Origin of the sequence: Bacillus vallismortis (genome assembly GCF_004116955.1) — a bacterium.
In the GTDB taxonomy this organism is placed as follows: Bacteria; Bacillota; Bacilli; order Bacillales; family Bacillaceae; genus Bacillus; species Bacillus vallismortis.
In genome coordinates, this window is sequence record NZ_CP026362.1 from 756,231 (window position 1) to 813,901 (window position 57,671).

Here is a 57,671-nt window from a genome sequence, read left to right on the forward strand (position 1 = left end):
ATCAAAGCTCTCAAACCTGAAAACACCGCAATTGGCGTTTGATTTTCTGACGTTTAATTGGAAAACCCATTATATGACGCTTGAATATGAAGTCCTTGGAGAAATTAAGGATTTATCGGCTTATGATCAAAAGCTGACGAAGCTGATGAGAAAGCTGTTTTCTCTGTTTGATCAAGCTGTCAGCAGAGAGAGCGAGAATCATGTAACGGTTTCGCTTCAAACGGATCATCCTGACAGACAGCTGATTATGTATCTTGATTTTCATGGCGCCTTTGCCGATCCAGCTGCTTTTGATGAGATTCGGCAAAATTGCTTTGAGGGTATTGATATCATGCGTTTTGAAATCACAGGTCATGAATGCTTGATTGAAATTGGGTTGGACTAGCGGAGTTTTTAACGGTTTAGAACGGAGGACATTATGTTTGTAGATCAGGTCAAAGTTTATGTAAAAGGCGGCGACGGCGGCAACGGAATGGTTGCGTTTCGCCGAGAAAAGTATGTACCGAAAGGCGGTCCTGCCGGCGGTGACGGAGGAAATGGAGGAGACGTCGTTTTTGAAGTGGATGAAGGTCTCCGCACCCTGATGGATTTTAGATATAAAAAACACTTTAAAGCAATTCGCGGCGAGCATGGCATGTCCAAAAACCAGCACGGCCGAAATGCAGATGATATGGTCATTAAAGTTCCGCCAGGCACCGTTGTGACAGATGATGATACAAAGCAGGTCATTGCTGATTTAACTGAACACGGCCAGCAGGCTGTTATCGCAAGGGGCGGGAGAGGCGGAAGAGGGAATTCCCGCTTTGCCACACCGGCTAATCCCGCGCCTCAGCTTTCAGAAAACGGCGAGCCGGGAAAAGAACGTTATGTTGTTCTTGAATTAAAAGTGCTTGCGGATGTCGGACTAGTTGGGTTCCCGAGCGTGGGTAAATCGACTTTGCTGTCTGTTGTCTCATCCGCAAAACCGAAAATTGCCGACTATCACTTCACAACGCTTGTCCCGAATCTCGGCATGGTTGAAACAGATGACGGACGCAGCTTTGTTATGGCTGATTTGCCTGGACTGATTGAAGGCGCACATCAAGGTGTCGGACTTGGCCACCAATTTTTGCGCCATATTGAACGGACGCGGGTGATTGTTCACGTTATTGACATGTCCGGTTTGGAAGGCCGCGATCCGTATGAGGATTATGTCACGATTAACCAAGAACTAAGTGAGTACAATCTGCGTCTCACTGAGCGTCCGCAAATTATCGTTGCAAATAAAATGGACATGCCGCAGGCTGCGGAAAATCTTGAAGCCTTTAAAGAAAAGCTGACAGATGATTACCCGGTATTCCCGATCAGTGCGGTGACAAGAGAAGGTCTTCGTGAGCTTCTGTTTGAAGTCGCCAATCAGCTTGAGAACACGCCGGAATTCCCGCTGTATGACGAGGAAGAGCTTACACAAAACCGTGTCATGTACACGATGGAAAATGAAGAAGTGCCATTTAACATTACACGCGATCCAGACGGTGTCTATGTGCTTTCTGGAGACAGTCTTGAGCGGTTATTCAAGATGACTGATTTCTCCCGTGATGAATCGGTTAAACGGTTTGCTAGACAGATGCGCGGAATGGGTGTTGATGAAGCGCTTAGAGAACGCGGAGCCAAGGATGGAGATATCATCAGGCTTCTGGAATTCGAATTTGAATTTATTGATTAATGTGACTGAGAGGAGAGCCTGGATGTCAGGCTCTCTATTTTAAAGGGGGGGTGCAAATGAAAGAGGAGACATTTTATCTTGTCCGTGAAGATGTATTGCCCGATGCGATGAGAAAGACATTGGAAGTCAAAAAGCTGCTTGATCGAAAAAAAGCAGATTCAGTGGCAGACGCCGTTCAGAAGGTGGATTTAAGCAGAAGTGCGTTTTATAAATACAGAGATGCTGTTTTTCCATTTTATACGATGGTTAAAGAGCAAATTATCACACTTTTCTTTCATTTAGAGGATAGGTCGGGCGCGTTATCTCAGCTCCTGCAGGCGGTAGCCGATTCTGGAAGCAACGTTCTTTCCATTCACCAGACCATACCGCTTCAAGGCAGGGCGAATGTGACACTGTCTATCAGTACATCTGCAATGGAAGAGGACATTCATACGTTAATGAATAAACTCAGAAAGTTTGATTTTGTAGAAAAGGTTGAAATATTAGGTTCAGGTGCATAAGGGAGAGAATATCGTCATGAAAGTCGGTTATTTAGGTCCAGCAGCAACATTCACACATTTAGCAGTCAGTTCTTGTTTTCAAAACGGCGCCGAACACGTTGCTTACCGCACAATACCTGAGTGTATCGATGCGGCAGTTGCAGGTGAAGTTGATTTTGCTTTTGTTCCTTTAGAGAATGCATTAGAAGGATCGGTAAATGTAACGATAGACTATTTAATACATGAAAAGCCCTTGCCAATCGTAGGGGAAATGACGTTGCCAATTCATCAGCACTTGCTCGTCCACCCTTCAAGAGAGGATGCATGGAAAGAGCTCGACAAAATTTATTCGCACTCACACGCGATTGCGCAATGCCATAAATTCCTCCATTCTCAATTACCTTCCATTCCGTATGAATATGCCAATTCAACCGGAGCGGCAGCAAAATTTGTCAGTGATCATCCTGAGCTGAATATCGGGGTCATTGCCAATGACATGGCAGCTTCTACATACGAATTAAAAATTGTCAAACGAGATATACAGGATTACAGGGATAATCATACGAGATTTGTTATCCTGTCTCCTGATGCGAACATATCATTTGAAGTGAATTCAAAACTGAGTTCAAGACCTAAAACGACCCTCATGGTCATGCTTCCGGAGGATGAGTCCGGGGCGCTCCATAGAGTGCTGTCTGCATTTTCTTGGAGAAACTTAAATTTGTCAAAAATTGAGTCGCGTCCGACAAAAACCGGATTAGGCCATTATTTCTTTATTATTGATATAGAAAAAGCGTTTGATGATGTATTGATTCCAGGTGCCATGCAAGAGCTCGAAGCGCTTGGCTGCAACGTGAAGCTTCTTGGTGCATATCAGTCTTACCAATGATAAAAAAGCCCAATAAAGGGCTTTTTTTAGTCTTTAATTAAAATGCCGGCTTCCTCAAGTGCTTGGCAGGCTTGATGGATGCGGTATTCATCGGGTGCTGTCAGTGTATGAAGATGCACGCCATCAGTCAGCTGTGATAAATAGGCGGCATTCGTAGAATTGATTTTTTTGATGAAATGGCTTACTTCTTTCCGGGTCCCTACTTGGATGGCTGCCGTTAAATCTCCGTAGACGGGATGTTCAATTTTTACGTCTTTTACGGTAACACCTTCGTCCACGATGATCTGCAGTTCCTCTTCTGTCCGTTCAGGGCCGTGCAGACAAGCGATAATTCTTTCTGTCTGCTGGTGCTGCTGAGCGGCTGCATCCATATACACATATCCTTGGCTTGTAGCGATAATCGGTTCATTTTTCGCTTTCAAGAGCGATATATCCTGAACAATTACCTGTCTTGAAACATTCGCTTTTTTGGCGAGTTCTCCTCCTGTTAGCGGTGATGTGGATTCCTTCAGCCACAGAAGAAGCTGGTTACGCCTGTTGGCGCCCATGAGCTTTAATTCTTCGGTCAATATCAAATTCTCCTTTCTTTTGTTCCCAAAGCAATGTAAACGTATGTAACAACTGATCCAGTTGTTCAGCCGTTGTATGCCTTCCAAAAGAGATGCGGATAAATTGCAGGGCTTCTTGTTCTGTTTTTCTTAATGCTTTCATTGCTTCAGATGGTCCGTGATAACCGGCGGAACAAGCGCTGCCCGTTGAAATGCAAATATTATTCCGATTACATTCTAACATAACATATTGTCCTTCAAATGAGTGAAATAAACACCCGACAATATGGGGAAGACATTCCGTTTGTGAAGTGTCAGCCGCAAGGGTTACAGGGAGAGACCGAATGCTGATTTGGTCTAAAAAGTATGTTCTTAATGCCTTATTGCGGGATAACTGTTTATCCATTTCACTTACAATTAACTCCGCAGCGGCAGTGAAGGCTCCGATCCCGGGAACATTCACCGTGCCGGCCCTGAATCCTTGTTCGTGCGCGGTAATAGGATAGACGGGTTTCCAAGGCACACCTGGCCGAATGTAGACCGCACCTACTCCTTTAGGCCCGTGGACTTTATGGCTGGACATTGAGAGTGCATCCACCCCTAGTTGGTCTGTATGAATTGGGATTTTTCCAAACGTTTGCACAGCGTCGCAATGGAGAAGAATATCCCTTTTGTGCAGAAAGGAAGACAGACGCTGAATGGGCTGAATAATCCCGGTTTCAGAGTTGGCATGCTGAATAGATACCAGACCTGTTTCCGGGCGGATATGGGCTGCTAATATTTCCTCGGTAATAAGCCCGTATTCATTCGGTTCAATGATGGTTACATCGAATCCATGCTGTTCCAGAAATCCGGCACAATTGTGCAGGGATTGATGTTCCATGGCAGACGTAATGAAATGTCTTTTGGATTTTGGCAGTCCGTTTAGCAATGATTGAATGGCTAGAAAATTGGACTCAGTGCCGCCGCTTGTAAAATAGATGCCGCTTGCTTCTCCGCCAATGATGTCAGCGATTTTTTCGCGGCAGTACTCCAATATGTGTTTTGCTCTTCCACCTGCGTCATGCAGGCTGCTGGCATTGCCGTACATATCCATACTAAGCTTCTGATAGACGTGAAGGGCTTCCTCACAAATAGGCGTTGTCGCTGCATAATCTAAATAAATCATCCGGTCTTTCCTCCATCCGTTCTCATAAAAAACTCTTGAGTTTATTCTATCGTTGTGTAAATATAGGTGTCAAGACAGGTGTAAACAACAGGAGGGTGGCATATGTCTAAAAAGACGGTTGCAGTCATCGGTTCAGGGGTTGCGGCGCTTTCCTTAGCGTCAGCTTTTCCGCCCTCATACGAAGTGACTGTCATCACAAAAAAAAGCGTCAAAAACAGCAATTCAGTCTATGCACAAGGCGGAATTGCTGCGGCTTATGCAGAGCTTGATTCAATTGAAGCCCATCTGGAGGATACGTTGTATGCCGGGTGCGGGCATAACGATCTAGCTATTGCAGCAGACGTTTTACATGATGGGAAATGGATCATTCAAAACTTATTGGAAAGAGAATTTCCATTCGACCGCAACGATCAAGGCGATGTATGTCTTGGCAGAGAAGGAGCCCACTCGCACAACCGCATTTTTCATGCAGGGGGAGACGCAACAGGCAGGCTGCTTGTCGAGTATTTGCTGAAACAGGTCAACAGCAAAATCGAGTTAATCGAGCATGAAACGGCGGCAGATTTGCTAATTGATCACGGACGCTGTATCGGCGTCATGACAAAAGACAGCCAAGGGCGGATCAAGGTAAGGCATGCGGATGAAGTGGTGCTGGCGGCCGGCGGATGCGGGAGCCTATTTCTTCACCATACAAACGATCCATCTGTCACAGGTGACGGTCTTTCACTGGCTTATCGGGCCGGAGCGGAATTAACTGATTTAGAGTTTGTTCAATTTCACCCGACACTGCTTGTGAAAAACGGTGTTTCCTACGGGCTTGTTTCTGAAGCTGTAAGAGGGGAAGGAGGATGTTTAGTTGATGAACACGGCCGCCGGGTTATGGTTGAACGGCATCCTTTAGGTGACCTGGCTCCAAGGGACATCGTCTCACGGGTAATTCATGAAGAAATGGCAAAAGGAAACAGCGTTTATATCGACTGCAGCGCGATTTCTGATTTCGAAGCGCGTTTCCCTACCATCACCGCTATTTGTGAAAAAGCAGGGGTTGATATAAAAAGCGGAAAAATACCTGTTGCCCCGGGAATGCATTTCTTGATGGGAGGTGTTTTAGTTAATCAATGGGGGGAAACGACAGTCCCGGGGCTTTATGCAGTTGGTGAGACCTCATGCACCGGTTTACACGGAGCAAACCGGCTTGCGAGCAATTCCTTATTAGAGGCCCTGGTGTTTGGAAAAAGGGCAGCAGAGCATATGATGCAAAAACCGGCTTATTACAGCCGATATCAATCTGCTCCACAAACTATAGTATACAGGGTGCCGAATACAGAGATGTATGAATTGCAAAGCAGAATGACAAACCACATGTCCATCTTGCGGGAACAAAGCAGTTTGGTTGAGCTAAGCAACTGGCTTCATATGCTGCCTTATCAGGAAGTGAATGTGAAGGATATCACAATATCTCAGCTGGAGCTTTCTCATTTATGGCAGGTTGCAAAACTAATGACATCGTCCGCGCTTTTGAGGGAGGAAAGCAGAGGGGCCCACTTTCGCACCGACTTTCCCCACTCTGATGAGCGCTGGCAGGGAAGACAAATTGTCCATACAAAAACCGGAACAAAGATTAGAAAAAACGAGGGGATTTGGAAAAATGAATCATTTACAGCTGAAAAAAATGCTGAATCACTTTTTTCTTGAGGATATAGGGATGGGGGATCTTACATCGCAGTCTATATTTGGAGAACAGAGCTGTGAAGCAAAGATTGTTGCAAAGTCAGATGGCATCTTTGCGGGAGCTGCCGTGATAAAAGAAGGCTTTATGTTATTAGACGAAGATGTTCAAACCCGTTTACATAAAACAGATGGAGACATTTTGCGAAAAGGTGAAGTGATTGCCGTGTTACGCGGTCCGGCAGCTGCGCTTCTATCAGGAGAGCGGGTCGTATTAAATCTTATTCAGAGGCTTTCTGGAATTGCGACAATGACAGGGGAGGCTGTGCGGCGGCTGGATGATGAACAGATTGAAATTTGTGACACGAGAAAAACAACACCGGGGTTGAGAATGCTGGAGAAATACGCTGTCAAAGCCGGCGGCGGGTCTAATCATCGGTTCGGTTTATATGACGGCATCATGATCAAAGATAATCATATTGCGGCCTGCGGCTCTATTACAGAGGCGTGCCAAAAAGCGCGCCGAGCCGCTGGGCATATGGTGAAAATCGAAGTGGAAATTGAAACGGAGGAACAGCTGCGGGAAGCAATAGATGCAGGAGCAGATGTTATTATGTTTGACAACTGTCCGCCAGAGACGGTCCGCCATTTCGCAACTCTTACACCCGACCATATCAAAATTGAAGCTTCAGGAGGGATTACGTTAGAAACTTTGGCTGCTTTTAAAGGGACGGGTGTGGATTATATATCATTAGGGTTTCTGACGCATTCGGTCAAGAGTTTAGATATCAGCATGGATGTCACATTATCAAATGAATCTGTGGAGGAATGCCATTATGTCAATTCTTGATGTGATAAAACAATCGAATGATATGATGCCTGAAGGTTACAAAGGAATGTCGAGAAAAGATATGGAAACTCGTGTTGCCGCCATTAAGAAAAAGTTCGGCAGCAGGCTCTTTATACCGGGCCATCATTATCAAAAAGATGAAGTGATAAAATTTGCTGATCAAACAGGCGATTCCCTTCAACTGGCTCAAATCGCCGAAAAAAATAAAGATGCGGATTATATTGTATTTTGCGGTGTGCACTTTATGGCAGAGACCGCTGATATGCTGACAGGCGCGGAACAAACGGTTATCCTGCCCGATATGAGAGCAGGGTGTTCCATGGCTGACATGGCTGACATGCAGCAGACCAATAGGGCGTGGGAGAAGCTTCAGCATACTTTCGGAGATACGATCATACCTTTAACGTATGTAAACTCCACTGCGGAGATCAAGGCTTTCGTCGGTAAGCATGGCGGGGCGACCGTGACTTCTTCAAATGCGAAAAAAGTGCTTGAATGGGCGTTTACACAGAAAAAACGAATTTTATTTTTGCCTGATCAGCATTTAGGGAGAAATACGGCTTATGATCTAGGCATTAGGCTTGAAGATATGGCTGTGTGGGATCCGATAAAAGAAGAATTAGTTACCGAATCTGAGCATAAGAATGTGAAAGTGGTTTTGTGGAAAGGGCATTGCTCAGTTCACGAAAAATTCACCGTGAAAAATATCCATGATGTGAAAGAGCGAGATCCTGACATTCGGGTCATTGTACACCCGGAATGCTCACATGAAGTCGTAACGCTAAGTGACGACAGCGGTTCAACAAAATATATTATCGATACAATCAACCAGGCTTCGGCGGGAAGCAAGTGGGCAATCGGAACAGAGATGAATCTTGTCCAGAGGATCATTCACGAGCACCCTGATAAACAAATCGAATCACTTAACCCTGACATGTGCCCGTGTCTGACAATGAATCGAATCGATTTGCCGCATTTGCTATGGTCTTTGGAACAAATAGAAAAAGGAGATCCGTCAGGCGTGATCAAGGTGCCGAAAGCCATTCAGCAAGATGCCCTCCTTGCCCTGAACCGTATGCTTTCAATTACGTAGAATCAGAAATATTTCCCCTCCTGACTCATAACTTCTTTTGTTTGGGCATATGTTGTGAAGAAACATATTGTAATCTCAGCTGAACTGTTCACGTTTTGCATAGGAGGGGAAAACGTTGAAAATCCATATCGTTCAAAAAGGCGATTCGCTCTGGAAAATAGCTGAAAAATACGGAGTTGATATTGAGGAAGTGAAAAAACTCAATACGCAGCTTAGCAATCCAGACTTAATCATGCCTGGAATGAAAATAAAAGTGCCGTCTGAAGCTGTACCGGTCAGAAAAGAGCCATTAGCAGGCAAAAGTCCGGCTTCGGCCGGGAGTATGAAGCAAGAACATCCATATGCGAAAGAAAAGCCTAAGTCCGTTGTTGACGTAGAAGACACAAAGCCGAAAGAAAAGGAGTCTGTGCCGTATGTCCCGCCGATGCCTAATTTGCAGGAAAATGTATATCCTGAGGCTGATGTGAACGATTACTATGATATGAAACAGCTTTTCCAGCCGTGGTCGCCTCCTAAACCGGAGGAGCCGAAAAAACATCATGACGGAAATATGGATCATATGCATCACATGCAAGATCAATTTCCACAACAGGAGGCTATGAGTAATATGGAAAATGCAAATTATCCAAATATGCCCAATATGCCAAAGGCGCCAGAGGTAGGCGGTATGGAAGAAGAAAATATTCATCACACAGTTCCGAATATGCCGGGGCCGGCTGTTCAGCCTTATTATCATTATCCGGCTCACTGCGTTCCATGTCCGGTCCCTATTTCACCAGTCCTTCCGGGATCAGGATTATGCTATCCGTACTATCCGGCACATGCTTATCCAATGGTTCAGCCTTATGGATACCAGCCAAGCTTTGTATCGCCTCAGTATGATCCGGGCCAATTTGAAAACCAGCATCATGAAAACAGCCATCACGGACATTACGGTTCATACGGAGCGCCTCAATATGCATCTCCGGCTTATGGATCTCCGTATGGACAAATGCCGTATGGCCCTTATTATGGGAGTCCTCAAGTGATGGGAGCATACCAGCCGTCTGCGGTTCCTGGCTACATGCCGTACAATGATCCCGACGATTGCGGCTGTGACGATAATCATCAGCCATATTTCTCCGCACCTGGCTATTCGGGAGCTTATGGAAACCCTTATATGCCGTATGGCGCAGCTAATCCAAACCCAAATCCCTATGCGGACGGAGCTTCTATGCCAATGGCGAATCAGCCTTCTGTCAACCAAATGTTTGGCCGGCCGGAAGAAGAAAATGAGTGATGATTTGGAACGATGTAAATCGTTCCTTTTTTTTTGTTTCGCGCAGACTGTTGCAAATGGACAGAACTGACAAGCTTAACATGCCCCTCGGACGCGCATGATAATACAGAGCAAACATGCTCAATTCGTCCACGGGGGGTTTTTCCATTGGGTAAAAAAATGACGATCGCGAGCTTGATTCTAATGACAGCCGGCTTAACAGCATGCGGAGCAAACGATAATGCTCAGAATGATACGCGCAATAACGGCAATACCCGTCCAATTGGATATTATACAAATGAAAATGATGCTGACAGACAGGGAGAAGGAATCGATAACGATGGTCCTGTTACAGAATTAATGGAGGACCAGAACGACGGTAACCGAAACACGACTAATGTGAATAACCGTAACGGTGTTACTGCTGATGATCGTGTTCCCTTGGCAACTGACGGAACAAATAACTACACAAATAACAGAAACATGAATCGAAATGCGACAAACAACGGATATGAAAACCAGGAAAACAGAAGACTGGCTGCAAAAATTGCCAACCGGGTGAAACAAGTCAAAAACGTCATTGACACCCAAGTAATGGTAACGGATGACAAAGTGGTTGTCGCAGTCAGAAGCCACAGAGAGTTCACTCAGTCCGACAGGAATAATGTTACAAAAGCCGCACGCAACTATGCGAATGGCCGTGACGTTCAAGTGTCGACAGATAAAGGGCTGTTCAGAAAGCTGCACAAAATGAACACCCGCTAGACTGAAAGGCTGCCGCTCGGCAGCCTTTTTCTTTGCATCTGCGAAAAATAACCATTAAAGTGTACATAGAAAATGTCAAAAGAAGGTGAAAGCATGGCTGGCCATTCCAAGTGGAAAAACATACAAAAAAGGAAAAATGCGCAGGATGCAAAGCGCGGGAAAATATTTATGAAGCTTGCGAAAGACATCTATGTGGCAGCGAGAGAAGGGGGAGCTGATCCTGAAACAAATTCAGCATTGCGTCTTGTCATCGAAAAAGCAAAAGGCGCCAATATGCCAAATGAAAATATAGACCGAGCCATTCAAAAAGCCGCGGGGAACCAAGACGGAAGCAGCTATGAGGAAATCACCTATGAGGGCTACGGCCCATCCGGGGTTGCCGTCATGGTTGAATGTGTTACAGATAACAAAAACCGAACAGCCTCAAATGTGCGGACGGCGTTTCATAAAAACGGCGGAAGTTTGGGGGAAAACGGATGTGTGTCCTTTTTATTTGAACGGAAGGGATTTATGACGATTGACCGTGCAGAACATCAAATAGATGAAGATGAGCTCATGCTTGATGTGCTGGAAGCAGGTGGAGAAGAGCTGCAGACAGAAGAAGATCATTATGTGGTATTAACGCAGCCCGAGCGTTTTGAAGGCGTAAAAACAGCTCTCGAATCGAACTATCCAATTTCTTCGGCAGAGGTGACCATGCTTCCGAAAACTTATGCGGAAGCCGATGATCAGGCTGTTGAGAAACTGGAAAAATTGATCGACATCCTTGAAGATGACGATGATGTTCAAGAAGTATATACAAATTGGCGCTCATAAAAAAACGGGCACGATATCATATCGAGCCCGTTTTGGTGTATTCAAGAGACACGCTCATTTTCCTGTGTGTATTCTTTCTCCCAGAAATCAGCGTTTTTGATGCCCAGCGCTTTCGGATCAAAGACCGGGTCTAAGCCCTGCTTCTTTTGGCGCTCATAATCCTTTAAAGCGATTAGCGCTGGCTTGGCAAGCAGCACGATCGCAATGACGTTCAGCCATACCATAATGCCAAGCCCTGCATCACCTAATGCCCAAGCAAGTGAAGCAGTTTTTACAGTTCCGTAGAACGTCGCTGCTAAAATAATCAGTTTTAAACCAAATATGGCCCATTTGCCATCCCTGCCTCGGGCTAAATAGGCGATATTTGTTTCTGCGATATAGTAATACGCCATAATCGTTGTAAATGCGAAGAAGAATAAAGCGATAGCAACAAAACCAGCGCCAAATCCGGGAAGGACGTTGTCGATGGCCGCTTGAGTGAAACCAGGTCCAGCCTCTACGCCTTTAAGGTGATGCACGATAAAAGAACCATCTGCAGAGTGGGTATTGTACATCCCGGTAAATAGGATCATGAAAGCTGTAGCTGAACACACAAATAAGGTGTCAATATAAACCGAAAATGCCTGAACCAGCCCCTGTTTGACCGGATGGGAAACTTCTGCGGCCGCCGCCGGATGCGGGCCTGTTCCCTGGCCGGCTTCGTTTGAGTAAATGCCTCGTTTGACACCCCAAGAAATCGCCATGCCGATCAGGCCGCCAAAAGCGGAATCCAATGCAAACGCGCTTTTGAAAATTAATGAAATCACTGCAGGCAATTCAGAAATATTCATAACAATAATGATGAAAGACAGCAGGATATAGCCAATGGCCATAAACGGAACAATCATTTGCGCAGCACTGGCAATACGCTTGACGCCGCCAAAAATGATAACTCCTAACAATAAAACGAGAACACCGCCTGTGATGGCAGGAGAAATGCCAAATGCATTTTGGACGCCGGCCGCAATAGAGTTGGACTGTGTACGCCCGGCATCAGCAGGGCCATTGCAATAAGGGCAGCAGCGGCAAATATGATGGCAAACCACTTAATGCCTAATCCTTTTTCGATATAATAAGCGGGGCCGCCTCGATATTGGCCGTCTTGTTTCACTTTGTACATTTGGGCAAGAGTTGACTCAACAAAGGCGCTCGCCGCACCGATAAAGGCAATCGCCCACATCCAGAACACCGCACCGGGTCCGCCGAAGGCGATTGCTGTCGCCACACCCGCGATGTTTCCTGTTCCCACTCGGCCGGACAGTGCAATCGATAATGCTTGAAAAGAAGAAACACCGGCTTTAGAGCTCTTCCCTTTGAACATCAGAACAATCATTTCTTTCAAATGTCTGACTTGTAAAAAACGGGTCATAATAGAAAAGATCAATCCGACTCCCAATAACATATAAATGACGGGCGTACTCCATAAGACCGCGTTTAAATGAGTAACAAAATCTGCCATCAAGCTTCCTCCTCGCACATATTAAATACATATATAACAAGGATTTTGGGCTAATCGAACTATTTCTACAATTGATTTGTCACATTATATAACGGGTAATTATTAATAGTAGGGGAAAAGGAGATACCGCGTTGTTTTATAAGGCAACTGAGGGAATTTTTGATAAAGTCTTTTAACAGCAAATGGCCAAGGTGTGTCAATCTATAGTTAGGTCGTTTTTCACTAGTTCTGTTCATCTTGATTCATGTTTCATCACTTCAGTGGCGCCTGCGGCGGATCTGTATGTATCCGATGATCATCATTCATACGTTTCATCCATATCATGTAAATCGTGATTGCCGATTTTCATAGTATTGTGATTGATCAGGATGGGACTGCTGTCTAGATCATTACCGTAGATAGATTGTTTTCATTCACAAGTTCGCCTCTGGCCGCTCTAAGCTCAAGGTATTACGGGATACATAAGAGTTTAACAGATGACTGACAACCGGCGATATCGAAGAAAACAATATGATAAGTTGGATGTTACGGCATATTCATGTGTGAACTTCTTGTTTCTCTCCTTCATACGATCTTTACATTTCCTTAAAATTTGCTCAATAAAGTGCTGGTATGATGAAATAAACAAATAAAGGGTGGGGGGAGACAGAAATGGAGAAAATGTATTGTCATTCCAGAGAGGAAGACTCAAAAGCGGTTTACTTAACTGTGAGGGGCTATCTGATTAAGCTGTCACCTGAACAAATGAAAATGATTTCTGCTGGCAGAAAGTAAAAATAAATTGAAAAGGCAGCCGCTCAAGCGGCTGCCTTTTCAATTTAAGAATATTTTCTTTTCCGCTGTGCGAAATGCTTTTGAAACCAATCTTTTTTATATAAAAATGCGATAATTTCCAGCCAAAAACCCGGAATCTTTTTGGGGAATATCGGTTTTTTGTAGAGCGCATGGTACGCTGATTTTAAATCGTCCCACTGCGTACACGTTTTGGTCTGTTCGAATCTTGCAACATCAATCACCCGCACTGTGCCGGTTTCTGTCAATATCAAATTCCGCAAATGAATGTCTGACGGATTCAGACCGGCTGCCCGGGCGTCAGACAGTGCTTCTTCAACCTGCTGAATCATGTCGTCATTGATCGCAATGCCTTTCTTCAAACAGTTATAAAAGGTTTCACCTTTTATATATTCCATGAGAATAAATGAATCACCAGTTTCGTAAATGTCAGGGTAGAATGCGGACCCGGCTAATTTTTCATAGATCGCGGCTTCTTTGATGGCTGTCGCCTGATACTCTGGAAAAAATACTTTCAGCGCCATGTTTCGATTGCCTTCTGTTAAGGCAAATACATAGGCGCTTCTTCCCTTGCCGATTAGTGTTAATTCTTCAGACTTTTCTTTGACTTTATCAAATCTGCTGTTCTTGCGGTATATGACTGAATGGGCCAGTGCCTCTGCTTTTGTCAGCATTTCATTCACCTTCTTTGCTCTATTTTATGCAGCTGTTTGCAGGAAAATCATAAACTGTTCGGAAAAAGAGCCTATATCTAGTGTATCTGGTCTTGAAGAGGAAGGCTATCTATAAGCCTTGATTGTGATAAAAGAGACATAGAGCGATCATTTCCATTCTTGAAAAGCGCTTACAAATGGGATAGTATTAATTTAAAATGAAGCGCTTTCGTAATGTTCAAGGGGGAACAAGCAATGACAAAACAGATTGTGACAGGGATTATCGGTGCTGGACGCATCGGCAAACTTCATGTTCAAAATATCGGCCGAATTCCTCATATGAAAATAAAGGCGGTCTCTGATAATCAGGCAAGCGATATAAAAAGGTGGGCTGAGAGCCATCAGATTGAATACATAACCTCTGACTATCGTGATTTATTGCATGACCCTGATATTGAAGCTGTTCTTATTTGCTCACCGACAGCCACGCATGCACAGATGATCAGGGAAGCGGCAGAGGCGAAAAAACATATTTTTTGTGAGAAGCCTATCAGTTTTTCTCTAGATGAAACCAAAGAAGCGCTTGCGGCCGTCCGAAAACACGGAGTTGCACTTCAAGTCGGCTTTAACCGCCGTTTTGATCCTCATTTTAAAAAAATCAAAACCATTGTTGAAAATGGTGAAATTGGTACGCCTCACTTGTTAAAAATCACGTCGCGGGACCCAGAACCCCCACATGTAGATTATCTCCGCACTTCTGGCGGTTTGTTTATGGATATGTCGATTCATGATTTTGATATGGCCAGATATATTATGGGAAGCGAAGTGACGGAAGTGTATGCAAAAGGGGCGGCTTTGGTGAATCCATCCTTTGCAGAGCTGGGAGATATTGATACGGCTGTCATTACACTGACATTTGAAAACGGTGCCATGGCTGTGATTGACAACAGCCGACAAGCTGTGTACGGATATGACCAGCGAGTCGAGGTTTTCGGGACGAAAGGCTCGGCAGCGGCAGACAACAGCAGGCCGACGACAGTCGAAGTGTCAACGGCTGATTTCGTGATGAAGGATAAACCGCATTTCTTTTTCCTTGAGCGCTATAAGGATGCGTATGAGGAGGAGATGATTCGGTTTGCAGAAGCGATCGGCACAAACCGGGAAAACGCCTGCACGGGCAACGACGGTTTTCAAGCGGAGCGGATCGCCAGAGCGGCTCAGCAGTCTCTTGCTATCGGTATGCCTGTCAGTGTCGAGCACAATGAAAAAATCGCTTTTTGAGCAAGCAGGATTAACAGTCACAAAGCTTGGGTATATAACCTCCATCGATACTTTGATACTTTAAGCAGGCGGTGGAGAAAATGAATACAGCACAAGGTAAAGGAACTATTTTGAACAAAATCGGAATTCCTTCTCACATGGTTTGGGGTTATATTGGCGTTGTCATCTTTATGGTTGGAGACGGGCTCGAACAAGGCTGGCTGTCTCCTTTTCTTGTTGATCACGGTCTCAGCATGCAGCAATCCGCATCTTTATTTACCATGTATGGCATTGCAGTCACCATCTCGGCTTGGCTGTCGGGCACGTTTGTCCAAACTTGGGGGCCAAGAAAAACGATGACTGTCGGTTTGCTTGCATTTATCCTCGGTTCGGTTGCTTTTATCGGCTGGGCGATTCCTCATATGCATTATCCGGCTCTCTTAGGTAGCTATGCACTTAGAGGCTTGGGATATCCGCTGTTTGCATACTCTTTTCTCGTGTGGGTGTCATACAGCACCTCTCATCGTATTCTTGGAAAAGCCGTCGGCTGGTTTTGGTTTATGTTTACGTGTGGCCTTAACGTGCTCGGGCCGTTCTATTCCAGCTATGCGGTTCCGGCCTTTGGAGAAATCAATACGCTTTGGAGCGCTTTGTTATTTGTGGCGGCAGGAGGATTCCTCGCCTTATTTTTTAATAGAGATACATTCACACCTGTACACCCAGATCAGCCGAAATGGAAAGAACTGTCGAAGGCGTTTACAATTATGTTTGAAAACCCTAAGGTCGGCATCGGCGGAGTGGTCAAGACAATTAATGCCATAGGGCAATTCGGATTTGCCATCTTTCTTCCTACTTATTTAGCGCGTTACGGGTATTCCGTTTCGGAATGGCTGCAAATATGGGGGACGCTGTTTTTTGTGAATATTGTATGTAACATCATATTTGGTGCAGTCGGAGATAAACTTGGCTGGCGCAATACCGTGATGTGGTTTGGCGGTGTCGGTTGCGGCATTTTTACGCTGGCGCTTTATTACACGCCTCAGTTGATCGGGCATCAGTATTGGGTGCTGATGGTGATCGCTTGCTGTTACGGTGCGGCATTGGCTGGCTACGTGCCATTAAGCGCGCTTTTGCCGACGCTTGCACCTGATAATAAAGGGGCTGCCATGTCAGTGTTGAATTTAGGTTCTGGTTTATGTGCGTTTATCGCGCCGGGCATCGTCAGTCTTTTCATTGGTCCGCTCGGTGCAGGCGGGGTGATTTGGATTTTTGCGGCATTGTATTTTTTCAGTGCTTTTCTGACGCAATTCCTGACGATTTCTGAGCAAAGCGCCGATGTCTTGACGGAGGAACGGCTTGTCAGGGAAAACGTGCAAACAAATTTCGAGAAAACGGTTAAGCAGTAGCCTCTTTGGTCAAACTAGTCATAAACGTGTGCAAAGAGGTGTAGAGGGTGAAACGATTCAGCACGGCGTATCTTTTGCTGGGCATTTTTTGCTCAGCCGCAGCATTTCTAATAGTTGCTCCTCCCCGTGCATTAGGAGCCGAAGTGGAGCACTATGAGCCGCTGCAGGTGCATGTGCAGCTTGAAAAAGTGTATTTGGACGGCGATGTCAGTATTGAGCATAAGCATGAAAAAGTGCTTTCTATGGATGATTTTTGGGCAGCTTATGCCGGCTGGACGCTTGTCGAACAAAAAAAGGGCTATGTACTCTTCCGGAAGCAAATGGATGATATTTCTCCGCTCAGCAAGGTGAACGGGTATATCGGTGTATCGGATCATGGCGTGATTTCCACCTTTCATGGGCGGCCTGAGTCAGATTCCGAACCGATTCAGTCTTTTTTTCAAATTGATTTAGAAAGGCTGGAGAGCCATATGCAAAAAAATCTGCTGAAAGGCATTCCATTTCGGACGAAAGCGGAGTTTGAGGACGTAATAGAACATATGAAGACATACAGCGGTTGACGTCCGCTGATTGAAGACATGTATTCATGTCTTTTTTTTCGTGAAAGAATGAGAGAGAAGCGAACGTATGTTAACTTTTCTATGAGACTTTGGCTGTTTTTATGGTACAATGAAGAACAGTCAAAGAGGTGAATTTGCGTGATCGAATTTGTAAAAGGGACGATTGATTATGTATCTCCCCAATATATTGTGATAGAGAACGGCGGCATTGGCTATCAGATCTTCACGCCGAATCCGTTTATATACAAGGAGAGAAACAAAGAAACGATTTTTACGTACCATCATATCAGAGAGGATGCTTTTTCGCTCTACGGTTTTTCAACAAGAGAGGAGAAGGCGCTCTTTACAAAGCTGTTAAACGTGACCGGAATCGGTCCAAAAGGGGCACTCGCCATTTTAGGCTCAGGTGATCCGGGAGCGGTTATCCAAGCGATTGAAAATGAGGATGAAGCCTTTTTGGTCAAGTTTCCTGGTGTAGGAAAGAAAACCGCGCGCCAGATTATTCTTGATTTAAAAGGAAAGCTCGCTGATGTCGTGCCTGAAATGATTGAAAACCTGTTTAATCATGAAGAAAGGCTTGAAAAGCAAACAGCAGAAACGGCTCTCGAAGAAGCGCTTGAGGCCCTCAGGGTTCTCGGTTACGCTGAAAAAGAAATCAAAAAGGTGCTTCCTCACTTAAACGAAGAAGCTGGGCTGACAACAGACCAATATGTGAAAAAAGCATTACAAAAACTATTGAAGTAAGGTGATGTTCATGGATGAACGGCTCGTCTCAAGTGAAGCAGACAACCATGAATCAATGATAGAGCAAAGTTTGAGGCCGCAAAATCTGGCGCAGTATATCGGGCAGCATAAGGTGAAAGAAAATTTGCGCGTATTTATAGACGCGGCAAAAATGAGACAGGAGACGCTGGATCATGTTCTTCTGTACGGGCCGCCGGGACTTGGGAAAACGACGCTTGCTTCCATTGTTGCCAATGAAATGGGAGTGGAATTGCGGACGACGTCAGGGCCTGCGATTGAAAGACCTGGTGATTTGGCTGCCATATTAACGGCACTGGAGCCAGGTGATGTATTATTTATTGATGAAATACATAGGCTCCACAGATCGATTGAAGAGGTGCTATATCCTGCGATGGAAGACTTTTGTCTGGATATTGTGATCGGTAAAGGCCCCTCTGCCCGCTCCGTCCGGCTCGACTTGCCGCCTTTTACGCTGGTAGGCGCCACGACGAGGGTAGGGCTTTTGACGGCGCCGTTAAGAGATCGATTCGGCGTGATGTCGCGCCTTGAATACTATACGCAAGAAGAGCTTGCGGACATTGTCACAAGAACAGCTGACGTATTCGAGGTTGAGATTGATAACCCGTCTGCTCTCGAAATCGCGAGAAGATCGAGAGGGACGCCCCGCGTAGCGAACCGCCTGCTGAGAAGGGTCCGCGATTTTGCCCAGGTGCTGGGTGACAGCCGGATTACGGAAGAGATTTCGCAGGATGCGCTGGAGCGGCTTCAGGTTGACCGTCTCGGTTTGGACCATATTGACCACAAGCTCCTGATGGGCATGATCGAAAAGTTTAACGGAGGCCCTGTGGGTCTTGATACCATTTCAGCCACGATCGGCGAAGAACCGCATACGATTGAAGACGTATACGAGCCGTATCTGCTGCAAATTGGTTTTATCCAAAGAACGCCGCGTGGAAGGATCGTGACACCGGCCGTTTATCATCACTTCCAAATGGAGGCTCCCCGATATGACTGAATTCCCTAAGATCATTATGATTCTTGGTGCTGTTATGCTTATCATCGGAGCAGTGTTGCATGTTGTCGGCAAGATGCCGGGAGATATTTTTGTGAAAAAGGGAAATGTCACGTTTTTCTTCCCGGTTGTCACTTGTATCATCATAAGTGTGGTATTATCAATTTTGCTTACTCTTTTCGGCAGAATGAAATAACAAAAGACTAGAATAAAGGTGAAATCATCATGAAAGTCGATTTATTTGATTTTGAATTACCGGAACGTTTAATTGCACAAGTGCCGTTGGAACAGCGTGATGCTTCAAGGCTGATGGTGCTTGATAAACATACGGGAGAGCTGACTGACAGCTCGTTTAAGCATATTATCAGCTTCTTTAAAGAAGGAGATTGCCTTGTGCTGAACAATACCCGTGTGCTCCCGGCGCGGTTATTCGGAACAAAAGAGGATACCGGCGCGAAAGTGGAACTTCTTTTGCTCAAACAAGAAGCTGGTGACAAGTGGGAAACGCTTGTCAAACCGGCGAAACGGGTGAAAAAGGGAACCGTAGTGACGTTTGGAGACGGAAGATTAAAGGCAGTCTGTACGGATGAGCTTGAGCATGGCGGCAGAAAAGTAGAATTTCAATATGAAGGCATTTTCTATGAGGTGCTGGAATCCCTTGGAGAGATGCCGCTCCCACCATATATCAAAGAACAGCTTGATGACAGAGAGCGCTACCAAACAGTGTTTTCAAAAGAAATCGGCTCTGCCGCAGCGCCTACTGCAGGCCTTCACTTCACGGAAGAAATCTTGCAGCAATTGAAAGACAAAGGTGTGCAAATTGAGTTCATCACTCTTCACGTAGGCCTTGGAACGTTTCGCCCTGTGAGTGCCGATGACGTTGAAGAGCATAATATGCATGCAGAGTTTTATCAAATGTCAGAAGAAACGGCTGCGGCTTTAAACAAAGTAAGGGAAAAGGGCGGCCGAATCATTTCCGTCGGCACGACTTCGACACGCACGCTTGAAACGATTGCCGGGGAGCATGACGGACAATTTAAAGCATCAAGCGGCTGGACATCTATCTTTATTTATCCGGGCTATGAATTTAAAGCCATTGACGGAATGATTACAAACTTCCATTTGCCTAAATCGTCATTGATTATGCTGGTCAGTGCGCTTGCGGGAAGAGAAAACGTTCTGCGCGCCTATAACCATGCGGTGGAAGAGGAATACCGTTTCTTCAGCTTCGGAGACGCGATGCTGATTCTATAATTTGAGAACAGGAGGCCTCACCAAAAGTGGCTGAACAACCAATACGCTATGAATTTATAAAAGAATGCAAACAAACAGGGGCGCGGCTGGGCAAAGTGCATACGCCCCATGGCTCCTTTGAAACGCCTGTTTTTATGCCGGTGGGCACACTGGCGACAGTCAAAACGATGTCGCCTGAAGAGCTGAAAGCAATGGATGCGGGCATCATTTTAAGCAACACGTATCACCTGTGGCTCCGACCGGGCCAGGATATTGTGAAAGAAGCGGGCGGGCTCCATCAATTTATGAATTGGGACCGCGCGATTTTAACAGATTCAGGCGGTTTTCAGGTCTTTTCTTTGAGCAAGTTTCGTAATATAGAGGAAGAGGGCGTCCATTTCCGCAATCACTTAAATGGGGACAAGCTGTTTTTATCTCCAGAAAAAGCGATGGAAATCCAAAACGCACTCGGCTCCGATATTATGATGGCGTTTGACGAATGCCCGCCATATCCGGCAGAGTACGATTATATGAAGCGCTCAGTTGAGCGGACAAGCCGCTGGGCGGAACGCTGTCTGAATGCCCACAGCCGCCAGAATGAACAAGGGCTGTTTGGCATCGTGCAAGGCGGAGAATATGAAGATTTGCGCACGCAAAGCGCGAAAGACTTGATTTCTCTTGATTTTCCGGGATATGCTATAGGCGGATTATCTGTAGGTGAACCGAAGGATGTCATGAATCGTGTGCTTGAGTTTACAACACCGCTTTTGCCGAAGGATAAACCGAGATATCTGATGGGGGTCGGTTCTCCGGACGCACTGATCGATGGGGCGATCCGCGGGGTCGATATGTTTGACTGTGTGCTGCCTACTCGGATTGCAAGAAATGGCACAGTGTTTACCGCTGATGGCCGTCTCAATATGAAAAATGCGAAATTCGAAAGAGATTTCCGTCCGATTGATGAAGAATGTGATTGCTACACATGTAAAAACTACACACGCGCGTATATCAGACATTTGATCCGCTGCAACGAAACATTGGGCCTTCGATTAACAACTTATCATAACCTTCATTTTCTGTTACACTTAATGGAGCAGGTAAGACAGGCTATTCGTGAGGATCGTCTGGGTGATTTCAGAGAAGAGTTCTTTGAGCGTTACGGCTACAACAAGCCAAATGCGAAAAGCTTCTAAATAAAAATTAATCACTGGCTTACAGAAAGGGGTGAAAATTATGACAGGCACTTTAGGTACATTGGTTCCTATTATTTTAATGTTTGCGGTCCTTTATTTCTTGCTGATTCGTCCTCAGCAAAAACAGCAAAAGGCTGTGCGCCAAATGCAGGAGGAACTGAAAAAAGGCGATTCAGTAGTGACAATCGGGGGATTGCACGGCACTGTTGACTCTATCGACGAAAGCAAAGTCGTCATTAAGACTGGTGAAAACACACGTCTAACGTTCGACCGCCGCGCGATCAGAGAAGTTTCTGCTGCTGAATAACAGCAGGAGCTATACATAGCAAACAAAAAAAGAGCGGATGATTCCGCTCTTTTTTATGTGGAAGACCTGTTTCCCCTCATATTCACGCCGAAAATCCCGCCCAGCATGCAGACCCCTAAAAATCCTAGATGGTAAAGCAGCTGCTCCGCTGTAAATGTTATTCCGAACCCTAAATACTGAAACAACAAAATAATCACTGAAAAGCTTAAGGCAGTCAACGCCCCGATCATCCAGCCTCTTTCCTTCCCTTTTCCTCCTGAGATAAACCCGCCGATGAATAAAGATAGAAATGAGATGGCGGTGATCAGCCAGTTAAATGACGACTCTTCAAGCGAGGTTGCCGTCAGTAAAAGTGAAACGGCTAAGCTCGTCAGAAGCATGGCTGAGAAAATGGCGATTAAGCCGTAAAGAATGCCTTTTCCAACTTGTTTCGTTTCCTCCATGAATGTCTCCTCTCTGCCTGTATGTAAAGGCCTCTGTTCTTTTTGAACAAAGCTATCAGACATGCTGATGGCTCGTCTTTGTAAAAATGTATTCCCTTATCCCGATAATTAGACGTAAAAGCTTTATGAAATCGATTTGTTCATCTTACATAATTTGTTCGTTTTGTTGCATCCTATGGTGAGTTGGAGGTGTAATATGGAAGAGCTTCTCACTATTACGATTCGCACGATTATATTGTATTTTGTGATATTGGTCATTTTTCGTTTTATGGGCAAACGGGAGATCGGGGAGCTTAGCATTTTAGACCTCGTTGTCTTTATCATGATGGCTGAAATTGCCGTTTTAGCGATAGAAAACGTAGAAGATCATCTATTTCACACCATTTTGCCAATGCTTGTCTTAATGATTATTCAAGTGACATTCGCATACTTTTCTTTAAAAAACCGAAAAATCCGCCAGCTTCTGGACGGCAAGCCGACGATTATTATTAAATATGGAAAAATTGACGAAGACGCAATGAAATCACAGCGTTATAATTTTGATGATTTAATGGTTCAGCTCAGAGAAAATAATATCGACAGAGTAGCTGATGTATCATTTGCCATTTTGGAGCCGTCAGGCAAACTGACAGTTGTCAAAAAAGAAAAGAGCGGCGAGCATCGGCAGCTCGAAATGCCGCTCATTATAGACGGAGCTATCCAAACAGAAAACCTGTCCAGAATCGGTAAAGATAAGCAATGGCTGCTTGATAAATTAAGAAAACACGGATATACAAATTGTTCAGAGATTTCATTCTGCTCGTTTACTGACGGAGAATTATTTATTGATGAAAAAGATGGGCCTCGCACGTGAGCATTATCGGACGATCAGCCGTCCGATAATGGGAATGCGGCGAAGCTCATCTTTTTTAATTAAACGGAAAATAAGCAGGAGGACGATATAGACGGCAACGCTCATCACAATCCATCCGGCGACATTCACAACTTCGGACGCGCCAAAGGTTACATATTGTTTGATAGCGGAGCTGATGAATCCGCATACCACAATCACAGCGAAACTGAGCGCATATTCCTTGATTTTGATACTGATTGGCAGCACCTTGCTCACTGTTGCCGCATGCAAAAGCGTAACGAGCACCATGCCTGTTACGATGGCTAATGCCGCGCCCATTATGCCGAGGGACGGTCTGGTGGCAAGGACGAAAATAAGACCCGTTTTGACAAGGGCCCCGATTAAGCTGTTCATCATCGCAGCGCCCGCTAAATTAAGCGCCTGCAGCACAGCTTGAAGAGGGCCTTGAAAATAATATAGCAAAAAAAACGGGGCCATGACTTTGATAAATACAGCTGCGCCTGAGGAACCATACATCACCCTCATCAGCTCATCCGCAAATACATACAAAATGACAACTGCAATCCCCCCGCTGAGCAGGCACAGACGCATTGCCTGCTCCAGCCTGTATTCCACCACCTGCAGTTTTTTCTGTTCCATTCCTTCACTGATCGCAGGAACAAGTGCAGTCGACAAAGAATATGTAATAAAGCTGGGCAGAGTCAATAGCGTCATGGCAAAGCCGGTCAGCTCCCCGTATTGCTTCGTGGCGGCAACTGTCGCTACGCCGGCGATGGCAAGGCTTTGAGCGACGACAATCGGCTCGAAAAACCAAGAGAGGTTGCCGATAAAGCGGCTTCCCGTCGTAGGAAGGGATACGCTCATTAATTGGGTGAAGGTTTGTTTGCCGTTTTTAATGGATTGGAAAAAATGCTTTCTGATTTTGATTGTTTTTTTATACTTAAAGCAAACAAACAAATAAAGGAGTGACGCCAGCTCACCTGCGACTGAAGATATCATTGCCCCTGCTGCGGCATATTCAATTCCGTAAGGGAGAAAAATCGTCGTGCATACAGCGACAAGTGAAATGCGGACGACCTGTTCAAGAACTTGTGACACGGCTAGCGGGTTCATATTCTGTTTTCCTTGAAAGTATCCCCTGAGTACACTGGATATGGCAATGATCGGCACAACCGGCGTAATGGCCAGAAGCGGGTACAGTGTTCTCTTATCTGTCAGCATCGTTTCCGCCATAACCGGGGCGAAAAATAAAAACAGCGGTGTAAAGATTAGGCTGAGCACTCCTGTGATGGTCAGTGACATGACTAAAATATTTTTTGTTTTTTGATGATCTCCGCGCGCGCTGGCTTCAGCCACAAGCTTGCTGATCGCGACCGGAAGACCGAATTGAGTTAATGTAGTAGCCAAGAAAAAGGTCGGCGCCGCCATCATGTAAAGCCCGACTCCTTCTTCACCGATAAACCGGGCGATCACCACCCGGTTGACAAAACCGAGCATTCTTGTAACCATTCCTGCAGCGATCAGGATAAGAGTGCCCCTTAAAAACGTCTGTTTCGCCATTTTTACCCCCTGCCTTCTCAAACTACCTGTAATCATATACAATAAAGATATGCGTTTATATCGTCCAAGCATGACAAGTCTTCTTGAAAAACAATAAAAAAAGGAGCGTGGAATTCATGGAGAAGCATCCCGCCGATCTATATAAAGACCACGTCAGGCCGTTTCTTCGCAGCAAATTGGAAGAGTTTAAGATTCTCGGATATGATGATGTTGAACTCGAAAGTTTGTGGTCGTACTTAACAGATAAGAAGTGGAAAAAGAAAACGGAACTGCACATTTATGAACTGACAAGCGATATTTTATCAGTGAAAATTGGCGAATTTATGAACTATGCAACTGTTGAGTCGTTTAAAACGTCTAATTGGCTGGGCAGTGAAGAAGGCCAGGAAGCATTGGAAGAACTGCTGAGATAGCAGGCTGATTCACATAGGTTTAAGGGAGGATATACATAATGAAAAAAGGGCGCTTGATTGCGTTTTTCCTTCTCGTTTTATTGATTGGCACGGGCTTAGGCTACTTTACGAAGCCTGCGGCTAACAATATTACGTTAGGATTGGATTTGCAAGGCGGATTTGAGGTGCTGTATGATGTACAGCCCGTAAAAAAAGGTGACAAAATCACAAAAGACGTTCTGGTCAGCACAGTAGAGGCGTTGAACCGCAGGGCCAATGTTCTCGGTGTCAGCGAACCGAACATTCAAATCGAAGGGAATAACCGGATTCGCGTTCAGCTCGCTGGGGTGACAAACCAAAACAGAGCACGTGAAATCTTAGCCACTGAAGCTCAGCTTTCTTTCAGGGATACAAATGATAAAGAATTGCTGAATGGCTCTGACCTCGTCGAAAACGGGGCTAAACAAACATATGACGCCAAAACAAATGAACCCATTGTCAGCATTAAACTGAAAGACGCTGATAAATTCGGCGAAGTGACTAAAAAAGTCATGAACATGGCGCCAAACAATCAGCTTGTCATTTGGATGGATTACGAAAAAGGAGACTCCTTTAGAAAAGAAGTTCAAAAAGAGCATCCCAAGTATGTATCTGCTCCAAATGTAAGCCAAGAATTAAACACAAAAGATGTTACAATTGAAGGTCAATTTACGGTTCAAGAAGCGAAAGATCTCGCAAGCATTTTAAACGCCGGCGCGCTTCCTGTAAAACTGACTGAAAAATATTCAACATCAGTAGGAGCACAATTTGGACAGCAGGCGCTGCAGGATACGGTGTTTGCAGGCATTATCGGAATCGCAATTATTTTCTTATTTATGCTTTTCTATTATCGCCTGCCTGGATTTATCGCAGTGATTACGCTGTCGGTTTACATCTATATTACACTCCAGGTCTTTGACTGGATGAATGCTGTACTCACACTTCCGGGAATTGCCGCGCTCATATTAGGTGTCGGGATGGCTGTTGATGCAAATATCATCACCTATGAACGGATTAAAGAGGAACTTAAGCTAGGAAAGTCGGTCCGCTCTGCCTTTCGTTCAGGAAACAGACGGTCGTTCGCGACGATTCTTGACGCCAATATTACAACGATCATTGCGGCGGTTGTGCTCTTCATCTTTGGGACAAGCTCTGTAAAAGGGTTTGCGACAATGTTGATCCTGTCGATTTTGACAAGCTTTATCACAGCGGTTTTCTTATCAAGATTTTTGCTGTCGCTACTTGTGGAAAGCAGATGGTTTGATCGGAAAAAAGGCTGGTTCGGCGTCAAAAAGAAACATATCATGGATATTCAGCATACAGATGAAAATACCGAACCGTATACGCCGTTCCAAAAATGGGACTTCACAAGCAAGCGTAAATTTTTCCTCATATTCTCCAGTGCCATCACTGTTATAGGAATTATTATTTTGCTCGTGTTTAAGCTGAATCTGGGCATTGATTTTGCAAGCGGCTCACGGATTGAAGTGCAAAGCGAACATAAGCTGACCACAGAGCAGGTGGAGAAAGACTTTGCATCAATTGGGATGGACCCTGATACAATTGTACTTTCTGGTGACAAAAGCAATATCGGGGTTGCGCGTTTTGTCGGAGTGCCAGATAAAGAAACGATTGCCGAAGTAAAAACGTACTTCAAAGACAAATACGGGACAGAGCCGAATGTCAGCACAGTTTCACCGACAGTCGGTAAAGAGCTCGCGAGAAATGCCCTGTACGCAGTCGCGATCGCTTCTATCTGTATCATCATTTACGTTTCGATCCGGTTTGAATATAAAATGGCGATTGCCGCTATTGCTTCGCTGCTGTATGACGCTTTCTTCATCCTTACCATTTTCAGCATGACAAGGCTGGAAGTAGATGTTACGTTTATTGCCGCCGTCCTGACGATTATCGGATATTCGATAAACGATACAATTGTTACATTTGACAGGATTCGCGAGCATATGAAAAAACGCAAGCCGAAAACATTTGCTGACCTGAAACATATCGTAAACTTAAGCCTGCAGCAAACCTTTACGCGTTCAGTAAATACGGTACTGACTGTAGTGATTGTTGTAGTGGCGCTGTTGATTTTTGGAGCGGCTTCTATTACGAACTTCTCAGTCGCACTGTTAATCGGGCTGTTGACAGGTGTATATTCATCCCTATACATCGCCGCGCAAATTTGGCTTGTATGGAAAGGGAAAGAACTGAAAAAAGATTCGATTCAATAAAAAAGTGTCAGGCTGTCCTTTGCTGGGCAGCCTGTTTTTTTGAAGTTTCATTGAACTTAAAATAGACATTTGCTATAATGACATGCGCTTACATTTACACATATAAATGGTGTTAAAAAGTATGTGGCTGGTTTTCAGATATGTGGGAGGGTTTATATATGAGGGTTCGTGAATCAGTGTTGCCGGGCATCGGGCATAAAGTGGAAATCATCACGAGAAACCGCGATAAAATTTCAATTATTATTCATCATGACGGCCGGAGAGAGCTGTACTATTTTGATGAAAATGATCATGAAGAATGTGTTGCCTCGGTGCAATTTGATGACGCTGAAGCCAGGCAAATTTCTGCCATTCTGGGCGGAATGGCATATAAACCAAAAGCATTGGAAAGCGTCGAGGCAGCCCTTAATGATTTAATTATAGAGTGGTGTAAAGCAGAGGTTGGAGCGCCTGCCATTCATCATACAATCGGTGATTTGAATGCAGGGCAGGAATATCATGTGACCATCATTGCGATTATTAAGAAGAATCAGGAAAAACAATTGAATCCGAGATCGGCAACCGTCATTGATGAAGGAGATACCCTTGTGATTTCCGGTGAGAGAAACGGACTGAAGAGGCTGATCCGGGAAAAGTTAACCGCAAATGAGGCTTGACCTAGCGTCAAGCCATGTTTAAAACAAGCCTTGACAGGGAAAGTTACCTAATAATGTGAAGTTTGGGGGAAAGAGAATGAATAAACAATGGACCATTATTTTCGCACTTATTTTCACCTTAATTGTCGCTATTTTTGCAGTGATTAATGTAAGATCGGTAGAAGTTGATTATCTGTTTGGCAGATCGGAGTGGCCGCTTATTCTTGTTATTTTAGGCTCCGTTTTAATGGGGGCGCTGATCGTATTTTCTGCCGGCATTTTTCAAGTGATGAAACTAAAGCGGGAAATAAAAGCGCTGAGGAAAGAAAACAAAACTGCACAAGGCACGATACATAAACAAGAGGATACGTTGCATCCTGACCTGAACGACACACAGGATGCATCAGCCAGACTTGAGAAAAAAGACTAGTTTTCGAATAATATTTGAAACCCCTCAGCCTGCTCTAGTATAATAGGGTGGTTGAGGGGTGAATTTATGTTAGCATCAAAAATGCGATGGGAAATCCAGCGACCAGATCAGGATAAGGTCAAATCACTCACAGAACAATTGCATATCACACCTCTTGTTGCGTCCCTGCTTGTAAAAAGAGGCTTTGATACAGCAGAAAGCGCAAGCCTGTTTTTACATACAAAGGATGCCGATTTTTATGATCCGTTTGAAATGAAGGGCATGAAAGAAGCGGCAGATCGAATAAAACAGGCGATATCACAACAAGAACAGATTATGATATATGGCGATTATGATGCCGATGGAGTTACCAGTACCTCAGTGATGCTCCATACACTGCAAAAGCTGTCGGCTCAAGTTGATTTTTATATACCTGACCGCTTTAAAGAAGGCTATGGCCCTAATGAACAGGCGTTTCGTTCGATTAAAGAACGAGGCTTCTCTCTGATTATTACGGTTGATACAGGGATTGCCGCTGTGCATGAAGCAAATGTGGCCAAGGAACTCGGGCTGGATGTTATCATTACAGATCACCATGAGCCGGGGCCGGAGCTTCCGGATGTTCACGCGATTGTCCACCCGAAGCAGCCGGGCTGTACCTACCCGTATAAAGAACTGGCCGGAGTCGGAGTTGCGTTTAAGCTTGCCCACGCTTTATTGGGCGAACTTCCAGATGAACTGCTTGACCTGGCAGCGATCGGCACGATTGCTGACCTTGTCCCGCTGCATGACGAAAACAGATTAATTGCAACACTGGGACTTGAAAGGCTTCGGCGGACGAATCGGCTGGGCTTACAAGAGCTGATCAAGCTGTCAGGCGGAGACCTTGGAGAAGCGAACGAAGAAACTGTCGGGTTCCAGCTTGCACCAAGGCTGAATGCCGTCGGGAGAATCGAACAGGCGGATCCCGCTGTCCATTTGCTTATGTCAGAGGATCAGTTAGAAGCGGAAGAGCTTGCCGCTGAAATTGACCAGCTAAACAAAGAGCGCCAAAAAATGGTTAGCAAGATGACGGATGAAGCGATTGAAATGGTTGAACAGCAAAATCTCGACCAAACTGCAATCGTCGTGGCCAAAGCCGGGTGGAACCCAGGTGTCGTCGGGATTGTGGCTTCAAAGCTTGTGGACCGATTCTATCGTCCGGCCATTGTGCTTGGCATTGATGAAGAAAAAGGGATTGCTAAAGGTTCGGCCCGGAGCATCAGAGGCTTTAATTTATTCGAGAGCCTTTCTGAATGCAGAGATATTCTTCCGCATTTCGGCGGCCATCCAATGGCGGCGGGGATGACGCTGAATGCCGAAGATGTGCCGGATTTGCGGAACAGGCTGAATGAACTAGCGGAAAACACGCTTACGGAAGAGGATTTTATTCCTGTACAGGAAGTTGATCTCGTCTGCGGTGTCGAGGACATTACGGTTGACAGCATTACAGAAATGAACCTGCTGTCCCCCTTTGGGATGCTGAACCCGAAACCGCACGTTCTCGTGGAAAACGCTGTGCTGGAAGATGTCCGCAAGATCGGCGCGAATAAAAATCATGTAAAAATGACGGTCAAAAACGAGTCGTCTCAGCTTGATTGCGTCGGTTTTCATAAAGGTGAGCTTGAAGAAGGCATTGTCCCCGGCTCAAGAATTTCAATTGTCGGTGAGATGTCTATCAACGAATGGAACAATAGAAAAAAACCGCAGCTAATGATTAAGGATGCCGCTGTTTCTGAATGGCAGCTGTTTGATTTAAGGGGAAAACGGATGTGGGAAGACACAGTTTCCGCCCTTCCATCTGCTAAACGGGCTATTGTTTCTTTCAAAGAAGATTCAACAACACTTCTTGAGGATGAAGACCTTCACCGCGAAGTGCACGTCATTAGCTCTGAAGATCAAGCGAAGGCGTTTGATCTCGATGGTGCTTATATTGTACTGCTGGATCCGCCGCCTTCCTTGGACATGCTCACACATTTGCTGGAAGGCAAGGCGCCCGAGCGGATATATTTTATTTTTCTCAATCATGAGGACCACTTTTTATCAGCTTTTCCCGCAAGAGACTACTTTAAATGGTATTATGCGTTTCTTCTGAAAAGGGGTTCTTTCGACGTGAAAAAACACGGTTCAGAGCTTGCGAGGCATAAAGGCTGGTCAATAGAAACAATCAATTTCATGACAAAGGTGTTTTTTGATCTCGGTTTTGTTAAAATAGAGAATGGTGTGCTGTCTGTGGTTAGCGGAGTGAAAAAACGCGACTTAACAGACTCACAAACATATCAGGAGAAGAAGCAGCTGATGGAACTGGATCAAAAGCTGAATTATTCTTCTGCTGAAGAGCTGAAGGAATGGCTGAATAAGCTGATGAAAAAAGATTCAGAGGCTTATGAAAGTACGAGGAGGACATAAAACAGATGGATTTAAAACAATACGTAACAATTGTACCGGATTACCCGAAAGAGGGCGTGCAATTTAAAGATATTACGACATTGATGGATAAAGGCGATGTATACCGCTATGCCACAGACCAAATTGTTGAATATGCGAAAGAAAAGCAAATTGATTTGGTCGTCGGACCTGAAGCGCGCGGCTTTATTATCGGCTGTCCTGTTGCTTACGCGCTTGGCGTTGGTTTTGCGCCGGTTCGTAAAGAAGGCAAATTGCCTCGTGAAGTGATCAAAGTGGACTACGGCTTGGAATACGGAAAAGACGTATTAACGATCCACAAAGATGCGATTAGACCGGGTCAGCGTGTGCTTATTACAGATGACCTGCTTGCGACAGGCGGCACAATTGAAGCGACAATCAAACTTGTTGAAGAGCTTGGCGGCGTTGTTGCTGGTATCGCTTTCTTAATCGAGCTTTCTTACCTTGACGGCAGAGAGAAGCTTGAAGATTATGATATCTTAACATTGATGAAATATTAAAGATAATCGCATAACGAAAAAGCACTCCATGTCAGGGTGCTTTTTTCCTATTGGTTTGCATTTATTTTATATAATATTTGGAGATTTGAACTTCTGCTCTTTACATCTTTCGTTTTTTTCTTGATAATAAACTACAATACAGTTTACATTCTAAAAAAGGTGATTCCATGGCGAACGAACAAGTATTGACTGCCGAGCAAGTTATTGATAAAGCGCGCAGCTATCTATCTGATGAGCATATCGCATTTGTCGAAAGAGCATATCTATACGCTGAAGATGCTCATCGCGAGCAATACCGCAAATCGGGCGAGCCATATATTATTCATCCGATTCAGGTTGCGGGGATTCTCGTGGATCTGGAAATGGACCCTTCCACAATCGCGGGCGGATTCCTGCACGATGTCGTGGAAGATACAGATGTGACGCTCGATGACCTGAAAGAAGCATTCTCTGAAGAAGTGGCAATGCTTGTGGACGGCGTAACGAAGCTCGGCAAAATTAAATATAAATCTCAAGAGGAACAGCAGGCGGAAAATCATCGCAAAATGTTTGTCGCTATGGCTCAAGATATCCGGGTCATATTGATCAAGCTGGCGGATCGTCTTCACAATATGCGGACGCTGAAACATCTCCCTCAGGAAAAGCAGCGGAGAATTTCCAATGAAACACTGGAGATTTTTGCTCCTTTGGCGCATCGTCTCGGGATTTCTAAAATTAAGTGGGAATTGGAAGATACAGCGCTCCGTTATTTGAATCCTCAGCAATATTACAGAATTGTCAACCTCATGAAAAAGAAACGCGCAGAACGTGAACTTTATGTAGAAGAGGTTGTCAATGAAGTGAAGAAACGTGTCGAAGAAGTGCACATCAAAGCTGACTTCTCGGGACGCCCGAAACACATTTACAGCATTTATCGCAAAATGGTGCTGCAAAATAAGCAATTTAACGAAATTTACGATTTATTGGCTGTCCGTATTCTTGTGAATAGCATAAAGGATTGCTATGCGGTGCTCGGCATCATTCACACCTGCTGGAAACCGATGCCAGGCAGATTCAAAGATTACATCGCAATGCCGAAGCCGAATATGTATCAATCGCTTCATACAACGGTAATCGGGCCTAAAGGCGATCCGCTGGAAGTGCAGATCCGCACCTTTGAAATGCATGAAATTGCGGAATACGGGGTTGCGGCTCACTGGGCTTATAAAGAAGGGAAAGCGGCCAGCGAAGGCGCAACCTTTGAGAAAAAGCTTTCTTGGTTCCGTGAAATTTTAGAATTCCAAAATGAATCAACAGATGCTGAAGAATTTATGGAATCACTCAAAATCGATTTGTTTTCTGACATGGTGTATGTCTTTACGCCGAAAGGAGATGTCATCGAGCTTCCTTCCGGTTCTGTTCCAATTGATTTTTCTTACAGGATTCACTCTGAGATCGGCAATAAAACAATCGGTGCCAAAGTAAACGGAAAAATGGTAACGCTGGATCATAAGCTTCGGACAGGTGATATCGTTGAAATACTCACCTCCAAGCATTCCTACGGTCCGAGCCAGGATTGGGTCAAACTTGCCCAAACATCCCAGGCAAAGCATAAGATCCGTCAATTCTTTAAGAAACAGCGGCGCGAAGAAAATGTCGAAAAAGGCCGTGAGCTGGTCGAAAAAGAAATTAAAAATCTGGATTTTGAAGTGAAGGAAGTCTTAACGCCGGAGAATATCCAGAAGGTTGCTGACAAGTTTAATTTCTCAAATGAAGAGGATATGTACGCGGCAGTCGGCTACAACGGCATTACAGCCTTGCAGGTCGCAAACCGCCTGACGGAAAAAGAGAGAAAGCAGCGCGATCAGGAAGAACAGGAAAAGAGCGTTCAGGAAGTCACTGCGGAATCTAAGCCTTACCCGCAGGGCAGGAAACGGGAAGCAGGTGTCCGCGTCAAGGGGATCGACAATCTTCTTGTCCGTTTGTCAAAATGCTGCAATCCTGTACCGGGTGACGATATTGTTGGATTCATCACAAAAGGCAGAGGGGTCTCAGTCCATCGTGATGACTGTCCGAATGTCAAGACGAATGAAGCGCTGGAGCGGCTGATTCCGGTAGAGTGGGAGCATGAGTCGCAGGTTCAAAAGCGCAAGGAATATAATGTTGAGATAGAGATTCTTGGTTATGACCGCCGCGGATTGCTGAACGAGGTGCTTCAGGCAGTGAATGAAACGAAAACAAATATTTCATCTGTTTCTGGCAAATCGGATCGCAATAAAGTGGCAACCATTCATATGGCCATTTTTATTCAGAACATCAATCACTTGCACAAAGTCGTCGAGCGTATTAAACAGATAAGAGACATCTACTCTGTGCGCCGCGTCATGAACTAAAGGGGTTAGAAAATGAGATTAGTTGTTCAGCGAGTAACAGAAGCTAGCGTTACAGTGAATGAAGAGATTGTCGGTCAAATTGGACAAGGCATCATGGTGCTGGTCGGTATCACTCACGATGATACTGAAGAGGATGCAGCTTATTTAGCAGATAAAATTGTTCATCTTCGTATATTCGATGACAGTGAAGGGAAAATGAATCTGTCTCTTTTAGATATAGGAGGAGAAATTCTCTCCGTCTCACAGTTCACGCTTTACGGTGATACGAAAAAAGGGCGCCGGCCAAACTACATGAACGCCGCCAAACCTGATAAAGCTTTAGGCCTCTATGAAAAATGGAACGACCTGCTTCGTGAAAAAGGAATCAAAGTGGAGACCGGAACGTTTGGAGCGATGATGGATGTTCAGCTTACAAACTCCGGACCGGTCACGCTTATGATGGATTCAAAATAAAAAAGCTGCCAAAAGGCAGCTTTTTTTATTGGAAATATTTCTCCAATCCGCTCTCGATACCGTCTGTTACTTTTTCTTGGTAAGAGCTGCTATGTACAATGGCCTCTTCCTGCGGATGGCTTACATATCCCAGCTCATACAGCATAGCGGGCTGTTTGTTTTCACGGAGCACATAATAATCTCCGAACAACACGCCGCGGTCTGGAATGGAAGAACGCTTCACCACTTCAGAGTGTACATCCGCCGCTAGTTCTTGATCTTTGGCAGGGCTGTAGTAATAAGCGGTGCTGCCTCTCGTGGAAGCATCTGCATAGCTGTCATAGTGAATGCTGATAAAGGCGTCAGCGTTGCGATAGTGAGATGTAGAGACCCGTGATTGCAGGCTGACGAAGGTATCATCCTGGCGTGTCACATACACATCTGCTCCAGCTGATCTAAGTTTGCCGGCGAGCAGTTTTGCCGTTTTGATCGTCAGGTTTTTCTCGAATTTACCCGAATAGCCGATCGTTCCGCTGTCTTTTCCTCCGTGCCCCGGATCAACAATTATCGTTTTATTGTTCAGAGAGCCGTTTCCGGACGGAGAATCAGCGACAGGGGGTTCACCTGCTTCTTCCGCGCTTTTAGACGTTTGAACCACCCAATTGGCGACATAAGCAGTCTGCCCATTATCAAGCTTTATTTCATACCAGCTGCCCTTTGAACCGGTAATCGGGTAGGAATCACCTTTGGCAGCGCGTTCCACGATCGAAGCTGATGTTGATGCGTCGCTTCTAACATTCGTTCCTCCATATACAATATAGGCTTTTTTAGCGGAGGATGAGCTGTGGGCATTTGCTGAACTTTCAGCTGGATCAGAACTAGATAAAAGGTAATGGCTTGCAACCCAGCCTTTCAGCCCATTTGCTTCAATGTGAGCCCAGCCATTTTTCTCGTTGAGAATTGTCACTTTCGTACCGCGATCAAGTTTCGTTATAATCGCCGCGTCATGTGAGGCGGAGGCTCTTACATGCAGTGAAGAAACGCCGACCGTGCCCGTTGTTGCACCGGAAGATTCAGTTTGTTGATTCCCCTCAGATACTGCTGAACTGCCGCCTGACGTGACATATTCAGATGACACCCATCCGGTGGCATTCTGATAGGATATTTTGATCCATCCGGAATCTTTATCAATAACAGACCCTTGGCTGCCTTGCGGAAATTTGCCGATGACGTCATATGAAGTCCCCGGGCCTGTTCTCATCCGCAGATCTGGATCTGTTGATGTAACAGTACCACTGCTTTCCGAAGAGCTCGTGCCGCTCAGGTCTTCTTTTGTAATAAGCCAGGACACCACCCAACCTTTTTCTCCGGAACCAAGCTGAATCTGCACCCAGTCTCCTTTTTCATTTAAAATCGGGTAGTGCTCTCCCTTTCTTGCTTCTGCAGTAATACCGTAGCTAAGTCCCGGGCCGCTTCTGACGTTCATTTCATCAGTTGCGATGACCGCTTCTCCCTGAGCGGCTGTAACGGAAGAAAACGGCGGGAAAAGCGTTCCGGCGACAATAATACATACAATAAGAACAAAGTATTTCTTGCTCATTGCGTCCTCCTTTCAGATATCGTAAAAAAGCTTTCTTGCTTAATATCGTAAAGTCCTTTCAGATTTTTAAATAAAAATAAAATGATATGTTTATACTAGGCGTAAATACAATCATAAAGGTGTGCAAATCATGAAATATCATCCAAAAATGGGCCGCGCGTTTCACGACGGTGAAGCAAACCTGCATTACAGCGATCACGCAGATCCCGAAACGACCGGTTATCTTACTGAAACAGCATCTGAATTCGGTCTTATGTCCAAAGAAGCAGCGATAAGGAATAACAACCGGAATAAAGCTTGACAGAGGACTGCAATCCCATTATTATAATAGAAATTGAGTACATAGCAAAATGATGAAAGATTTGAACCGATAATGGAGAAGAGTAGGTCAGATTGCATGGCTAGAGAGGAACCGCCCCAGGCTGAAAGCGGATCCCATTGCGTCTTTCGCGAAACAACACTCCGGAGGTTTCCTGCTGAACGCGGTACTACCGTCATTAGGCAGTGAACGTGAACCTGCGTTAAAGGATCGAGTGGGAATATGACCATATTCCAACTAGGGTGGCACCACGGGTATAACTCTCGTCCCTACTATACATGTATAGTAGGGGCGGGAGTTTTTTATTTTCATCATGAATGATCATTGTATATTTTTATAAGGAATACATAAGGAGGTCTACACATGGGATATAGCATTCCAAGAGGAACACAGGATATTTTGCCTGGAGAATCAGATCGCTGGCAGTTTGTTGAACAAATTATGAGAGACACTTGCCGCACTTATCAATATAAAGAAATCCGCACACCGATTTTTGAGCATACAGAACTGTTTGCCAGAGGTGTTGGTGAGTCTACGGATATCGTACAAAAAGAAATGTATACTTTTCAGGACCGCAAAGGCAGAAGCCTGACGCTTCGTCCGGAAGGAACAGCAGCGGCGGTTCGCGCGTTTAATGAAAACAAGCTATTCGCAAACCCTGTCCAGCCGACAAAGCTTTATTATGTCGGGCCGATGTTCCGTTATGAACGTCCGCAGACGGGCCGTTACCGCCAGTTCTATCAGTTTGGAATTGAAGCGATAGGCTCAAAAGATCCTGCGATTGATGCCGAAGTCATGGCGCTTGCGATGAGTATTTATCAAAAAGCAGGTTTGCACAATGTTAAGCTTGTGATAAACAGCCTCGGCGACCAAGAAAGCCGCAAAAGCTACAGAGAAGCGCTCGTGAAGCATTTTGAGCCTCGCATCGAAGAGTTTTGTTCAGACTGTCAGTCACGGCTGCACACAAATCCGCTCAGAATCTTGGATTGCAAAAAAGACCGCGATCATGAACTGATGAAATCAGCGCCTTCAATTTTGACATATTTAAATGAAGAATCAGCGGCTTATTTTGGCAAAGTGAAACAATACTTAAACGATCTTGGCATTGCGTATGAAATTGATCCTAATCTTGTGAGAGGGCTGGATTATTACAACCACACGGCATTTGAAATCATGAGCAATGCGGAGGGTTTTGGGGCGATTACAACCCTTGCCGGCGGCGGACGTTACGACGGTTTGGTCGAACAGATCGGCGGACCTGAAGCGCCGGGTATCGGTTTTGCGATGAGCATTGAACGCCTGCTTGCCGCCATTGATGCTGAAAAAAGAGAACTGCCTGTCGATCAGGGAATCGATTGCTATGTCGTCACGCTCGGCGAAAAAGCAAAGGATTATTCTGTTTCATTGGTGTACAAACTGAGAGAAGCAGGAATCTCCAGCGAAATCGATTATGAAAATAAGAAAATGAAAGGCCAGTTCAAAACAGCTGACCGCCTGAATGCCAGATTTATTGCGATTTTGGGTGAAGATGAGCTAGCTCAAAATAAAATCAATGTTAAGGATGCACAGACGGGCGAACAGATTGAAGTGGCACTTGATGAATTTATACATGTGATGAAGGCAAACCAAAAGGGATAAGGAGTGGAATCTATTGTTTGGAAGAACATATTATTGCGGTGAAATAACTGAAAAAGCAATTGGTGAATCTGTAACGCTGAAAGGCTGGGTCCAAAAAAGACGGGATCTCGGCGGATTGATTTTTATCGACTTGCGCGACCGCACGGGAATTGTTCAAGTCGTGTTTAACCCTGATGTGTCAAAAGAAGCGCTTGCTATTGCGGAAGGCATCCGAAACGAATACGTGCTTGATATTCAAGGGAAAGTGGTGGCGCGTGAAGAAGGAACAGTCAATCAGAATTTGAAAACAGGCGCGATCGAAATTCACGCTGATGGAGTGGCTGTATTAAGTGCTGCGAAGACACCGCCATTTGCGATTTCTGATCAAGCGGAAGACGTATCAGAGGACGTCCGTTTAAAACACCGTTACTTGGATTTGCGCAGGCCGGCTATGTTTCAAACAATGCAGATGCGCCATAACGTGACGAAAGCCGTTCGGAGCTTTTTAGATGAAAACGGGTTTCTTGATATTGAAACGCCGATTTTAACAAAAAGCACACCTGAGGGCGCACGTGACTACTTGGTGCCGAGCCGTGTGCATGAAGGTGAATTCTATGCGCTGCCTCAGTCACCGCAGCTATTTAAACAGCTTCTGATGGTGTCAGGCATTGAACGCTATTATCAAATTGCCCGCTGTTTCCGCGATGAAGACTTGCGTGCAGACCGCCAGCCTGAGTTTACGCAAATCGATATTGAAATGTCCTTTATGAGCCAGGAAGATATCATGTCATTGGCTGAGGATATGATGGCAAAGATTATGCGTGAAACAAAAGGTGTGGAACTCAAGCTTCCTCTTCCTCGTATGACATACGATGAGGCAATGAACCGTTATGGGTCGGATAAGCCGGATACGCGTTTTGATATGCTTTTGACAGATGTGTCTGACATTGTGAAGGATACAGAGTTTAAAGTATTCTCATCAGCTGTCGCAAACGGCGGCGTTGTAAAGGCAATCAACGTAAAAGGCGGAGCGGGCGATTACTCCAGAAAAGATATCGACGCTCTTGGCGCTTTTGCTGCAAACTATGGGGCAAAAGGACTTGCCTGGGTAAAAGTTGAGGCGGACGGAGTAAAAGGCCCAATCGCAAAATTCTTTGATGAAGACAAGCAGTCTAAGCTGATTGACGCGCTTGATGCCGCTGAAGGTGATTTGCTGCTGTTCGGAGCGGATTCATTTGAAGTGGTTGCCGCATCGCTCGGTGCCTTGCGCTTAAAGCTTGGGAAAGAACGCGGACTGATTGACGAAAACCTGTTCAATTTCTTATGGGTGATCGACTGGCCGCTCTTAGAGCATGATCCGGAGGAAGGCCGTTTTTACGCAGCACATCATCCGTTCACAATGCCTGTCCGTGATGATCTTGAACTGATTGAAACAGCGCCTGAAGACATGAAAGCACAAGCCTATGACCTCGTCTTAAACGGCTATGAGCTTGGCGGAGGTTCAATCCGTATTTTCGAAAAAGAAATTCAGGAGAAAATGTTTGCGCTTCTTGGCTTCTCACAAGAAGAGGCAGCTGAGCAGTTCGGATTCTTATTGGAAGCATTTGATTACGGCGCTCCTCCGCACGGCGGAATCGCGCTCGGCTTAGACCGTCTCGTTATGCTTCTCGCAGGACGCACGAACCTAAGAGATACGATTGCATTCCCGAAAACGGCAAGCGCAAGCTGCCTGATGACCGAAGCGCCAGGGGAAGTAAGCGACGCCCAGCTTGATGAGCTTCATCTTTCTATTAAGAAAAAAGTGAAGAACTGATTGGGCAGTTCGAATCTTGAAAATCAAAATCGTCTATGATATGATTTTGACAAGTTAAATAAAGTCCTGATGTGTTAGTTGTACACCTAGTTTTGACCGAACATTTTTTTGATTTGGGAGCCCGCATTTTTAAATGGCGTACATGCCTCTTTTCATTCGGTAAAGAGGACTTACAAGATTTAAAAGAGGGCACCCACCTGCTGAGAGCGGGTTCAAAACAAAGGAAAGCTGCAACGGCACTATTGGGACTTTATTTTTTGTGCGCAGAAAAAACGGCTGGTCTTGGATCAGCCATTTTATAGATGAAACCAGAATACGAATGTGGAGTGAGGTTCTTGTTACACCAGTTTTCACGCAATGAATTAGCTATCGGAAAAGAAGGCCTTGAAACGCTGAAAAACAGCACGGTTGCTGTGCTGGGGGTTGGCGGAGTCGGATCGTTCGCAGCGGAAGCCCTCGCGCGGTCAGGCGTCGGCCGGATTCTGCTTGTCGACAAAGATGATGTGGACATTACAAATGTAAACCGCCAGCTTCACGCGCTGCTTTCAACTGTCGGACAGCCGAAAGTTGATTTAATGAAAGCGCGGATCGCGGACATTAACCCGGAGTGTGAAGTGATCGCGTTAAAGATGTTCTATACCGAAGAAACGTATGAACAATTTTTTGACTATGAGCTTGACTACGTCATTGATGCGTCAGACACGATCCATTATAAAATCCATTTAATGAAAGAATGTCTGAAGCGGGATATTCCGCTCATCTCCAGCATGGGTGCGGCTAATAAAACGGATCCCACACGCTTCCAAATCGCTGATATTTCAAAAACGCACACTGATCCCATTGCGAAGGTCGTCCGTACGAGATTACGCAAAGAGGGCATCAAAAAGGGCGTTCAAGTGATTTTCTCTGACGAAAGCCCGATTGTTATTCGGGAAGATGTCAGAAAAGAAGTGGGAAATGACGAAGCGAACATCCGCAAAGCAAAAATGCCGCCATCCTCAAATGCTTTTGTGCCGTCAGTGGCCGGTTTGATTATGGGCGGACATGTTGTCATGGATCTTTTAAAAGATGTTGAAATCAAACGTGTGAAGGATAAATAATGCATAAGAAACAGCCTTGATAATACGCAAGGCTGTTTTTGTTTTATTTTCTTTTCATTAATCTGTCATACACCTGCTTTAAGGCGGACTCGAACTTTCCTGTCTGTTTCGGCTTGTAATATTGCTTATTCTTTAAAGGATCAGGGAGATATTGCTGTTCGACCCATCCGTTGTCGTAACTGTGCGGATATTTATAGTCGATTCCTCTTCCTAATTCCTGAGCTCCTTTATAGTGCGCATCTTTTAAATGCTTTGGGATTTCCCCGATTTTTCCGGCTCTGATATCTGCAAGCGCCTCATCGATTGCCAGAATGGCTGAGTTTGATTTTGGCGAGAGGCAAAGTTCAATGACCGCGTTGGCCAGCGGGATTCGTGCTTCGGGAAATCCGACCCGCTCAGCAGTCTGAATCGCGTGCAGCACTCTTGGGCCGGCTTGCGGGCTTGCTAAACCGATATCTTCATAAGCGATGACAAGCAGTCTTCTTGCGATGCTATCAAGATCGCCTGCTTCAATTAATCTTGCCAAATAGTGAAGAGCGGCATTGGCATCAGAGCCGCGGATCGATTTTTGAAAAGCGGACAATACATCATAATGCGCGTCACCATCTTTATCGTGAGTAAAGCTCTTTTTCTGCAAACATTCCTCCGCCGTGTCCAATGTAATGTGAATCACGCCGTCTGATGACTCTTTGGTTGTCAACACGGCCAGTTCAAGCGCATTTAAAGCGGAACGGACATCCCCTCCGCATCCGTGCGCAAAATGCTCCATCGCCTGATCATCAATGGATACAGAATAGGTGCCAAGGCCCCGGTCTTCATCATGGAGCGCACGTTCCAGAGCCTGTTTAATCAGTACCGGTGTTAACGGCTCAAGCTCAAAGATTTGTGTCCGGCTTCTGATCGCCGGATTAATGGCATGATATGGGTTAGCCGTGGTTGCTCCGATCAAAATGATCATTCCGTTTTCTAAATAGGGCAACAGAAAATCTTGCTTGCCTTTATCCAGCCTGTGAACTTCATCCAGAATCAAAATCACTTGGCCTGACATTTTTGCTTCCTGAGCTACGATTTCCATATCTTTTTTATTGTGAATGACAGCATTCAGCGTTCGAAAAGCAATACTTGTTGAACCGGCAATTGCTGTTGCGATTGAAGTTTTTCCAATTCCTGGCGGCCCGTACAAAATCATGGATGACAAATGTTTTGCCTGAACCATTCTGCCGATCATTTTATCTTCAGCCACCAGATGCTGCTGGCCGATAATATCTTCTATTTTTGTCGGACGCATCCGATATGCCAATGGCTTCATCATCATCTCTCCTTACTTATTTACAGGGTAACGGAAAAACGGACATTAGGAAAGGGAGAAGGGCCGTTTCCCCCCTGCCTCAATGAAAATTCGCTCAAGGTATGTTATAATAACAGTTGGTCTATTGAGTCATAAACGGACGAATTATATAGAAATTACCATTATAAATGTGAAAAATCATGAAATAACAGAGGTGTTCATGTTGAAAATATCAACTAAGGGAAGATACGGGCTTACCATTATGATCGAGCTTGCCAAAAAGCATGGTGAAGGCCCGACTTCATTAAAAAGCATCGCACAGACGAATAATCTGTCTGAGCATTATTTGGAGCAGCTGGTATCGCCGCTCAGAAATGCCGGTTTAGTGAAAAGCATCAGAGGCGCATACGGCGGATATGTATTAGGCAGTGAGCCGGATGCGATCACGGCTGGAGATATTATCCGTGTGCTCGAAGGGCCGATCAGTCCTGTTGAAGTGCTGGAAGACGAGGAGCCTGCCAAGCGTGAGCTGTGGATTCGCATACGTGATGCTGTGAAAGAGGTTTTAGACAGTACAACATTAGAGGATCTTGCCAGCTATACAGACGGAGAGCAAGAAGCTTATATGTTCTATATTTAGATCAGAGGTGCAAATATAATGGAACGGATTTATTTAGATCATGCCGCAACGTCTCCGATGGATGAGCGCGTGCTGGAAAAAATGACCCCTTATTTCTCCGGCAATTTCGGCAATCCATCGAGCATCCATTCATTTGGAAGAGAATCTCGGAAATGGGTGGACGAAGCAAGAGCTCAGATTGCAGCCGAAATCGGAGCGGCGGAGCAGGAGATCGTTTTTACAAGCGGGGGGACAGAAGCCGATAACTTGGCCATTATAGGAACCGCGCTTGCAAGAAAAGATGTGGGCAGACATATTATCACGACAAAAATTGAGCATCACGCTGTGCTTCACACGTGTGAAAAACTTGAGGAAGACGGATTTGACATTACGTATCTCGATGTTGACCAAAATGGAAGAGTCAGTGCAAAACAGGTGAAAGAAGCACTGCGTGATGATACAATCCTTGTGACAGTGATGTATGGAAATAATGAAGTCGGAACAGTGCAGCCGATTGATGAAATCGGTGAGCTGCTGAAGGAACACCAGTCATATTTTCATACCGATGCTGTTCAGGCATTTGGGCTTCTGCCAATTGATGTGAAAAACAGCCATATTGACCTTCTGTCTGTTTCCGGGCACAAGCTCAACGGGCCAAAAGGGACAGGCTTTTTATATGCAAATAAAGATGTGAAGCTTTCCCCGCTTTTATTTGGAGGAGAGCAAGAAAGAAAACGCCGTGCCGGAACAGAAAATGTTCCGGGAATTGTCGGGCTGAAAGAAGCGATCAAACTGTCAAGTGAAGAACGGGATGAAAAAAACGAAAAGTATCAATCGTTTAAGACAATCATCACCGACACGCTTGAAAATGCCGGTGTGGCATTCGGGATCAACGGGGATAAAGAGCATTGCCTGCCGCATGTTCTGAACCTTTATTTTCCCGGTGTATCAGTGGAAGCGCTGCTGGTGAATCTGGACATGGCGGGAGTCGCTGTCTCAAGCGGATCAGCGTGCACGGCCGGTTCAATTTTGCCGTCACATGTTCTGACTGCCATGTTCGGAGAAGAGAGTGACCGGCTGACGTCTTCAATTCGGATCAGCTTCGGCCTCGGCAATACGGCTGAGCAAGTGAAAACTGCTGCCAAACATGTGGCCGACGTTGTCAAACGGCTGACACAATAAGGCGGCTTAGTTATTGGAGTGAATGAAATGGAAAAACGTCCGGAAGATACAAGAGTCGTTGTCGGCATGTCCGGCGGTGTAGACTCATCTGTGGCGGCCTTGCTGTTAAAAGATCAGGGCTATGATGTGATCGGAATTTTTATGAAAAACTGGGATGATACGGATGAAAACGGTTTTTGCACAGCGACAGAGGATTATGAAGATGTGATCCGCGTCTGCAATCAAATCGGGATTCCGTACTACGCTGTTAATTTTGAAAAACAATATTATGAGAAGGTATTTCAATACTTCCTTGATGAATATAAAGCAGGCAGAACACCCAACCCGGATGTGCTGTGCAACAAAGAAATTAAATTCAAGGCGTTTTTGGAGCACGCCCTGTCACTTGGCGCCGACTACTTAGCGACTGGCCACTATGCAAGGGTAGACAGAAGCGGCGGCAAAGTCAGAATGCTGCGCGGCATTGACGAAAACAAGGATCAAACGTACTTCTTGAATCAGCTGACAGAGGATACGCTAAGCAAAGTCATGTTCCCGATCGGCGAGCTTCAAAAAAGCCGTGTGCGTGAAATTGCCAAAGAAGCAGATCTTGCAACAGCAACGAAAAAAGACAGTACGGGCATTTGTTTTATCGGCGAACGCAACTTCAAAACGTTTCTCAGCCAATATCTCCCTGCACAGCCGGGCGATATGATGACGATGGACGGTGAAGTAAAAGGACGCCACGACGGGTTGATGTACTACACGATCGGACAGCGTCACGGCCTTGGCATCGGCGGAAGCGGCGAGCCATGGTTTGCGGTTGGTAAAGACCTTGAAAAGAACATCCTTTACGTGGATCAAGGGTTCCATAACCCTCTTCTTTATTCCGACAAAATCACAGCAACGAATATCAGCTGGGTTCATTCGGATACGATGAAGGGTGAAGAGATTGCCTGTACGGCTAAATTCCGTTACCGTCAAGAGGATCATAAGGTGACGGTGCGCATGACGGGTGAAGGCGAAGCGGAAGTTATTTTTGATGAACAAGTCCGCGCTGTAACGCCGGGACAAGCGGTTGTCTTTTATGACGGCGAAGAATGCCTTGGCGGCGGAACCATTGATGATGTGTACAAAGACGGAACAAAATTGTGGTACGTATAAAAGATGAAAAACCTCAACACAGAGTTGGGGTTTTTTAATGAAAGGAAGATGATCGGTGGATTATAATCAACTCGGTATAGAGGCGATGCAAAAAGGCGATTACGAGAAAGCGGCAGAGGCATTTACAAAAGCTATTGAAGAAAATATAGATGACGCGATTCCCTATATTAACTTTGCTAACCTGCTTTCATCCGTAAACGAGCTGGAACGGGCACTTGCGTTTTATGATAAAGCGCTTGAATTAGACAACAGCGCTGCTACTGCTTATTATGGAGCAGGAAATGTCTATGTTGTAAAAGAAATGTACAAAGAAGCGAAAGACATGTTTGAAAAAGCGCTTCGTGCTGGAATGGAAAACGGCGACCTGTTTTACATGCTCGGAACGGTACTTGTCAAGCTCGAACAGCCTAAGCTTGCACTGCCGTATTTACAAAGAGCGGTCGAATTGAATGAAAACGATGCGGAAGCTCGTTTTCAATTTGGAATGTGCTTAGCGAACGAGGGCATGCTGGACGAAGCGCTCAGCCAATTCATAGCTGTAACTGAGCTAAATCCGGAGCACGCTGATGCGTTTTATAATGCCGGTGTCGCTTATGCATATCAAGAAAATCGAGAAAGAGCCCTGGAAATGCTCGACAAGGCGATCGATATCCAGCCGGATCATATGCTTGCACTTCATGCTAAAAAACTGATCGACCCATCATAACAGGCACAGGAGGAGGGATAGCTCGTGCAGCAGCATCCGGATCAGCTTAACATGGAGGAAGAGCCCTATTTAAAAGGGACAGTCAACACAGTCATCTATCATAATGACGCCAATTTATATACGGTTCTGAAAGTGAAAGTTATAGAAACCTCCGAAGCGATTGAAGATAAAGCCGTATCCGTGACGGGCTACTTCCCTGCGCTTCAAGAAGAAGAGACCTACACGTTTTACGGAAAGGCCGTCACCCACCCGAAATTCGGGCTTCAATTTCAGGCGGAGCATTTTAAAAAAGAGATTCCGACAACTAAGGAAGGCATCATTCATTATTTATCCAGTGATTTGTTCGAAGGAATCGGCAAAAAAACAGCCGAAGAAATTGTCAAAAAATTGGGTGACAGCGCGATTAATAAAATATTGGCTGACGCTTCAGTGCTTTACGATGTCCCGAGGCTGTCAAAAAAGAAAGCCGACACGCTGGCAGGCGCCTTGCAGCGGCATCAGGGACTGGAGCAAATCATGATCTCCCTGAATCAGTTTGGATTCGGCCCGCAGCTGTCTATGAAAATCTATCAAGCCTATGAATCAGAGACGCTTGACAAGATTCAGGAAAATCCTTATCAGCTTGTCAAAGATGTAGAAGGCATCGGGTTTGGGAAAGCGGATGAGCTGGGCAGCAGAATGGGGCTTTCAGGTAATCATCCTGAGCGGATAAAAGCCGCCATTTTGTACACGCTTGAAACGACCTGTCTGTCAGATGGGCATACGTACATAGAAACGGAACAGCTTATTATCGATACCCAATCACTGTTAAATCAGTCAGTAAAAGAAGGGCAGCGGATCACAGAAATGGATGCAGCTAACGCGATGATAGCCCTTGGAGAAAATAAAGACATTGTGATAGAAGATGGCCGCTGTTATTTTCCTTCGCTGTTTTACGCGGAACAGAACGTTGCAAAGCGCGTGAAACATATCGCAAGCCAAACCGATTATGACGACCAGTTTCCTGAATCCGAATTTCTGCTCGCTTTGGGGGAACTGGAGGAACGGATGAACGTTCAGTATGCCCCCAGCCAGAAGGAAGCGATTCAAAAAGCCCTTTCCTCACCAATGCTGCTGCTAACGGGAGGGCCGGGAACAGGAAAAACGACGGTCATCAGAGGGATTGTCGAACTGTACGGAGAGCTTCACGGTGTGTCACTAGACCCTTCAGCTTATAAAAAGGATGAAACTTTTCCGATTGTATTGGCCGCACCGACAGGGAGAGCGGCGAAACGGATGAGTGAATCGACGGGCCTTCCGGCAGTCACGATACACAGGCTGCTTGGCTGGAACGGTGCAGAGGGCTTTACTCATACAGAGGACCAGCCGATCGAAGGGAAGCTGTTAATCATCGATGAAGCGAGTATGCTGGATATATGGCTGGCGAACCACTTGTTCAAGGCGATCCCTGATCATATTCAAATCATCATCGTCGGTGACGAAGATCAGCTGCCTTCTGTCGGTCCGGGCCAAGTACTGAGAGACCTTTTGGCATCCCGGGTGATTCCGACTGTGAGACTGACAGACATCTACCGCCAGGCGGAGGGGTCATCAATCGTCGAGCTTGCCCACCAAATGAAAAAAGGCTTGCTGCCAAACAATTTGACTGCCCCGACGAAGGATCGTTCCTTTATTCGCTGCGGAGGCTTGCAAATTAAAGAGGTGGTTGAGAAGGTTGTCGCCAATGCATTGAAAAAAGGCTATACGGCAAAGGATATTCAGGTTCTCGCCCCGATGTACAGAGGAAAAGCTGGGATCAATGAACTAAATGTCATGCTGCAGGACATTTTAAACCCTCCTAAAGAAAAACGGAGAGAATTGAAGTTCGGAGATGTTGTCTACAGAACCGGAGATAAAATTTTGCAGCTTGTCAATCAGCCGGAAAACAATGTGTTCAACGGAGATATTGGCGAAATTACGTCGATATTTTATGCGAAGGAAAATACAGAAAAAGAAGACATGGCCGTCGTTAATTTTGACGGTAATGAAATGACATTTACGAAAAAAGATTTTAACCAGTTTACCCATGCGTATTGCTGCTCTATTCATAAATCGCAGGGAAGTGAATTTCCGATTGTGGTGTTGCCTGTTGTAAAAGGTTACTATAGAATGCTCAGAAGAAACCTTCTTTATACCGCGATTACTCGAGCAAAGAAATTTCTCATTTTATGCGGGGAAGAGGAGGCGCTGGAGTGGGGCGTAAAAAATAATGACGCAACTGTCAGGCAGACATCCTTGAAAAACAGGCTGTCATTACAGATTGAGGAAATGGATGCCGAGCTTGAGGCTTTGCAAAAAGAGCTCCCGTTCAGTGTACATGATGCCAATATTGGTATGGAAGGCATTACGCCATTCGATTTTATGAAAGAAGAACAGCTGTAAAGGCTCCCGTGTTAGCGGGAGTTTTTGCATTTGCGGTGGAAGTGATTTCATCGTATGAGTCAAAGACGCAAAGCAAAACCTAAGCCTGTTCAACAAAAGGTGGTTGATCACACTTTGAGAACATGCCATGAGGTAGAAGGATTCCCAGTATACTCAGAACGAACTTCTTGTTATCTCGGGACCATTTCTGATATTTGTTTTTCTCTGAAGGGAGATTGTCTCGGATTTATACTTGCACAAAAACGGTTTTTGCATCATCATCATGCGCTATTACGGGCGTGTGATATCACTTCCATTCTTGATGACCGCATATTGGCCTCAATCAGTTCAGGCCAGCTTCTGCCTCTTCCGAAGTCATGCTTCACATACGAGCAGATGAAAATGAAGCTTGTGAAATCGCAAGAGGGAGATATATTGGGGATGCTGGAAGATGTATACTTTTGTTTGGACAGGGGCATAATCGTAGCATATGAACTCTCGGACGGTTTCTTTTCTGACTTGGCGGGAAGCAAGCATCAGATCCAAAGAGCGGATTCGCTTGTCGAGGTGCGGAAAGACGAGATCGTTCTGAACGGATAGAGGTGTGAGATATGCTTATATGCCCGAACTGCAAAAGTAAGGATATCGGGAAAATCGGCGTGAACCAATATTATTGCTGGGGCTGTTTTATCGAACTGACAGTGGCGAAAGGGAAGATAGCAACTCATCAGGTGGAAGAAGACGGAACGTTAAGCAGCTTGGATGATTTGTTTTCTGAGGACGAACGCAGCATCAATTTTTGATTATGAAGGGAGATGCTCAGGATGAATCGGACGATGACTTCTCTTTTGGCATTGGGAGCCGGGGCTCTCGTATACCGGATGGCGACTCAATCCGACATGCTGAATAATCGAAGCATGAAGCGGATGAGAAGAAGAATAACGAAAATGTTTTAATGTGGAAAAGGATACTCCTCGGAGAGTATCCTTTTTGTTATAGAGCGAGAATAATTCGCACCGTTCCTCAAAAGATATAGAAGAGGTGAAAGCAAATGCTCCAAAAACCGGTGCAGCTTTTGTTGTGGGTGGCCATTTGTTTGCTGGTCCTGTTAACAGTCTATGTCTTTTTTATGCTCGATATATTATGGTCGCCCTTTTGGCTCGTTATCAAAACGATTTTGATTCCCCTAATTATTTCTATTTTTATTTCTTATTTATTGCTACCGGTCACAGAGTGGCTGCATGGCAAAGGATTGCCGAGGACCTTGAGTATCTTGGTGATTTATGTGCTTTTCTTTGGCGGAATTGGCTGGGCGCTGTATAAAGGGGTGCCTGTCTTAATTGTGCAGCTGACGGATTTATCAGAGAATATCCCTATGTTTGCCGAAACGTATAACGGGCTCCTTCTTCATGTGCATAACCATACTGATGACTGGCCTGACGGCATGCATCATCGTATAGATAAAATGATCAGCCAGACGGAGGCATTTTTCGCGGAAACGATCGAGGGAGCAATCAGCGGAATTCGCAACGTGCTTGATTATTTCATCATTGCGGCAACAATCCCTTTTCTCGTGTTTTATATGGTAAAGGATATTGAGTTGATGAAAAAGACGGTATGGTATTTGACGCCGAAGTCGTGGAGAAAGCGGGGCAGCGCCTTCTTGAGGGATGTAGACGACTCTCTTGGCGATTATGTCCGCGGCCAGCTTCTGGTCTGCTTCATTCTCGGCGTGCTGGCGGGCATTACATTCTGGATATTTGGGCTTCCATATCCGTTGATCTTAGGCCTGATTTCCGGGATCACGAATGTCATACCGTATTTTGGCCCTTTCATTGGAGCTGTTCCTGCGCTTTTAATTGCGATGACCATTTCAGTGAAAGCGATTCTAGTTGTGGTGTTTACAGTGTTTGCTCTGCAATTTATGGAAGGGAATATCCTCAGTCCGTTCATTGTCGGCAGAAGCCTTAAAATGCATCCAGTCGTCATCATGCTTGCGCTCCTTGCCGGAGGAGAGCTGGCGGGAATCGTCGGGATGATTCTGGCTGTTCCGGCGACGGCTGTTTTAAAAGTGATGATGATCCATTTTTTGCGGATGAGGACGGAGCATTGACATTGTCGTGCAGCTTGTCTATAATTTCTCGTAGAATACATACGAATCTCGAGTGACGGATCTGAGTATGCCGAAGCCCTGTTAAAGAGAGAAGTTCCGCTAGCTGAAAGGAGCTTTATCAGAAGATCGGAGGAAGCTAATCCTGAGTGCAGTTAATCACTGCCGCACATCCTGCGTTACAGGGTTAAAGGTGACGGGCGAATGTTAAAGCCCGTAATCAGGGTGGTACCGCGAGACAGCTCTCGTCCCTGTGTAAACGTGTGGTTTGCATAGGGGGAGGGCTTTTTTGCTGTCACTAAAGAGAATTTCGATTTTTATAGAGGAGGAAGGAAATACAATGAAACACTTAACTTCTGCTGAAGTTCGTCAAATGTTTTTGGATTTCTTTAAAGAAAAAGGACATGCGGTAGAGCCAAGCGCGTCATTAGTGCCGCATGAGGACCCTTCACTGCTGTGGATCAACAGCGGTGTTGCGACACTGAAAAAGTATTTTGACGGACGTGTCGTTCCGGAAAATCCAAGAATCGTAAACGCTCAAAAAGCGATCAGAACAAACGATATAGAAAATGTAGGTAAAACTGCGCGCCATCATACATTCTTTGAAATGCTTGGAAACTTTTCTATCGGCGATTATTTCAAAGAAGAAGCCATTACATGGGCTTGGGAGTTTTTAACGAGTGACAAGTGGATCGGCTTCGACAAAGAGCTTCTCTCTGTTACGGTTCACCCAGAAGATGAAGAAGCGTATGAATTTTGGGCGAAAAAAATCGGTATTCCTGAGGAAAGAATTATCCGCCTAGAGGGGAACTTCTGGGACATCGGTGAAGGACCGAGCGGACCGAACACAGAGATTTTCTATGACCGCGGTGAAGCATACGGTAATGATCCAGAAGATCCGGAGCTCTATCCAGGCGGAGAAAACGACCGTTATTTGGAAGTATGGAATCTTGTGTTCTCTGAGTTCAACCATAACCCAGACGGCACGTACACGCCGCTTCCGAAGAAAAACATTGATACAGGCATGGGGCTTGAAAGAATGGTATCTGTCATCCAGAATGTCCCGACAAACTTTGATACCGATTTATTTGTGCCGATCATCAAAGCAACAGAAACCATTTCTGGTGAAGCGTACGGCACAGACAATGTGAAAGACACTGCGTTTAAAGTGATTGCCGACCACATCAGAACGGTTGCCTTTGCTGTCAGTGATGGGGCGCTGCCGTCAAATGAAGGCCGCGGCTATGTATTAAGACGCTTGTTGCGCCGGGCTGTGCGTTATGCCAAAACAATCAACATCCACCGTCCGTTCATGTACGACTTAGTGCCGGTTGTCGCTGAAATCATGGCTGATTTCTACCCTGAAGTAAAAGAGAAAGCGGATTTCATCGCAAAAGTCATCAAAACCGAAGAAGAGCGCTTCCACGAAACCCTTAATGAAGGGCTTGCGATCCTGTCAGAAATGATCAAAAAAGAAAAAGGCAAGGGAAGCAGCGTGATTTCAGGGGCCGACGTGTTTAAATTGTACGATACGTATGGGTTCCCAGTTGAGCTGACAGAAGAATACGCAGAAGACGAGGGCATGACGGTTGACCATAAAGGCTTCGAAGAAGAAATGAACCAGCAGCGTGAACGGGCAAGAAACGCCCGCCAAGATGTCGGCAGCATGCAGGTGCAGGGCGGCGCATTGCGCGACGTGACCGATGAAAGCACATTTGTCGGCTACTCTCAAACGAAAGCTGGCGCCAATGTCATTGTGCTTCTTCAGGATGGACAATTCATTGAAGAGGCTCATGAAGGGGACAGCGTTCAAATCATTCTTGATGAAACACCGTTCTATGCAGAAAGCGGCGGCCAAATCGGCGATAAAGGTTACCTCCGCAGCGAACAGGCAGTGGTGAGAATTAAAGATGTGCAAAAAGCGCCGAACGGCCAGCATGTGCATGAAGGTGTTGTGGAGAGCGGCACTGTTCAAAAAGGCCTGCATGTAACGGCTGAAGTTGAAGACCATATGAGAAGCGGCGTCATTAAAAACCATACGGCAACGCATTTATTGCATCAGGCGCTTAAAGACGTTCTTGGAACTCATGTCAATCAGGCCGGATCTCTTGTGACTGAAAACCGTCTTCGTTTTGACTTCTCGCATTTTGGGCAAGTGACAAAAGAAGAGCTTGAACAAATTGAAACAATCGTAAACGAAAAGATCTGGGCGAGCATCCCGGTCAGCATCGATTTGAAGCCAATCGCTGAAGCAAAAGAAATGGGCGCGATGGCTCTGTTCGGCGAAAAATACGGTGATATTGTCCGGGTTGTCCAAGTCGGAGATTACAGTATAGAGCTGTGCGGCGGCTGTCATGTCAGAAACACAGCGGAAATCGGCTTGTTTAAAATTGCTTCAGAGTCTGGAATCGGAGCAGGCACAAGACGGATTGAAGCTGTAACAGGACAAGGCGCTTACGTCGAAATGAACAGCCAGATTTCCGTTTTGAAGCAGGCTGCTGACGAGCTGAAAACAAATATTAAAGAAGTGCCGAAACGGGTTGCGGCTCTGCAGGCTGAACTGAAAGAAGCCCAAAGAGAAAATGAATCTCTTCTGGCGAAACTAGGAAACGTGGAAGCAGGAGCGATTCTGTCAAAAGTGAAAGAAGTTGACGGCGTGAGTGTGCTTGCGGAAAAAGTTAATGCGAAAGACATGAACCATCTCCGCACAATGGTGGATGAACTGAAAGCGAAGATCGGCTCTGCTGTGATCGTGCTTGGTGCGGTACAAAACGAGAAAGTCAATATTTCCGCCGGCGTAACAAAGGATCTCATTGAGAAAGGCCTGCATGCCGGCAAGCTGGTTAAACAAGCTGCGGAGGTTTGCGGCGGAGGCGGCGGAGGCCGTCCGGACATGGCGCAGGCAGGCGGCAAACAACCTGAAAAATTAGAAGAAGCTTTGGCTTCCGTAGAAGATTGGGTGAAATCCGTTTTATAATTTGCCCATGTAGTGTAGAATGATGGTAAGATTAGGACCCCAGGCTGAACTTTGCCTGCGAATTTGGGAAAGAGGTGCAAAACGGTGAGCTCGTTTGATAAAACGATGAAATTTAATTTCTCCGATGATTCTGCTGAGACTAACGTAAATGAGGTGCTGATTACAGTGTATGACGCGCTTCAGGAAAAGGGCTACAATCCAATCAATCAGATTGTCGGATACTTGCTGTCAGGTGATCCCGCTTACATTCCTAGGCATCGTGACGCTCGTAATTTAATTCGCAAACTTGAAAGAGACGAATTAATCGAGGAATTGGTAAAGTCTTATTTAGAACAACATAAAGAGGCGTAAATAAAGAATGAGAATATTAGGACTCGATTTAGGAACCAAAACACTCGGTGTTGCTCTGAGCGACGAAATGGGCTGGACTGCTCAAGGCATTGAGACCATAAAGATTAATGAAGCTGAAGGCGATTATGGTTTATCACGTTTATCTGATCTGATTCAGGAGTATACTATAGATAAAATCGTGCTCGGCTTTCCTAAAAATATGAATGGAACAGTCGGCCCGAGAGGCGAAGCCAGCCAAACATTTGCGAAAATCCTTGAAACAACGTACAATGTTCCTGTTGTGCTGTGGGACGAGCGTCTTACCACAATGGCGGCTGAAAAAATGCTGATTGCCGCTGATGTCAGCAGGCAAAAACGAAAAAAAGTCATTGATAAAATGGCGGCTGTTATGATTTTGCAAGGATATCTTGACAGCTTAAATTAAAGCCAGAGGTGAAGAAAATGGAACACGGCGAAAATAATATTACAATTGTTGACGATCAAGGAAATGAACAGCTTTGTGAAGTGCTGTTTACATTTGAAAACGAAGAGTTTGGCAAGTCTTATGTGCTGTACTACCCAATGGAAGCAAAAGATGATGAAGAAGTAGAAATTCTTGCTTCCAGTTTCACGCCAAACGAAGACGGTGAAAACGGTGAGCTATATCCGATCGAAACTGACGAAGAATGGGATATGATTGAAGAAACCCTTAACACATTCTTAGCGGACGAAGACGAAGAATAAAACACCGCGTCCAAAGCCGGAGCCATAATGCTCCGGCTTCAGATTGTTGACAAAGTCATAAAACGGTTTTCGTTTTATGACTTTGTCATCTTTTCAGCGTGATTGAAAACCCTTGAAGTCTAGGAAGGGCGAGCATCGGAGCACAGCGAATGTAGGGATTCGTGAGCACCGACGCGCAGGCCTGACAACGAATGCGAGGGTTTGTCGACACGCTGAAAGCCGGAGCATAATGCTCCGGCTTTTTCTCTGCTGTATGAAGGGCTTGTTCACCCTTGTTTTGTAATAAATTGCCGAAATCCAATGAATCATGTAGTATAAGACCTGATGGGAGGGGACCTAATGTATATCAATCGGCAAAAAAAATCATTTTTCAATAAAAAAACAATCATACTGTCTTCCATTATTGTGCTGCTTCTCATCATTGGCGGGGCATTTTTATATGAGAAAACAATGCTGGAACCTGTTGAAAAAGACAGCAAAGCGACAGTGGACATCAACATTCCGAGCGGCTCGTCTGTTTCGGCCATCGCATCGATATTAAAGAAAAACGACGTCATAAAAAGCGAGAAGGCATTTCAGTATTATGTAAAATTTAAAGGCGCTTCCGGATTTCAGGCGGGATTTTACCATTTGAATAAAGGAATGGATGTAGATGCCATTATTCATAAGCTGACAAGCGGGGCTACAAGCTATGCCTTTCAGATTACAGTAACTGAGGGAGCACAGCTGACACAAATCGCGGCCGCTATTGCCGATGAAACGAAATACTCAAAAAAACAAGTCATGGCGAAGCTGGACGATGAAACATTTATTCATCAGCTGAAGAAAGAGTTTCCGGACACTGTGACAAACGATGTTTTCAATAAAAATATAAAGCATCCGCTGGAAGGGTACCTATTCCCGGCTACATACCCTTTTCATGATCCGGACACGTCACTTGAAGACATGATTACGGCAATGGTTAAACAGACAAATTCTTATGTAGAAACATATAAAGCAGAAATGAAGAAAAATAAACTTTCCGTGCATAAGCTGCTGACGATGGCTTCATTGATTGAAGAAGAAGCGACTGAAAAAGTCGATCGCCATAAAATTGCGAGCGTCTTTTATAACCGCCTGAAGAAGAAAATGCCGCTCCAAACAGATCCGACCGTACTGTACGCCGCAGGCAAGCATAAAGATCGCGTTCTTTATAAGGATCTGGAAATCGATTCACCGTACAATACGTATAAAAACCCGGGATTGACGCCAGGACCGATTGCTAACGCTGGCATGTCGTCATGGGAAGCGGCGTTGCATCCAGAGCAAACGGACTATCTGTACTTCTTGGCGAAATCAAGTGGTGAGGTCGTATTTACAAAAACGCTAAAAGAGCACAATAAAGCAAAAGAAAAATACATTTTCTCAAAAAATGAGCAATAAAAGGGGAGCAAAAAGCTCTCCTTTTGTTCGCTTTCCGCAAGGTTTTATGATAAAATATATCGGGTTGTTTACCGATGTATCATGATGTATTCAGAGAGTGTCCTGTGTAAAAAGACTGGGGCACTCCTTTTTAGAACGGGAGGCTGTTTGTAGTGACTGACCGGTATGAACGAATAAATGACTATATAGAAGCATTATTGAAGCCTCGGCCGGAAAACGTGAAGAAGCTTGAAGCATATGCAGAAGAACATCATGTCCCGATTATGGAAAAAGGGAGCATGGCGGTGCTGCTTCAAATTTTGTCTGTGAAACAGCCGAAAAAAATACTAGAAATCGGAACGGCCATTGGTTATTCCGCCATTCGAATGGCGCTGGAGCTGCCGTCTGCTGAAATATATACAATTGAACGCAATGACAAACGGCATGAAGAAGCGGTAAACAATATCAAGGAGTTTCAGCTTGATGACCGAATTCATGTTTTTTACGGAGACGCGCTTGAATTAGCCGACGCCGTTCATGTTACCGCGCCTTATGATGTCATTTTTATTGACGCTGCAAAAGGCCAGTATCAAAACTTTTTTCATTTATATGAACCGATGCTTTCACCGGACGGGGTGCTGTTAACAGACAACGTGCTGTTTAAAGGTCTGGTGGCAGAGGATTACAGCAAAATAGAACCGAAAAGAAGGCGCAGGCTGATAACAAAAATTGATGAATATAACCATTGGCTGATGAATCATCCCGATTATCAAACTGCGATTATTCCTGTCGGGGACGGACTTGCGATTAGTAAAAAGAAGAGGTGAATGTCATGAAAAAACCAGAGCTCTTAGTGACGCCGACGAGTGCGGCGGACATTTTGCCGCTGATACAGGCGGGGGCAACTGCGTTTTTAGTTGGGGAACAGAAATACGGCTTGAGATTAGCGGGGGAATTTTCTCGTGATGATGTAACAAAAACGGTTGAAATTGCACACAAAGAAGGAGCAAAAGTATACGTTGCCGTAAATGCCATTTTTCATAACGATAAAGTGGGAGAGCTTGGCGAATATCTGGCTTTCTTAGCGGAAACCGGTGTCGATGCAGCGGTATTCGGCGATCCTGCCGTGCTGATGGCTGCCCGTGAATCTGCGCCCGGCCTAAAGCTTCATTGGAGCACAGAAACGACAGGCACCAACTACTATACATGCAACTACTGGGGACGAAAAGGCGCGGCGCGTTCTGTGCTTGCCAGAGAGTTAAACATGGACAGCATTGTGGAGATCAAAGAAAACGCTGAAGTTGAAATTGAAATCCACGTGCATGGAATGACGTGCATGTTCCAATCAAAGCGTTCTTTAATTGGCAACTATTTTGAATACCAAGGCAAAGTCATGGACATTGAAGGAAAGAAAAAAGAATCAGGCTTGTTCTTGCACGATAAAGAACGTGATAATAAATACCCGATTTTCGAAGATGAAAACGGCACGCACATCATGAGCCCGAACGATGTGTGCATTATTGATGAACTTGAGGAATTGATAGATGCCGGCATTGATTCTTTCAAAATCGACGGTGTCCTGAAATCGCCGGAATACTTAATTGAAGTCACCAACATGTACAGAGAAGCCATTGATCTGTGTGTGGAAAACCGTGACGAATATGAAGCGAAAAAAGAAGACTGGATCGAACGCATTGAAAGCATCCAGCCAGTTAACAGAAAAATCGATACCGGATTCTTCTTTAAAGAAACGGTTTATTAATGAAAAGGAGGTTAAGCTATGACTGCCGTAAATGATAAAATATCCAAAATCGTCAATGGTAAGCGTGTAATTACAAAAAAGCCGGAGCTTCTCGCACCCGCCGGTAATCTTGAAAAACTGAAAATCGCTGTTCATTACGGAGCGGACGCGGTCTTTATTGGAGGACAGGAATACGGTCTGCGCTCAAATGCCGATAACTTTACAATCGAAGAAATTGCAGAAGGCGTTGAATTCGCAAAACAATATGGCGCGAAGATCTACGTAACGACAAACATTTTTGCCCATAATGAAAACATGGACGGGCTTGAAGAATACTTGAAAGCACTTG

Annotated in this window: 57 protein-coding genes, 1 other RNA gene, 1 pseudogene and 1 other annotated feature (2 of these 60 cut by a window edge); of the genes and pseudogenes, 51 read left to right on the plus strand and 8 right to left on the minus strand. The window is 45.2% G+C overall.

What is annotated here, in order from left to right; all coding sequences use genetic code 11:
• The 4 genes in view from BV11031_RS04065 to pheA are tightly spaced (at most 56 nt apart) and all read left to right on the plus strand, a layout consistent with a single transcriptional unit that may run on beyond the window.
• Window positions 1–385, plus strand: partial view of a sporulation initiation phosphotransferase B gene (locus tag BV11031_RS04065; protein WP_010330276.1) — the 3' portion only. The gene continues 194 nt to the left of window position 1, outside the view; only the last 385 of its 579 coding nucleotides appear in the window; its start codon lies beyond the left edge, outside the window; it ends in the stop codon at window positions 383–385.
• A 33-nt stretch (window positions 386–418) separates the two neighbouring features.
• Window positions 419–1,705, plus strand: coding sequence for a GTPase ObgE (gene obgE / locus BV11031_RS04070; protein WP_010330277.1), 1,287 nt, complete (start codon window positions 419–421; stop codon window positions 1,703–1,705).
• A gap of 56 nt (window positions 1,706–1,761) precedes the next feature.
• On the plus strand, window positions 1,762–2,205 hold the full coding sequence (gene thrR / locus BV11031_RS04075; RefSeq protein WP_003222630.1) for a transcriptional regulator ThrR: 444 nt from the start codon (window positions 1,762–1,764) through the stop codon (window positions 2,203–2,205).
• A 16-nt stretch (window positions 2,206–2,221) separates the two neighbouring features.
• Window positions 2,222–3,073 carry a prephenate dehydratase gene (gene pheA, locus BV11031_RS04080; protein ID WP_010330278.1) on the plus strand — a complete coding sequence of 284 codons (852 nt, stop codon included), beginning with the start codon at window positions 2,222–2,224 and terminating at the stop codon, window positions 3,071–3,073.
• A 26-nt stretch (window positions 3,074–3,099) separates the two neighbouring features.
• Here the strand turns inward: pheA and BV11031_RS04085 are convergent, their stop codons facing one another.
• On the minus strand, window positions 3,100–3,642 hold the full coding sequence (locus tag BV11031_RS04085; RefSeq protein ID WP_010330279.1) for a transcription repressor NadR: 543 nt from the start codon (window positions 3,640–3,642) through the stop codon (window positions 3,100–3,102).
• A complete protein-coding gene (locus BV11031_RS04090; RefSeq protein WP_010330280.1) occupies window positions 3,602–4,789 on the minus strand; it encodes an IscS subfamily cysteine desulfurase in 1,188 nt (395 codons plus the stop codon). Before BV11031_RS04090 ends, BV11031_RS04085 begins: the two co-directional genes overlap by 41 nt.
• 102 nt (window positions 4,790–4,891) lie before the next feature.
• Here BV11031_RS04090 and nadB point away from each other — a divergent pair, with 102 nt between their 5' ends.
• The 6 genes from nadB to BV11031_RS04120 all read left to right on the plus strand — a co-directional run bounded on the left by nadB (window position 4,892) and on the right by BV11031_RS04120 (window position 11,239).
• On the plus strand, window positions 4,892–6,484 hold the full coding sequence (nadB, locus tag BV11031_RS04095; protein WP_129550687.1) for an L-aspartate oxidase: 1,593 nt from the start codon (window positions 4,892–4,894) through the stop codon (window positions 6,482–6,484).
• Window positions 6,438–7,307 carry a carboxylating nicotinate-nucleotide diphosphorylase gene (gene nadC / locus BV11031_RS04100; RefSeq protein ID WP_010330281.1) on the plus strand — a complete coding sequence of 290 codons (870 nt, stop codon included), beginning with the start codon at window positions 6,438–6,440 and terminating at the stop codon, window positions 7,305–7,307. Before nadB ends, nadC begins: the two co-directional genes overlap by 47 nt.
• A complete protein-coding gene (gene nadA, locus BV11031_RS04105) occupies window positions 7,294–8,400 on the plus strand; it encodes a quinolinate synthase NadA (RefSeq protein WP_010330282.1) in 1,107 nt (368 codons plus the stop codon). Before nadC ends, nadA begins: the two co-directional genes overlap by 14 nt.
• Before the next feature lie 115 nt (window positions 8,401–8,515).
• Window positions 8,516–9,679 (plus strand): spore coat assembly protein SafA, encoded by a 1,164-nt coding sequence (safA, locus tag BV11031_RS04110; protein WP_010330283.1) that lies wholly within the window; start codon window positions 8,516–8,518, stop codon window positions 9,677–9,679.
• 147 nt (window positions 9,680–9,826) lie between these two features.
• Window positions 9,827–10,423, plus strand: coding sequence for a spore germination protein SgpA (locus tag BV11031_RS04115; RefSeq protein WP_010330284.1), 597 nt, complete (start codon window positions 9,827–9,829; stop codon window positions 10,421–10,423).
• A gap of 93 nt (window positions 10,424–10,516) precedes the next feature.
• Complete coding sequence (locus tag BV11031_RS04120; protein ID WP_010330285.1) at window positions 10,517–11,239, plus strand: YebC/PmpR family DNA-binding transcriptional regulator; 723 nt, start codon at window positions 10,517–10,519, stop codon at window positions 11,237–11,239.
• Between the two features lie 41 nt (window positions 11,240–11,280).
• On the opposite strand, the pseudogene BV11031_RS04125 reads toward BV11031_RS04120, so the two are convergent.
• Window positions 11,281–12,737, minus strand: a pseudogene (locus tag BV11031_RS04125) (alanine/glycine:cation symporter family protein).
• 651 nt (window positions 12,738–13,388) lie between these two features.
• Here BV11031_RS04125 and BV11031_RS04130 point away from each other — a divergent pair.
• Complete coding sequence (locus BV11031_RS04130) at window positions 13,389–13,511, plus strand: hypothetical protein (protein ID WP_010330286.1); 123 nt, start codon at window positions 13,389–13,391, stop codon at window positions 13,509–13,511.
• A gap of 44 nt (window positions 13,512–13,555) precedes the next feature.
• On the opposite strand, the gene BV11031_RS04135 is transcribed toward BV11031_RS04130, so the two are convergent.
• On the minus strand, window positions 13,556–14,203 hold the full coding sequence (locus tag BV11031_RS04135) for a phosphotransferase (RefSeq protein ID WP_129550688.1): 648 nt from the start codon (window positions 14,201–14,203) through the stop codon (window positions 13,556–13,558).
• 234 nt (window positions 14,204–14,437) lie between these two features.
• Between BV11031_RS04135 and iolG the strand changes: the two genes are divergently transcribed.
• From iolG to yajC, 9 genes are all read left to right on the plus strand, one after another.
• A complete protein-coding gene (gene iolG, locus BV11031_RS04140; RefSeq protein ID WP_010331025.1) occupies window positions 14,438–15,463 on the plus strand; it encodes an inositol 2-dehydrogenase in 1,026 nt (341 codons plus the stop codon).
• A gap of 80 nt (window positions 15,464–15,543) precedes the next feature.
• Window positions 15,544–16,848 carry an MFS transporter gene (locus BV11031_RS04145; protein ID WP_010331024.1) on the plus strand — a complete coding sequence of 435 codons (1,305 nt, stop codon included), beginning with the start codon at window positions 15,544–15,546 and terminating at the stop codon, window positions 16,846–16,848.
• Window positions 16,849–16,895: 47 nt separating this feature from the next.
• A complete protein-coding gene (gene bofC / locus BV11031_RS04150; protein ID WP_010331022.1) occupies window positions 16,896–17,408 on the plus strand; it encodes a sporulation cell-cell signaling protein BofC in 513 nt (170 codons plus the stop codon).
• Window positions 17,409–17,546: 138 nt separating this feature from the next.
• Window positions 17,547–18,152, plus strand: a complete 606-nt coding sequence (gene ruvA, locus BV11031_RS04155) for a Holliday junction branch migration protein RuvA (protein WP_010331021.1) — start codon at window positions 17,547–17,549, stop codon at window positions 18,150–18,152.
• A gap of 10 nt (window positions 18,153–18,162) precedes the next feature.
• On the plus strand, window positions 18,163–19,167 hold the full coding sequence (gene ruvB / locus BV11031_RS04160) for a Holliday junction branch migration DNA helicase RuvB (protein ID WP_010331020.1): 1,005 nt from the start codon (window positions 18,163–18,165) through the stop codon (window positions 19,165–19,167).
• On the plus strand, window positions 19,160–19,360 hold the full coding sequence (locus BV11031_RS04165) for a DUF2905 domain-containing protein (protein WP_010331019.1): 201 nt from the start codon (window positions 19,160–19,162) through the stop codon (window positions 19,358–19,360). The genes ruvB and BV11031_RS04165 overlap by 8 nt, the downstream gene beginning before the upstream one ends.
• A gap of 29 nt (window positions 19,361–19,389) precedes the next feature.
• Window positions 19,390–20,418 carry a tRNA preQ1(34) S-adenosylmethionine ribosyltransferase-isomerase QueA gene (queA, locus tag BV11031_RS04170; RefSeq protein ID WP_010331018.1) on the plus strand — a complete coding sequence of 343 codons (1,029 nt, stop codon included), beginning with the start codon at window positions 19,390–19,392 and terminating at the stop codon, window positions 20,416–20,418.
• Window positions 20,419–20,444: 26 nt separating this feature from the next.
• Window positions 20,445–21,590: a tRNA guanosine(34) transglycosylase Tgt gene (gene tgt / locus BV11031_RS04175; RefSeq protein ID WP_010331017.1), complete on the plus strand. Its 1,146-nt coding sequence runs from the start codon at window positions 20,445–20,447 to the stop codon at window positions 21,588–21,590.
• Window positions 21,591–21,630: 40 nt separating this feature from the next.
• Window positions 21,631–21,897, plus strand: coding sequence for a preprotein translocase subunit YajC (gene yajC, locus BV11031_RS04180; RefSeq protein ID WP_003237527.1), 267 nt, complete (start codon window positions 21,631–21,633; stop codon window positions 21,895–21,897).
• 53 nt (window positions 21,898–21,950) lie between these two features.
• Here yajC and BV11031_RS04185 read toward each other — a convergent pair whose 3' ends face one another.
• On the minus strand, window positions 21,951–22,340 hold the full coding sequence (locus BV11031_RS04185) for a TIGR04086 family membrane protein (protein ID WP_010331016.1): 390 nt from the start codon (window positions 22,338–22,340) through the stop codon (window positions 21,951–21,953).
• 196 nt (window positions 22,341–22,536) lie between these two features.
• On the opposite strand from BV11031_RS04185, the gene BV11031_RS04190 reads away from it, so the two are divergent.
• Entirely contained in the window at window positions 22,537–23,193 is a 657-nt protein-coding gene (locus tag BV11031_RS04190; protein ID WP_010331015.1) for a DUF421 domain-containing protein, read from the plus strand.
• A 3-nt stretch (window positions 23,194–23,196) separates the two neighbouring features.
• On the opposite strand, the gene spoVB is transcribed toward BV11031_RS04190, so the two are convergent.
• Window positions 23,197–24,753 carry a stage V sporulation protein B gene (spoVB, locus tag BV11031_RS04195; RefSeq protein ID WP_010331014.1) on the minus strand — a complete coding sequence of 519 codons (1,557 nt, stop codon included), beginning with the start codon at window positions 24,751–24,753 and terminating at the stop codon, window positions 23,197–23,199.
• A gap of 116 nt (window positions 24,754–24,869) precedes the next feature.
• Between spoVB and comN the strand changes: the two genes are divergently transcribed.
• From comN to dtd, 8 genes are all read left to right on the plus strand, one after another.
• Entirely contained in the window at window positions 24,870–25,166 is a 297-nt protein-coding gene (gene comN, locus BV11031_RS04200) for a post-transcriptional regulator ComN (RefSeq protein WP_010331013.1), read from the plus strand.
• A gap of 38 nt (window positions 25,167–25,204) precedes the next feature.
• A complete protein-coding gene (gene secDF, locus BV11031_RS04205; protein WP_010331012.1) occupies window positions 25,205–27,418 on the plus strand; it encodes a protein translocase subunit SecDF in 2,214 nt (737 codons plus the stop codon).
• A gap of 158 nt (window positions 27,419–27,576) precedes the next feature.
• Window positions 27,577–28,074 carry a cation:proton antiporter regulatory subunit gene (locus tag BV11031_RS04210; protein WP_010331011.1) on the plus strand — a complete coding sequence of 166 codons (498 nt, stop codon included), beginning with the start codon at window positions 27,577–27,579 and terminating at the stop codon, window positions 28,072–28,074.
• Window positions 28,075–28,150: 76 nt separating this feature from the next.
• On the plus strand, window positions 28,151–28,483 hold the full coding sequence (locus tag BV11031_RS04215) for a LapA family protein (protein WP_010331010.1): 333 nt from the start codon (window positions 28,151–28,153) through the stop codon (window positions 28,481–28,483).
• A gap of 66 nt (window positions 28,484–28,549) precedes the next feature.
• Window positions 28,550–30,910, plus strand: a complete 2,361-nt coding sequence (gene recJ / locus BV11031_RS04220; RefSeq protein ID WP_010331009.1) for a single-stranded-DNA-specific exonuclease RecJ — start codon at window positions 28,550–28,552, stop codon at window positions 30,908–30,910.
• Window positions 30,911–30,915: 5 nt separating this feature from the next.
• A complete protein-coding gene (locus BV11031_RS04225; protein WP_010331008.1) occupies window positions 30,916–31,428 on the plus strand; it encodes an adenine phosphoribosyltransferase in 513 nt (170 codons plus the stop codon).
• A 167-nt stretch (window positions 31,429–31,595) separates the two neighbouring features.
• Window positions 31,596–33,800 (plus strand): GTP diphosphokinase, encoded by a 2,205-nt coding sequence (relA, locus tag BV11031_RS04230; protein ID WP_010331007.1) that lies wholly within the window; start codon window positions 31,596–31,598, stop codon window positions 33,798–33,800.
• Window positions 33,801–33,812: 12 nt separating this feature from the next.
• On the plus strand, window positions 33,813–34,253 hold the full coding sequence (gene dtd / locus BV11031_RS04235) for a D-aminoacyl-tRNA deacylase (protein WP_010331006.1): 441 nt from the start codon (window positions 33,813–33,815) through the stop codon (window positions 34,251–34,253).
• A 25-nt stretch (window positions 34,254–34,278) separates the two neighbouring features.
• On the opposite strand, the gene BV11031_RS04240 is transcribed toward dtd, so the two are convergent.
• The gene (locus tag BV11031_RS04240) at window positions 34,279–35,832 is read right to left on the minus strand and encodes an N-acetylmuramoyl-L-alanine amidase family protein (RefSeq protein WP_010331005.1); all 1,554 of its coding nucleotides are present in this window, start codon (window positions 35,830–35,832) and stop codon (window positions 34,279–34,281) included.
• Between the two features lie 130 nt (window positions 35,833–35,962).
• Between BV11031_RS04240 and BV11031_RS04245 the strand changes: the two genes are divergently transcribed.
• From BV11031_RS04245 to BV11031_RS04265, 5 genes are all read left to right on the plus strand, one after another.
• Window positions 35,963–36,133, plus strand: a complete 171-nt coding sequence (locus BV11031_RS04245) for a YrzK family protein (protein ID WP_010331004.1) — start codon at window positions 35,963–35,965, stop codon at window positions 36,131–36,133.
• A 60-nt stretch (window positions 36,134–36,193) separates the two neighbouring features.
• Window positions 36,194–36,425: a binding site (T-box leader), on the plus strand.
• An 89-nt stretch (window positions 36,426–36,514) separates the two neighbouring features.
• Window positions 36,515–37,789: a histidine--tRNA ligase gene (hisS, locus tag BV11031_RS04250; RefSeq protein ID WP_010331003.1), complete on the plus strand. Its 1,275-nt coding sequence runs from the start codon at window positions 36,515–36,517 to the stop codon at window positions 37,787–37,789.
• 13 nt (window positions 37,790–37,802) lie between these two features.
• Window positions 37,803–39,581, plus strand: coding sequence for an aspartate--tRNA ligase (aspS, locus tag BV11031_RS04255; RefSeq protein ID WP_010331002.1), 1,779 nt, complete (start codon window positions 37,803–37,805; stop codon window positions 39,579–39,581).
• A 60-nt stretch (window positions 39,582–39,641) separates the two neighbouring features.
• Window positions 39,642–39,834: non-coding RNA, 6S RNA (gene ssrS / locus BV11031_RS04260), on the plus strand.
• Between the two features lie 82 nt (window positions 39,835–39,916).
• Window positions 39,917–40,681 carry a tRNA threonylcarbamoyladenosine dehydratase gene (locus BV11031_RS04265; RefSeq protein WP_010331000.1) on the plus strand — a complete coding sequence of 255 codons (765 nt, stop codon included), beginning with the start codon at window positions 39,917–39,919 and terminating at the stop codon, window positions 40,679–40,681.
• Between the two features lie 43 nt (window positions 40,682–40,724).
• Here the strand turns inward: BV11031_RS04265 and BV11031_RS04270 are convergent, their stop codons facing one another.
• Window positions 40,725–41,990 (minus strand): replication-associated recombination protein A, encoded by a 1,266-nt coding sequence (locus BV11031_RS04270; RefSeq protein ID WP_010330999.1) that lies wholly within the window; start codon window positions 41,988–41,990, stop codon window positions 40,725–40,727.
• A 202-nt stretch (window positions 41,991–42,192) separates the two neighbouring features.
• Between BV11031_RS04270 and cymR the strand changes: the two genes are divergently transcribed.
• The 17 genes from cymR to BV11031_RS04355 all read left to right on the plus strand — a co-directional run.
• Complete coding sequence (gene cymR, locus BV11031_RS04275) at window positions 42,193–42,609, plus strand: cysteine metabolism transcriptional regulator CymR (RefSeq protein WP_003225879.1); 417 nt, start codon at window positions 42,193–42,195, stop codon at window positions 42,607–42,609.
• A gap of 18 nt (window positions 42,610–42,627) precedes the next feature.
• Window positions 42,628–43,770 (plus strand): cysteine desulfurase family protein, encoded by a 1,143-nt coding sequence (locus BV11031_RS04280; protein WP_010330998.1) that lies wholly within the window; start codon window positions 42,628–42,630, stop codon window positions 43,768–43,770.
• A 27-nt stretch (window positions 43,771–43,797) separates the two neighbouring features.
• Window positions 43,798–44,913, plus strand: a complete 1,116-nt coding sequence (gene mnmA / locus BV11031_RS04285; protein WP_010330997.1) for a tRNA 2-thiouridine(34) synthase MnmA — start codon at window positions 43,798–43,800, stop codon at window positions 44,911–44,913.
• Between the two features lie 85 nt (window positions 44,914–44,998).
• Window positions 44,999–45,619 (plus strand): tetratricopeptide repeat protein, encoded by a 621-nt coding sequence (locus tag BV11031_RS04290; RefSeq protein WP_206702320.1) that lies wholly within the window; start codon window positions 44,999–45,001, stop codon window positions 45,617–45,619.
• 24 nt (window positions 45,620–45,643) lie between these two features.
• Complete coding sequence (gene recD2 / locus BV11031_RS04295) at window positions 45,644–48,040, plus strand: SF1B family DNA helicase RecD2 (protein ID WP_010330995.1); 2,397 nt, start codon at window positions 45,644–45,646, stop codon at window positions 48,038–48,040.
• Window positions 48,041–48,094: 54 nt separating this feature from the next.
• A complete protein-coding gene (locus BV11031_RS04300) occupies window positions 48,095–48,619 on the plus strand; it encodes a PRC-barrel domain-containing protein (protein ID WP_010330994.1) in 525 nt (174 codons plus the stop codon).
• An 11-nt stretch (window positions 48,620–48,630) separates the two neighbouring features.
• Entirely contained in the window at window positions 48,631–48,822 is a 192-nt protein-coding gene (locus BV11031_RS04305) for a hypothetical protein (RefSeq protein WP_003225893.1), read from the plus strand.
• A 21-nt stretch (window positions 48,823–48,843) separates the two neighbouring features.
• The gene (locus BV11031_RS04310; protein WP_003225895.1) at window positions 48,844–48,975 is read left to right on the plus strand and encodes a YrzQ family protein; all 132 of its coding nucleotides are present in this window, start codon (window positions 48,844–48,846) and stop codon (window positions 48,973–48,975) included.
• Between the two features lie 95 nt (window positions 48,976–49,070).
• Complete coding sequence (locus BV11031_RS04315) at window positions 49,071–50,132, plus strand: AI-2E family transporter (RefSeq protein ID WP_010330993.1); 1,062 nt, start codon at window positions 49,071–49,073, stop codon at window positions 50,130–50,132.
• A 337-nt stretch (window positions 50,133–50,469) separates the two neighbouring features.
• Entirely contained in the window at window positions 50,470–53,106 is a 2,637-nt protein-coding gene (gene alaS / locus BV11031_RS04320) for an alanine--tRNA ligase (RefSeq protein ID WP_010330992.1), read from the plus strand.
• Window positions 53,107–53,190: 84 nt separating this feature from the next.
• Window positions 53,191–53,457 carry an IreB family regulatory phosphoprotein gene (locus BV11031_RS04325; RefSeq protein ID WP_003225903.1) on the plus strand — a complete coding sequence of 89 codons (267 nt, stop codon included), beginning with the start codon at window positions 53,191–53,193 and terminating at the stop codon, window positions 53,455–53,457.
• Window positions 53,458–53,464: 7 nt separating this feature from the next.
• Window positions 53,465–53,881, plus strand: a complete 417-nt coding sequence (gene ruvX, locus BV11031_RS04330; protein ID WP_010330991.1) for a Holliday junction resolvase RuvX — start codon at window positions 53,465–53,467, stop codon at window positions 53,879–53,881.
• Window positions 53,882–53,898: 17 nt separating this feature from the next.
• Window positions 53,899–54,180: a DUF1292 domain-containing protein gene (locus BV11031_RS04335; RefSeq protein ID WP_010330990.1), complete on the plus strand. Its 282-nt coding sequence runs from the start codon at window positions 53,899–53,901 to the stop codon at window positions 54,178–54,180.
• A 339-nt stretch (window positions 54,181–54,519) separates the two neighbouring features.
• Window positions 54,520–55,602, plus strand: coding sequence for an endolytic transglycosylase MltG (mltG, locus tag BV11031_RS04340; protein WP_010330989.1), 1,083 nt, complete (start codon window positions 54,520–54,522; stop codon window positions 55,600–55,602).
• Window positions 55,603–55,754: 152 nt separating this feature from the next.
• On the plus strand, window positions 55,755–56,408 hold the full coding sequence (locus tag BV11031_RS04345; RefSeq protein WP_010330988.1) for an O-methyltransferase: 654 nt from the start codon (window positions 55,755–55,757) through the stop codon (window positions 56,406–56,408).
• 5 nt (window positions 56,409–56,413) lie between these two features.
• Window positions 56,414–57,343, plus strand: a complete 930-nt coding sequence (locus BV11031_RS04350) for a peptidase U32 family protein (protein ID WP_010330987.1) — start codon at window positions 56,414–56,416, stop codon at window positions 57,341–57,343.
• Window positions 57,344–57,361: 18 nt separating this feature from the next.
• A protein-coding gene (locus BV11031_RS04355; RefSeq protein ID WP_010330986.1) for a peptidase U32 family protein crosses the window boundary here: on the plus strand, window positions 57,362–57,671 show its beginning. The gene runs 959 nt beyond the window's last position; the window shows 310 of its 1,269 coding nt (coding positions 1–310); it begins with the start codon at window positions 57,362–57,364; its stop codon lies off the right edge, out of view.

Excerpts from the sequence above, each read along its gene's own strand:
- obgE (WP_010330277.1), top strand. The coding sequence starts at position 419 with ATGTTTGTAGATCAGGTCAAAGTTTATGTAAAAGGCGGCGACGGCGGC.
- thrR (WP_003222630.1), top strand. The coding sequence starts at position 1,762 with ATGAAAGAGGAGACATTTTATCTTGTCCGTGAAGATGTATTGCCCGAT.
- pheA (WP_010330278.1), top strand. The coding sequence starts at position 2,222 with ATGAAAGTCGGTTATTTAGGTCCAGCAGCAACATTCACACATTTAGCA.
- BV11031_RS04090 (WP_010330280.1), bottom strand. The coding sequence starts at position 4,789 with ATGATTTATTTAGATTATGCAGCGACAACGCCTATTTGTGAGGAAGCC.
- nadB (WP_129550687.1), top strand. The coding sequence starts at position 4,892 with ATGTCTAAAAAGACGGTTGCAGTCATCGGTTCAGGGGTTGCGGCGCTT.
- nadC (WP_010330281.1), top strand. The coding sequence starts at position 6,438 with ATGAATCATTTACAGCTGAAAAAAATGCTGAATCACTTTTTTCTTGAG.
- nadA (WP_010330282.1), top strand. The coding sequence starts at position 7,294 with ATGTCAATTCTTGATGTGATAAAACAATCGAATGATATGATGCCTGAA.
- BV11031_RS04120 (WP_010330285.1), top strand. The coding sequence starts at position 10,517 with ATGGCTGGCCATTCCAAGTGGAAAAACATACAAAAAAGGAAAAATGCG.
- BV11031_RS04130 (WP_010330286.1), top strand. The coding sequence starts at position 13,389 with ATGGAGAAAATGTATTGTCATTCCAGAGAGGAAGACTCAAAAGCGGTT.
- BV11031_RS04135 (WP_129550688.1), bottom strand. The coding sequence starts at position 14,203 with ATGCTGACAAAAGCAGAGGCACTGGCCCATTCAGTCATATACCGCAAG.
- iolG (WP_010331025.1), top strand. The coding sequence starts at position 14,438 with ATGACAAAACAGATTGTGACAGGGATTATCGGTGCTGGACGCATCGGC.
- BV11031_RS04145 (WP_010331024.1), top strand. The coding sequence starts at position 15,544 with ATGAATACAGCACAAGGTAAAGGAACTATTTTGAACAAAATCGGAATT.
- ruvB (WP_010331020.1), top strand. The coding sequence starts at position 18,163 with ATGGATGAACGGCTCGTCTCAAGTGAAGCAGACAACCATGAATCAATG.
- BV11031_RS04165 (WP_010331019.1), top strand. The coding sequence starts at position 19,160 with ATGACTGAATTCCCTAAGATCATTATGATTCTTGGTGCTGTTATGCTT.
- queA (WP_010331018.1), top strand. The coding sequence starts at position 19,390 with ATGAAAGTCGATTTATTTGATTTTGAATTACCGGAACGTTTAATTGCA.
- yajC (WP_003237527.1), top strand. The coding sequence starts at position 21,631 with ATGACAGGCACTTTAGGTACATTGGTTCCTATTATTTTAATGTTTGCG.
- BV11031_RS04185 (WP_010331016.1), bottom strand. The coding sequence starts at position 22,340 with ATGGAGGAAACGAAACAAGTTGGAAAAGGCATTCTTTACGGCTTAATC.
- BV11031_RS04190 (WP_010331015.1), top strand. The coding sequence starts at position 22,537 with ATGGAAGAGCTTCTCACTATTACGATTCGCACGATTATATTGTATTTT.
- spoVB (WP_010331014.1), bottom strand. The coding sequence starts at position 24,753 with ATGGCGAAACAGACGTTTTTAAGGGGCACTCTTATCCTGATCGCTGCA.
- comN (WP_010331013.1), top strand. The coding sequence starts at position 24,870 with ATGGAGAAGCATCCCGCCGATCTATATAAAGACCACGTCAGGCCGTTT.
- secDF (WP_010331012.1), top strand. The coding sequence starts at position 25,205 with ATGAAAAAAGGGCGCTTGATTGCGTTTTTCCTTCTCGTTTTATTGATT.
- BV11031_RS04210 (WP_010331011.1), top strand. The coding sequence starts at position 27,577 with ATGAGGGTTCGTGAATCAGTGTTGCCGGGCATCGGGCATAAAGTGGAA.
- BV11031_RS04215 (WP_010331010.1), top strand. The coding sequence starts at position 28,151 with ATGAATAAACAATGGACCATTATTTTCGCACTTATTTTCACCTTAATT.
- recJ (WP_010331009.1), top strand. The coding sequence starts at position 28,550 with ATGTTAGCATCAAAAATGCGATGGGAAATCCAGCGACCAGATCAGGAT.
- BV11031_RS04225 (WP_010331008.1), top strand. The coding sequence starts at position 30,916 with ATGGATTTAAAACAATACGTAACAATTGTACCGGATTACCCGAAAGAG.
- relA (WP_010331007.1), top strand. The coding sequence starts at position 31,596 with ATGGCGAACGAACAAGTATTGACTGCCGAGCAAGTTATTGATAAAGCG.
- dtd (WP_010331006.1), top strand. The coding sequence starts at position 33,813 with ATGAGATTAGTTGTTCAGCGAGTAACAGAAGCTAGCGTTACAGTGAAT.
- BV11031_RS04240 (WP_010331005.1), bottom strand. The coding sequence starts at position 35,832 with ATGAGCAAGAAATACTTTGTTCTTATTGTATGTATTATTGTCGCCGGA.
- BV11031_RS04245 (WP_010331004.1), top strand. The coding sequence starts at position 35,963 with ATGAAATATCATCCAAAAATGGGCCGCGCGTTTCACGACGGTGAAGCA.
- hisS (WP_010331003.1), top strand. The coding sequence starts at position 36,515 with ATGGGATATAGCATTCCAAGAGGAACACAGGATATTTTGCCTGGAGAA.
- BV11031_RS04270 (WP_010330999.1), bottom strand. The coding sequence starts at position 41,990 with ATGAAGCCATTGGCATATCGGATGCGTCCGACAAAAATAGAAGATATT.
- BV11031_RS04280 (WP_010330998.1), top strand. The coding sequence starts at position 42,628 with ATGGAACGGATTTATTTAGATCATGCCGCAACGTCTCCGATGGATGAG.
- mnmA (WP_010330997.1), top strand. The coding sequence starts at position 43,798 with ATGGAAAAACGTCCGGAAGATACAAGAGTCGTTGTCGGCATGTCCGGC.
- BV11031_RS04290 (WP_206702320.1), top strand. The coding sequence starts at position 44,999 with ATGCAAAAAGGCGATTACGAGAAAGCGGCAGAGGCATTTACAAAAGCT.
- BV11031_RS04300 (WP_010330994.1), top strand. The coding sequence starts at position 48,095 with ATGAGTCAAAGACGCAAAGCAAAACCTAAGCCTGTTCAACAAAAGGTG.
- BV11031_RS04305 (WP_003225893.1), top strand. The coding sequence starts at position 48,631 with ATGCTTATATGCCCGAACTGCAAAAGTAAGGATATCGGGAAAATCGGC.
- BV11031_RS04310 (WP_003225895.1), top strand. The coding sequence starts at position 48,844 with ATGAATCGGACGATGACTTCTCTTTTGGCATTGGGAGCCGGGGCTCTC.
- BV11031_RS04315 (WP_010330993.1), top strand. The coding sequence starts at position 49,071 with ATGCTCCAAAAACCGGTGCAGCTTTTGTTGTGGGTGGCCATTTGTTTG.
- alaS (WP_010330992.1), top strand. The coding sequence starts at position 50,470 with ATGAAACACTTAACTTCTGCTGAAGTTCGTCAAATGTTTTTGGATTTC.
- ruvX (WP_010330991.1), top strand. The coding sequence starts at position 53,465 with ATGAGAATATTAGGACTCGATTTAGGAACCAAAACACTCGGTGTTGCT.
- BV11031_RS04335 (WP_010330990.1), top strand. The coding sequence starts at position 53,899 with ATGGAACACGGCGAAAATAATATTACAATTGTTGACGATCAAGGAAAT.
- mltG (WP_010330989.1), top strand. The coding sequence starts at position 54,520 with ATGTATATCAATCGGCAAAAAAAATCATTTTTCAATAAAAAAACAATC.
- BV11031_RS04350 (WP_010330987.1), top strand. The coding sequence starts at position 56,414 with ATGAAAAAACCAGAGCTCTTAGTGACGCCGACGAGTGCGGCGGACATT.